Genomic DNA, 57,271 nt, shown 5'->3' with positions numbered 1-57,271 from the left:
TGATCCGGTGCCGGGGTAGGTGTAGACGCCGTCGGCCAGCGCCTCCCGAAAGACGCGTTTGGCCACTTTTCGATCGGGATCGAACGGTCGTTTCGTCTTGCGATCCGCGACGAACTCGAGACCGAGCATAAGGCCGCAGCGCCGGAAATCGCCGACCATCGGATGATCTGCGAGTGGCGCAAGCGCCGCCTCGAGACGCCGCCCGTTCGCCCGCCCCGCTTCGAGCACGTCGTCCGTGTACTGTTCGAGGACGTACAACGCAGCAGCAGCGGAAATTGGGTGGCCGGAGTAAGTGTGACCGTGATCGAACGACCCGTCGGCCGCGGCGTCGAAGACGGATGCGACGTGCTCCCGGACGACCGACGCGCTGATTGCTGCGGTTCCGGCGGAGAGTCCCTTCCCGACGACGAGGATGTCCGGCACGACGTCGTAATGCTCGCAGGCGAACATCGGACCGGTCCTGCCGAAGCCGGTCATGACTTCGTCGGCGACGAAGAGGACGTCGTACTCGTCGCAGATACGCCGAACCTCCTCATAGTACGTGGGATGGGGTCGGGCGGCTGGAATGCTGGCACCCGAAACCGGTTCGGCGATAAACGCAGAGACGTGCTCTTCGCCCTCCTGAACGATCGTTCGTTCCAGTTCCCGCGCAGCGGCCCGCGCCTGTTCCTCGGGCGTTCCCTCGTACTCCCAGCGATAGGGGTAGGCTGGCGTGATCTTCGGCCAGTCCTGCAGCAGCGGCCGGTAGGGCGTCCGTCGAGTCGTGTTCCCGCCAGCGGAGAGCGCGCCGAGCGTGGCGCCGTGGTAGGATTGCCACCTGGAGATAACGACGTGTTTGTCCGGATTCCCCGTGTTCCGGTGGTATTCCCGGGCGAGTTTGATCGCGGATTCGACGGCCTCGCTCCCCGATCCGGTGAAGAAGGCTGCCGACAGATCGCCGGGAGTTCGGTCCACGAGTTGGTCGGCAAGTCGCTCGGTCGTCTCGTGACTGAAGTACGACATCGAGACGTAGTCGACGGACTCAGCCTGTTCGGCGAGCACGTCGGGCAGCCCCTCAATGTTGTGACCGAGGTTGGCCACTGCGGCCCCTGCAGCGGCGTCGATTATCCGGTCGCCGGACTCGGTCGTGAGGTACTCGTCTTCGGCGTCGACGATTCGCGGGTGATCGGGATCGATTCCACCGCCCCATTTGTAGAACATACTGTCGGTGTTCGTCATACAAACCACCACGAATCGAGTAGTGTTGAATATTTGGGTGTCAGAGGCCGCGAGTCGAAATTCGAAGTCGCAGTCGTGGCGAAAACGGCGTTTCGTACCGTGCTGAAAAACGAAGACGCATAGTACGTCGAAAAACTAAATCGCGTCGGACCCGAGCCGTTTCTCAGATGAACTTGAACGGATCGGAGACCTCGCCTTCGGTCTCGATCCAGACGCTTTTCGTCTGGAGGTATTCCTCGATCCCTTCGACCCCCTTCTCGCGGCCGATTCCGCTCTTCTTGTAGCCGCCTGATGGCGTCGTGAACGAGGATTTTCGGTAGGTGTTGACCCAGACGACGCCCGCCTTGATTGCCTCGGTCATGCGCATGGCCCGCCTGAGATCGTTCGTCCAGACGCCCGCAGCCAGTCCATACTCAGAGTCGTTGGCCATCTCGACGAGTTCGCTTTCGTCTTCAAACGGAATGACCGAGAGAACCGGTCCGAATACCTCCTCTTGGGCGATCCGCATATCGTTGGAAACGTCGGTCAGGACCGTCGGCGGATAGAAGAGGCCGCCAGGGAGGTCGTCTCGTGGCTCGCCGCCGGTGACAACGGTAGCCCCCTCCTCGCGGGCGATGTTGACGTACTGATCGATCTTTTCGAACTGGTCCTCGAAGGCGATCGGGCCCATCTCAATATCTGGATCGATCGGATCGCCGAGTTCGATCGCCTCGGCACGCTCAACGAGCGCGTCGACGAACTCATCGTGTATGGGCTCGTGGAGGAACAGCCGGGAACCGGCGATACAGCTCTGTCCCGCGGCCGCGAAGATCCCCTTCACTGCGCCGGTTACGGCCTCGTCGAAATCGGCGTCCTCAAACACGATGTTCGGACTCTTGCCGCCGAGTTCGAGCGTCACGGGGACGATCCGCTCGCCGCCCGTTTGTGCGACTTTCGATCCGGTCTCCAGGCCACCGGTGAACGAAATTTTGTCGACGTCGGCGTGGTTAGTCAGGGCTGCTCCGGGCTCCCCGAAGCCGGTGACGACGTTGAGTGCGCCGTCGGGCAGGCCTGCCTCACTGGCGAGTTCGACGAGTCGGATCGTCGACACCGGCGACACCTCCGAGGGCTTGAGCACGACCGTGTTCCCCGCCGCGATTGCGGGCGCGATCTTGTAGAGGGCGAGTGTGAGCGGCGAATTCCAGGGCGTGATCGCACCGACCACGCCATACGGTTCTCGCCTGGTGAACGTGAACATCCGTTGCTGCTCGATCGGGATGGTCTTTCCGTGTACCTTGTCTGCCAGCCCAGCGAAGTAGCGAAACCAGTCCGGAAGCCCCTCCGCCTGCCCTTGCATCTCGCGGAGCAGTTTCCCGTTTCCGTGGGTATCGAGCGTCGCCAGTTCCTCGCTATGTTCCTCGATTGTATCGGCGAAATCGTGGAGTAACTTGCCACGATCGGTAGCCGACAGTGACTGCCACTCGTCGCTCTCGAAACATCGACGCGCGGCGGCAACCGCTCGATCGATGTCCTCGGCCGTCCCGTTGGGGACAGTCGCCCACACTTCTCGCGTATACGGGTACTCGATCTCGAATCGTTCGCCGGACGACGACGTGACGGACTCACCGTCGATGACCATGTCGTACGCAGCCGGCTCGCCGGAAGTTAGCTCCGTCATGTGTGTTAGCGTTTGGCGAATGCTACAATAACTCTTGCGTCTCGGCGAGTGACCGTGTCTGATCGTCAATCGTCCTCGGATCGAACCACGTGAGCGTTCCGGAGCGGTAGTGGCTCAGCGTAAAAACCACAATCGATTTGGCGCGATATGTTCATGGTTCCCACGTATGCCTTCGAACTACGCGTTCCTCAATCCATCGGAAGTCGACCCGACCCCCTCGGCAGTGTCCGGAACGCCCCAAATTGACGTCGCGGGCGAACTCGGCTGTGAGAAAATGCGGCCGCGATTGTGGTACGTCGGACCTGGCGACGAGATGAGCCATCACCGCCAGACCGAGCAAGAGGAGGTCTACTTCGTCGTTCAAGGTCCGGGTCGGATCTCGATCGACGGCACTGATCGCGACGTTCCCGAGGGGACGCTATTACGGATCCCGCCAGAGACGCCGCGCCAGATATTCAACGACACGGCGGACGAGCACGTCTGGTACGTCGTCGGCGCGCCGGCCGTCGAAGACGACGGTCGACCCCCGTACGACGAATGAGGCCGCGAGTGGGAGGTATAACGATCAAAATACCGATATTTAGGGATCCAGGCGGTCCCATTAGTGATCGTGTGTTATAAATCCACGAACGTGTTCTGTGACCAAATACCATACTTTTTTGTTAAGGAGATACGTACGATTGTCTGGAATGCCATCACATAGCAGTAATTGGCGGAGGCGCCAGTTCCTGAAAACGACCTCCGTAGGTATCGGTGCTGGGACACTCGCAGGGTGCCTTGGTGGAGACGACGACGAAGGAGTCGGCGACCAGGTCACGATCGGCGCAGTCGCGCCACTCGACGACCCAATCGGACAGAACATCGAGACAGCAGCCGAGATCGCAGCTGAGGAGCTCAACGAAAACGGTGGAATCGCCGGTGCTGATGTCGAAATCGACATCAGAAACAGCAATTACGAAGTACAGGGGACGCGGTCCCGGTATCAGGAATTGATCCAGGAAGCCGGGGCAGCTATGACAATGGGCCCGTACGTGAGCGAGAATCAGCTCGCCATCATGGACAATATCGCTGACAGCCAAACGATCCATATGGGAGTCGCGTCGGGTACGCCCGGGACGACGGAGCTTCTCGCGGACGACTACGAACGGTACAAGTACTACTTCCGCGTCGGACCGCTGAACGGCTACTTCCGCGGTGAAGAACTACTCAAATTTGCCGAAAACCACATTAGCGACCTTGGCTGGGAGCGAATCGCCATCCTGGTCGAAGACTACGAGTGGACAACGCCAATCTCCGAGGTGATCGACGGGCAGATCGGCGAGGTAACCGACGCAGAGGTCGTCATGAACACACGGTTCTCGGGTGACACCGAGGACTTCTCGCCGCTGTTTGACGAGGCCGAGAGCGCGGACGCAGACGGCATCCTGACGGCGATCGCCCACATCGGAACGGACATGATCGTTCAGTGGTACGATCAAGAGCGGCCGATGGGGTTGGCCGGTACGACCGTACCGGCCGAGGATCCGAACTACTGGGACGACCTTGACGGGTCATGTGCGTTCGTCGCCGGGAGCCTCTTTGGCGGAGTCCAGGGCGCATACCTCACCGAACGCGGCGAAGAGTTCGCCCAGACGTTCGCAGAAGCCGACGGCCCCGGCGTCTCGCCGATGTACCCCGCTTTCCACACGTACGACGCGATGTACATATTCGCCGAAGCGGTCGAAGAGGCCGACGACTCGCTCGACCCTGAGGATCTGATCCCGGTCCTCGAGGAAACATCACACGACGGCTCGGCGGGAACCATCGAGTTCTACGGCCAGGATCACGAGTTTCCGCACGACGTCAAACATGGCGACGACCTCCTGCGCGAAATGCAGTACCAGTGGCAGCCCGATGGCGATGGCGGAGAGCAGGTCGGTATCGCGCCGGAAGAAATTGCGACCGGTGAGTATCAGCAGCCGGACTGGATTTGAACGAATAGGCCCACACGATTCAAGCCGTTCAAGTCGTCGGCGACCGGTCCAATCACCATCAGCGATTTTTCACGCTGCGTCGGTGCCGCTGTAGCTATTGGCTTCTGCCGCAATTGATCGTCGCCGAGCGTTCCCGTCGATCGAGCGCTACAGCTCGACACGCGTGAGTAGACAGCGTCGAATAGTCCGCTACGGACAAGAAATCGGAACGTCGAGGTTCGCCACTCGACGCCGACATTGTCTACGGAGGGCTGTTACTCGACGACGATATCGACCACGAGGGGGCCGTCCTCCGTCACGATGATCGGATTGAACTCAAGTTCCGTGACGTCGTGTTCCGTATACACCCGAGAGACGTTCGATATGACGCGGGCGAGCGCCTCTTTGTCTCCCGCGGGGTACGATCGGTAGCCCTCCAAGAGCCGTCCGGCGGCGGTCTCTTCGATCATCTCCATCGCCATCGACTCAGTGACGGGCAGCGCCCGGTAGGCGAAGTCGTCGAAGAGTTCGACGAAGACGCCACCGGGTCCGAACAGCATGATCGGCCCGAAGTCCGGGTCGTCCGTGAGGCCGATCAGAAACTCAGAACCAGTGACCATTTTCTGGACGAGCACCGATGAGTTTCCGTCAATCGCCGCCAGTTCGTCGAAGGCGTGACGGACAGCGTCCGGAGAATCGAGATCGGGTTTGACGCCTCCGACGTCTGATTTGTGCGCGGTCTGGAGAGGATTGAGTTTGCAGACGACCGGATAACCGATCTCGTCAGCCGCGTCAACGGCCGCCGCCGCGTTGTCGACGATCCGAGTCGGGGCGAACGGAATATCGTATTCGGTGAGTCGTGAGACGGTTTCCTCCCAGCCCTCATCCAATCCCGGCGCCGCCGCGGGTCGCGGCGACGGGAGCGACGGAAGGTCCGCCGCGAGGTACTCCCCGCGCGTCGCAAGATTGTCTAGCGTCTCGACAGCGCGGACAGGATCCCGGAACAGCAGGATGCCTGCGTCTTCAAGGTACGACTGCGTTTCGGCACTCGGCTCGCTTCCGGTGAAGACCATGGCGATCGTCGCGTCCGTATCCCAAGCGACCGCGGCTAGTTGCTCCTCGATTGCCTCGGCCACGGAACCTCCGGTGTTGCCGAACTGGACAATGAGTCCGGATACGTCGTCCTCTAGGACGGCCTGGATACAGCCGACGAAGACGTCGGGATCCCGCAGCGCTGAGGCGGTCAGATCGATCGGATTCGTCTCAGATCCGTACGGCGGGATCTCCTCGGCGATCCGATCACGGGTAGATTCGGAAAGGGAGGCGAGTGGGAGGTCCGATCGTTCACAGGCGTCGGCGATCACCACGGCTGCCCCACCAGAGATGCTGACGACGCCGATCCCGTCTTCCCGGGTTGGATATGCGCTCGACGAAACCCGGGTTGAGGCCTCGACCACGTCGACCAGTTCGTCGACGCTGAAAACGCGGGTGATGCCCGCCTGCTCGAAGACGGCATCATAGATCTCGTCGTCCGTTGCGATGCTTCCAGTATGAGACGCGGCCGCCTCCTCACCTGTGGGTGACGCGCCCGCCCGGATCGCAATGATATCGGTGTCTGTCTCGGCAGCGCGTCGACCGAGTTCGAGCAGTCTCCGTCCCTGTTGGAGTCCTTCGACGTACGTGACGATCGTCTTCGTGTCGGGATCCTCAACGAAGTACTCGAGGAAGTCGATCGCCGTCAGGTCGAGCTCGTTTCCGGTGGAGATCCACTTGCTCGTCCCGATCCCCAGATTCTGCGAGAGCTGGAAGATTGCGCCGCCAAACGCGCCGCTTTGGGTGACGAAGCCGACCGGTCCAGGTTCCAAATCGTCACGTTTCAGGATCGACGAGAACGAGAGCGGTACCGTGTCGCTCAGATTCACGAATCCCTCGGAGTTCGGCCCGACGAGCCTGACACCCGCTTCACGAGCCGCCGTTTCGAGCTCCGCCTCCAGTGATTCACCCTCTGCGCCCGTCTCGGAGAAACCTGACGCGATTACGACCGCATAGGGAATCCCTCGTTCGCCACACTCCCGGATCACCGACGGGGTGAACTTCGCCGGCAACAGCACCATCGCTAGGTCAACGGCCGCCGGGAGATCTGAGACGCTGTCATAGCAGGGTTGGCCGTCGATCTCGTCCGTGTTTGGATTGACGAGATATACGCCTCCGGGGTAGCCGTACTCGTCTAGAAACCGGTACGGTCGCCCGGAGAGTTTGTCCGGATCGGAGGAGGCGCCGACGAGAGCGATCGACTCTGGCGCGAACAATCGGTTGAGCGGGGCATCGGCCGCCTGTTCGAGTGACTCAGTCGAATCCATATTTCTTAAGCTGTGACGCGATCGTATTCTGCTGTACTTCGACCGTTCCACCGGCGATCCTCCAACCGCGGACGAGGCGGTAGAGATATTCGAGCGGTGACTCCTTCATGTAGCCACTCGCCCCATGAATCTGGAGTGATTCGTCGACGGCCATCTGACCGGCCTCGTTGGCTTTGACTTTGGCGATCGAGGTCTCCATTCGCGTCGGTTGCGCCTTGCTCGCGGCCCGGTAGATGAGGAGACGAGCGGCGTCGAGTTCTATAGCCATCCGTGCCAGCTTCCACTCAATCCCCTGGAACTCGGCAATCGGCTGGCCGAACTGGACGCGCTCTTTCCCGTGATCGAGCGCCTTATCGAGCGCATTGAGGCCGCACGCTACGCACATCATCGAGTTGTGACAGCGCTCAACGTTGAACTCCTGGAGTAGTTCCTTGAACGCCTCGGTGCCGTGAGCGAGGACGTGCTCTTTGGGGACGCGACAATCGTCGAGGAACAGATCAGTCTGGATGTGACCGGCCATGTTCTCGTAGCCGTCGCCGACGGTCATGCCCGGTGCGTCGGCGTCAACCATCACGGCGCCAATGTTGTCGTCCTCGAAGCGAGCGTAGACGAGAAATCCGTCGGCGATCAATCCCTTGGTGATCCACGCCTTGCGACCGTTCAACACGACCTCACCGTTCTCGCGGCGCGCGGTCGTGGACATGTTCGAGGCGTCAGTTCCGGCCTCTGGTTCCGAGATCGCGACAGAGAGCACCGCATCACCGTCACAGACACGTTCCAAGTATCGCTCCTTGAGGTAGTCGTTGCCTAGTTCGGCGATAACCCGCGGCGGTCCCATCGAGGAGCGCGAGAGCACGTGTGCCGTGTCGGGGCAGACGCGCCCGACTGCCTCCTGAGCCAGCACGACTTCTAGGGGAGAAAATCCGCCACCACCGTACTCTTCGGGAAGTGCGATCCCGAGCAGTCCGTTTTCAGCCAGCGTTTCCACGTTCGATTCGGGGAACTCGTCGTTCCAGGTGAAGGCGTCGTCAGCGAACTCTCGTTCGGCGATTTCCGACGCCGTTTTCCGAATCATCTGCTGTGTCTCGTCGAATTCGAAGTCCATAGTTCGAGTCTATTGTGTGAGTTAGTCTGATATGCACGGCCCGCCCTGCGAACGAACCGTGCATCTACCAGCATCTACTCGCCGATGCATGCTAACCATTTCGTTATAAGCGACTACATTGACTTATAGTTTCTTTCTATCGTCGGTCGAGCGTCGGAATCCATCCGGTAGCGTCTGGCGATGGAACCAGGTGCACAGCGAGATGAGCCGAACTATTATATCAGGCATGATCCTATTCCGATCCATGGACGCGTGGTTCGATACGACGATATACCTCGGTCTCGCCGCGATAGCCGACAAACGCGGAGACCGACCCGCCTTGATCGCCGGCGACGACGAGATCACGTACGACGACCTATGCGGGGAAGCCCGACGATTGGCCGCCGGGCTGTCCGAACTCGGGGTTTCAACCGGTGACACAATCGGTCTCTGGCTCTCGAACCGCCGCGAGTGGATCGCGACGCAGCTCGCCGCCTCGTGCCTCGGGGTTAGCGTCGTCGCCGTCAACACTCGGTATCGCGCCCACGAGCTCGAGTATATGCTTCGTGATGCGAACTGCGCGGCGCTCGTGACCGAGTCGACCTTCCTGGACATCGATTTCCTCGAGATACTGTCGTCGGTCGTTCCGTCGGTAGGCGAGGTCGATCCCGAATCGTTCGATCCGGACTCGTTCCCCGCGCTCGAACACGTGATCACCGTCGACGAGGGGGACGGGCACCCAGCGACACGCGAATACGCGGACGTCCTGGACGGGGGAATCGATCGCGACGCGATCGAACCCGAGACCGATCCCATGGCCGTCGCAAGCATCTTTTACACGAGCGGTACGACGAGCGATCCGAAGGGATGTCAGCAGACGAACCGATCGCTGATTGCTCACTCCCACGCCGTTGGGGAACATCTCGGTCTGACCGGCGACGACGTCAGTATCGGCGCGCTCCCCTTCTGTGGCGTCCTCGGCTACAACGCGCTGTTTAGCGCACTAACCAGCGGGACGCCGGTCGTCCTGCAGAGTCACTTCGATCCGGCTGAGACGATCAGGCTGATTGACGCCCACGACGTGACCTTTCTGAACGCGATCGGCGCGATGTACTCCCGGATGATCGACGATGACGGGTTCGACTCGGACGCGATGTCGTCGCTCCGTCGGGCCGTGGTCACGTTCATGAACGGGTTCGACGCGACGGAATTCGATCGAATTGAGGACGCGATCGGCGCGCCCCTCGTCCAGCCGTACGGTCTTTCCGAGGCGAACAGCCAGGTGTTCGTGGGCGATCCGACCGACCCGCGTGAACAGCGCAAGCAGGTCGGGGGGCCGCTCGTCGATCCGGGGCGACAGGACGCGCGCATCGTCGACCCCTCGACGGGTTCCGAACTGCCGGCGGGCGAGCGAGGAGAATTACAGCTGAACGGGTACAATGTGATGACCGGCTATCTGAACAAACCGGATCAGACCCAAGCGGCGTTCACGGAGGACGGCTGGCTCCGGACCGGAGATCTCTGTCACCGCGACGAACAGGGATACTTCTACTACCACTCGCGAATGGACGATACGATCCGCGTGCGGGGATTCCTGGTCTCGCCGGCCGAAATCGAAAGCGCCATCCAAGATCACGACGCCGTCGTTGAGGCGCAAGTCGTCGGCGCCGACCACCCCCACCACGGACAGGTACCGGTCGCGTTCGTCGTGTCGAGGACGGAGGATTTCGACGTAAGCGATCTAGAAACGTACCTTGTCGATCGAATCGCAGACTACAAGCGTCCCGCTGCAATCGAGTTCGTTGACGAGTTCCCGCGGACCGAGAGTCCACACGGCGAGAAGGTGCAGAAAGGAAAGTTACGCGAACGGGCGGGATCGGTACTCGGCAGCTGAGAAGCCCGGGAACGAATTACCGTTGTCCCACTCGCCGTTCGGGTGGTGCGTCGAACTACGTCGATATGGTGCCTCTGATTCGATGGGTGACGCCGAGGGAACGACTCTCTTGCTTATAGTTCTTCGTGGAGGTACGGGAGCACGTCCTCGCCGAAGGCCCGGAGTTGCTCGTTCGCTTCTTCGGCGGTGATGCCGGGCACTTCGAACGAAATGTCGATGCTGTAATCTTCGAATCCGAGATCCTCCTTCGTCCGGGAGATCTGATCGATCAGTTCTTCCGAATCGCCGACGAGGACGATGTCCCGCTCAATGAACGTCTCGATGTCGAGGGGAACGTCGGCCGGATCCTCCCCGGGTTTGGCGACCGCCTTGGCGAAGCCGAACGGTCCGAAGAAGTCCCAGCGCTGCTCGACGCCGTCCTTCCAACGCTCGAAGACGTCCGCATCGGAGGCCCCAGTGTTGAAGACGAACCGGCGAAGGGAGAGACCCCGCTTTCGCTCCTCGTCCCAGCCGTAGCGGAAGGGTTCGCCGTCGTACTCGGGTCGGTGATCGGGCCATCCCGCTTCTTCCGACGCCTCGTAGTAGACGTCGGCAATTCGCTCAAGAATCTCGGTCGTCCCGGTCGTCAGATAGCCGTTGATCGCGTTCCGCGCGGCGAACTTGGTTGATCGGGGAGAGGTGACGGGTTCCCAGACCTGTGGATGGGGCTGCTGTTGCGGCTGTGGGAAGACTGGAAGCTTCTTGAGCGTCGAACCACCCTTCAGTACCGGATTGTCGCCCGGATCCGGATCGGCGTCTTCGTCCCAATCTATGAGATCCTCGACTTGGTACTCGGTCACGTCGTCGTTCAGGTAGCCGTAGTCCTGTTCGTGATGCCAGCGCGTGTACGACGGTGGAACGGTGTGAAACTCGCCTTCGTAAGAGAGGACGTCCTCCGTCCAGGCCTTCTTCAGCAATTCGAACTTTTCTTCGAAGCTCCGGCGATTTCGTTCTTCGTCCTGTATCGTTCCACTCCAGTATTGGCCGAGCGTCTCGTTTTCACGGGGCTGGTAGCCGCGACCCACGCCAATTTCTGCCCGCCCATCGCTGATAATGTCGAGCATCGCGGTCTGTTCGGCCAGACGGACCGGGTCGTGCCACGAGAGAATGTTCGCCACCTGGCAGAGAGTAATCTGCTCGGTCCGGGAAGCTACGGCTGTCTGGGCCAGGATCGGGCTCGGGCTGTGTTCGGAGCCGGTGAGTTCGAAGTGGTGCTCAGTGAACACCGCGCGATCAAACCCGTACTCGTCCGCGAGTACGGCGTGTTCAATCTGGTCTCTCGTCACCTGTTTCAGGTCTTCGTGCATTTCTCGAACCGAACCATCGGCAATTATTGATCCGTTCTCGGCGCGCTTGAGCGGGATATTCGTTCCCCCATTGTGGAATACACCAACGTCTGTCATGGTACTGTGTGTGGATGGCACAGAGACAATATTAAACCTTTCCTCTGAGCGGCGTCAGGGCAGCGGTTTCGCAGGCACCGGAACGGCAACCTTTGGTGACCACCCGTGGGGAAGCACTACGACGGAAACGTAATCGTGTGACCGTGATCGTCTAGCGTTCGCCCCTCCCGAATTTTATATTTCCTCCATTTCGACTACGCCGATCAGTCCGTCGAATTCATCCCCTGGAAGGTCAAGATGGCGGTTCGGTTGAGGCTACGGAACTTCGAATCAACGTGCTGTTCTACGGCTCAATAGGCGCATTCATCTGTGGTGAATATTTTAAGTTATTACGGGTGTTGAATCCCGTCTCCCAGTCGTTCGCTGTAGCGTTGTGGGTTATCATGATATCCCACTATCGTTTACATCATTACATATGTAATTGTCCGGTGCGAGAGATTTACCTCCGTGCAATTAGAATATAGTATTTCTACCAATTACAAACATAATTTTGTAATGAAGAACTTCGGTGCTCGTTCTTACCTATAACGTAATACTCAGTAATGCTCATAAATCCGTGAGGCGGCCAATAGCGTCGATATGAGCAAGAGGATGTACTACGGTCATCAGTCCGAGAGGCTGGTATCTCGGTCGTCGATTCGATTCTGATGGATGCAGGTGCGATGGGGCGACGCAGGCCCGGTGTCAACGCGAACCGATGAGCGGACGACAATGGGGTCAGGAGTACATAATGTTCAGTTCCAGTTCGTTGGACGTCGCCAGGAGCATATTCGGCAGTTCTTCTTCGTACCAGTCGCCTTTCATCCGATGGACAGGACCGGAGACGCTGAACGCGCCGACCACGCGATCGTCCGGTCCGAGTACGGGTGCACCGATGGCGTTGACGCCTTTAATGTGTTCCTCCCGATTGAACGCGTAGCCACGCTCGCGGATCTCCGCTAGTTCGTCGAACAGGGCATCGGGATCGGTGATCGTGTGCTCGGTTTCCTGCTCCAGGCCACATTCGTCAATTATCTCTTCAACCCGCTGTTCGGGAATGAATGCCAGAATGGACTTCCCGGCCGCGGCGACGTGGAGATTGACCCGTTTACCGACGCTCGAGTACGCTTTCACGGCTTTCTCCCCTGTACTCGTGTACAGGTAAACGCCCCGGCCGTGCTCCTCTACGACGAAGTGGGCTCGCCCGCCGGTTTCTTCGGCGAGTTGCTTCACCTTAGGCTTGGCGTGGATGTACGACTCAGAGTTGTTGCGGACGTACTCGCCCAGGGTCAGGAACCGGAGACCGAGGTAGTAGATGTCTCCCCGCTTAACGACGAATTCGTTCTGTTCGAGCGTCGCGAGATGGCCGTGAACCGTGCTGGGCGCCATATCAAGCTCCGAAGCCAGCTGCGTCACGCGAGCACCGTCCAATGCCTTGAGTGCGTTGATGATTCGCAGGGACGTTTCGGTCGTTTGCAGCCCGCCTTTGGGTTCAGTTGCCATGGTCAATGTTTACACGAGACCCCTTATAAAATTCACTATGGCGGAATCTCTATTCGGCACGCGACATCAATACATTGTTCCAGCCGAATTTTCGGCCTAGCGGTTGAACGGTGGTTTCGTCGGGCTGTTACTCCGCATCTTGTCATCATTTAGCGTGGGCCATCGTGGCGTGTTATCACGTGTTTAGCGAAACATTTGCCGTGTCAACGCCGGACCGGTATAACATTCGCCAGCATCGAAAGAGCGAGTTTCGGCTGCGGCGATTGGATCGGGCGCTCTCCTATGATGAGATTTGCGGTATGACCTCGCTTCCCACTGTCTCGACCGCAGACGCGAGGACGTCGTAGGAGAGGCCCGGGTGGTCCATCCGTAGGATAATGTGATCTTCGGCACCTAACAGGTCGTCAAACTCGAGGAGCTGGCGCACAAGCTCGTCGGGAGAACCATAGAGGGCCTCCTCGCGCCACTTGGCTTCGGGATCGTCTGCGCGCGAGAACTCGTCGGAAGATTCGGCGAACCACTTCGCGTAGACGCCCTTAGTGTGAGCCAGCCCGTCAACCATCTTCTCCCAGGCGTCCTCGGCGGAGTCGCCCACGAATGCGTCCCGGAGGAGGTAGGTCGGGAACGACTCGTCAGCCTCATCCGCGATCCAGCCGAACTGCCGTTCGACGACGTCCTTGCTGTCGCCCCCAGCGATGTAGCCGTCGGCGATCCGGGCTGCGCGTCGTACGCCTGGTTCAGCATACGAACCGATGAGGATTGGGAGATCGGTTCCCTGTACCGGCGTCGGCGTAACGATCGCGTCCTCGTATTCGAAGATGTTGCCGTCGTAGGAGAACGGTTTGCCGGTCCAGGCGTGATTGCAGACGCGAACGCAGTCGACTAGACGGGCAACACGCTCCTCCTTCGGCACGCTGAAGGTCTCGAATTCAGGGTCTCGGTATCCAATCCCCAAACCGAGTTGGAAGCGGCCGCCAGAGAGCAGGTCAACGACGGCAGCGTCCTCGGCGAGCCTGATCGGATCGTAGAACGGTGCCAGTGCGAGCGACGTCCCGATCGTTATCGTGTTCGTTGCCTCGGCGAGCGCCCCGCACATCGGAAACACCGACGGAAGGTACTCGTCGTCGGTGCCGTGATGCTCGGATACCCACGCCGAGTGGAATCCCTCGCGTTCGGCGAGTCGAACGAGGTCCACCGTCTGTCGATAGCGCTGGCGCGTCGATCGCGCATCTTCTTGCGGTCGCTGCGTCGTGAACAGGCCAATTCCTACGCGCATACGACTATCGTTCGCATGGGAGAGTAAAAGGTTTGTTCCGCGAGCGGTCGAACCGTCATCGCCGTCGAGGCACCGGTCGGCAGGAGCACACCGCCTCCGTCGACAGATACAATCTGAAGGCGATTCGCAGGTCCAGCCACGATCGATCGGCAAGCGCAATTAGGGGTCGGACCGCGGTCGAGATCAGGGTTCGTACTCGGCTGGACCGAACTCCGGATCGCGATCCTCTAGGAACGCGGCCGCGGCTTCTTGCGTGTTCGGTACCTGCCGGAGTTCGGCGATGTGATCACGCTCGAGCCGGTACTCCTCGATCGGTTCCGCTGGCTGGCACTCCCGGACGACCGCTCGCGCCGCATTGACGGCGTCGGGACTCTTCGACGCAATATTGGTAGCCAGATTGACGGCACGCTCGCGCGGATCTTCGACGAGTTCCGAGACCATCCCCAGATCGTACGCCCGGTCGGCCGGGAGGGGGTTGCCGGTGTAGAGCATGTGCCTCGCGACGCCGTCGGGGAGGAGTCGCCGCAGCGGGCCGTAGCCACCGACGATTCCGACGGTGATCTCCGGGATCGCGAACGACGCGCCCGCCGAGGCGACACGGAGGTCGCACAGCGACGCGATGATGGCCGCGGCGCCGACGGCTGGTCCGTCGACGCCGACCACGATCGGTAGAGGGTGGTCGTAGACCGTTTCGAGCAAATTCATGTAGACCTCGTCGCGGTACGAGGCGGCGTCGGGATCGTACTCGCGAAACTCCGTGACGTCGTGGCCTGCAGAGAAGGTCCGGTCGCCCCCAGTGGTCAGCGCGATAACGCGCTCGTCCTCCCGCGGGAGCGAGTCGAGCAGGTCGGTCAGCGCTTCGAGATCCTGGTACCTGAGCGCGTTGACCGGCGGTCGATCGATTGTGACGACGCCGACGGCGTCGTCGACTTCGTACGACAGGATTTCCTTGCTCATCGTTGATCGTCCTCCTGGAGTGGATGTATGCAGTCGTCCATACCGTTCCATTTCGGCACCGCCAGCATCAATCTAGTGGTCGAATCGCGATCGATCCGTACCTTCTTAGCTGAGTACTCCCAACGAGGGGTCGTCATGGAAGCCACGCCGGACGAACTGTCCACCTACCGAACGCTTTCGGGGGCCGTCGTTCCGCGGCCGATCGCCTGGACGTCGAGTCGCGACGCCGACGGACGAGACAACCTCGCGCCGTACAGTTTCTTCACCATCGCGTGCGTCGATCCACCGATTCTGGCCGTGTGTCCGATGAACTTCGAACCCGACCTGAAGGATACGCCCGCGAACGCGATCGAGACCGGTGAGTTCGCGATCAACGTGGTCACCGCGCCACACGCGAAGGTGATGAATGAATCTAGCGAGGCGATCTCGTCTGGGGAGAACGAGTTCGATCACGTCGGCGTCGAAGCGGCGGAGTGTACGGTCGTCGACGCGCCGCGTGTCGCGGACGCGCCGGTGACGTTCGAGTGTCGGCTGTACGACGCCGTCGAGTTACCGACGTCGATCCTGCTCCTCGGCGAGGTCGTCAACGTCCACCTCGACGAGTCCGTGCTGGTCGACGGAAAACTTGACGTCGAGAAGATCGACGCGATCGGTCGTCTCGCGGGCGGCTACTACGCGTACACGAGGGATCGCTTCCACATGGAGCGACCGGGGTGACTCGCCCAAACCACGTTTAGTCGGAGAGCCGGTTCTTCCGATAGTAGTCGGCACACCAGTCCGAACAGACCTCGCTTCCCTCGACGGACTGAGTCTCGTCTGGATCATCGAGGAGGAGTTTGCCGCAGTTCTCGCACTTGCGGTTGACGCGACCGAGGAACGGTTCGATCCAGGTCACGCACTCTCACCCCCGTTGCGGCCCGATCGATCGGGATCGCCGTCCGTCGATCCCTCGTCGTCGGTTCCGCCGTCCGAGACGACCCGTTCGCCGTGTTCGACGTCGACGCCGTAGACTTGCTGTGCGCGTTCCGGGGAGACGTAGCCGCGTTCGACGTCGCGGAGCACCGCGTCGATGTCCCTGTCGGTCGGGTCGCCGTATCCGCCACCGCCCGCGGTGCGGATCGAAACGACGTCGCCCTCGGAAAGCGCCACGTTCGAGAACTTCGACGGGGAGACGGCGTCCTCGCGCTCGTCGACAGGAGCGGCGTCGTCGTCCTCGCTGCGCTGCAGGAGGATCTCGTTGGGTGCCGCTGAATCGCCGCCGTGGACGCCCCACGGCGGACGGGTCACGCGGTCGGCGAGCGCGTTGACCGACATCTCGCCCTCGGCGAGTTCCATCTCCCAGACCACGCCGAGACCGCCGCGGTACTCGCCGGGCCCTTCCGAATCTTCGCGCAGGCCGTACCGCCGCATCAGGAACGGGTACTTCCGTTCCAGGATCTCGATCGGCTGGTTTTTCGTATTCGATATTTGCGATTTTGCGGCGCTGATACCGTCGTGGGTCGATCGACCACCCCAGCCACCCTCAATGAACATATAGAAGGCAAAGTTGCCGTGCGTCTCGGTTGATCCGCCGCCGGTGAAGTTGAGACTGGTTCCGATGTTCGCGCCGGTGACTCGTTCGGGCAGCGCGTCAGCGAACGCACGGATGATCGCGTCGATGACGCGCTTTGACGTCTCCGTGTTACCGCCGAACGTGGCCGCTGGGTGATTCGCGTTCAGCACCGTCCCCGGCGGAACGAGGATGTGGACGGGACGGAAACAGCCCTCGTTGAACGTGATGTTCGGGTCGGTGAGATGGTAGAGTGCGATGTAGACGCCCCCAGCGGTCACCGTCCACGGACAGTTGATCGGCCCGTCCGTCTGTTCGTCCGTCCCCTCGAAGTCGAAGATGATCTCGGAGCCGTCGACGGTGACTTCGACCTCGATCCGGACAGAGTTGTCCGTGATCCCGTCGTCGTCCATGTAGTCGACGCCGCGGTAGGTGCCATCCGGGATCTCCTCGATCTCGCTGCGCATCAATCGTTCAGAGTGGTCCCGGAGAGCGGCGCAGGCGTCCTCGAACGTCTCCCTGTCGTACCGATCGATCAGTTCGTAGATGCGCCGCTCGCCGGTCAGGTTCGAAGCGATCTGGGCGCGCATGTCGCCATGAGTCGACTTCGGGATTCTGACGTTCGAAAGCATGAACTTCCAGAGGTCGCGACGCTCCTCGCCGCCTTCCCAGATCTTCACCGGTGGGACGCGGATTCCTTCCTGATAGGCATCCGTCGCGTCGCCGGCGAATCCGCCCGCACTCATCCCGCCGAGGTCGATTTGGTGGGCCCGGTTGGCCGTGAACGCGATCAGATCCTCCGTCTCGCGATCGAAGACGGGCCTGATGACCGTGTGGTCCGCGATGTGGGTTCCCCCGCGGAACGGATCGTTGTGCATCAGCATGTCGCCGGGTTCTAGGTTCTCCCGACCGATCTCCTCGACTGCCCACTCGACGGAGTACTGCATCGATGCGATGTGGATCGGCACATAGTCGGCCTGACCGACGATGTTGGCGTCGGCGTCGAAGACGCCCGTCGAGAAGTCTTTCGCGATGAGGATCGACGAATAGGCTGTCCGCATCATCGTCACCCCCATCTCGTTGGCCGTCGATCGTAGGTAGTTCCCGACGACCTCCTGGGTCACCGGATCCACGTCGTATTTGTCACTCATTTCGATCCCTCCTCAATGACGACGTTCCCGATTCTGTCGACGTGTGCCTGCTGTCCGGGCGGCACGACAGTTGTCCCCTGGGGTTCTTCGATCACGAACGGTCCCGCGAGTTCGTGACCCGATTCGAGTCCCGTTCGTTCGTAGACTTGCGTCTCGTACTCGCCGTCGTCGAAGACGATCGGCCGCACCTCCGCGAGTGCGTCGTCGAGCGAACCGGGATCGGTTTCGTCGGTGCTCTCGACGGATAACGCGTCCGGGACGGGCCGGAAGCCGACGATGTCGACAAGCACGTTGACGATTTCGACCGGATCACTCTCGCTGCTATGACCGTACAGTTGCTCGTGGCGGTCGTGGAACCGAGTTTCCGCACGATTGAGGACGTCGCGATCGATCGGCGGTTCCGTTTCGAGGGGAACCGTAACCTCGTAGGCCTGTTCCCGGTAGCGCAGGTCGACCGAGAGTCGTGCGGCCACCTCCGTGACGTATTCGTTCTGGTCGTCGATGACCGCAATTCCGTCTGTGATCATCTCCTCGAAGACGGCGTCCAGTTCCGATAACGTCTCGCCGCGTACCTCGTCGAGCGGGTGGAGGAACGACTGGAGCTGGTCGTACTTGAAGTCCGTCGTCACCATCCCTGCGGCTGAGAGCACGCCCGCGTTGGGCGGCACGATGGTCCGGGGGATGTTTGCAACGCCCATCACGCCCGGGGCGTGCATCGGTCCCGCGCCGCCGAACGCGACGAGCGCGAACTCCCGGGGATCGTACCCTCGTTCGACCGTTACCGTCCGGATTGCCTGTGTGAGCGTGTTCATCCCGATCTCGAGGATGCCGAGCGCGGTCTCGCGGACGCCCATATCCAGTTCCCCACCCAAATCGGCGATTGCCTCGCGTGCTGCCTCGACGTCGAGGTTCATCTCGCCGCCGATGAACTTGTCCGGGTTGAGTCGACCGAGGACGAGGTTCGCATCTGTGATCGTCGGTTCGGTGCCCCCTTGGCCGTAACAGACCGGCCCCGGGTCCGCCCCGGCCGATCGCGGGCCGACCTTGAGGAGGCCGCCGTCGTCGATCCACGCGATCGATCCGCCGCCAGCGCCGACGGCTTCGATGTCGATCTGCGGGAACTGGACGGGGATGCCCCACTCAATCTCCCCTTCCGTCGAGGTGATGGGCTCGCCGTCGACGATCAGCGAGACGTCACAGGAGGTCCCGCCCATATCCATCGTGATGAGGTTCGGTGAGTCGGCGCTGCCGTAGTGGTTCGCCCCAGATACGCCGCCCGCTGGACCCGAAAAGAGCGTCTTGGCGGGGACGCGAGAGACGTCTTCGACCGGGAGTAATCCCCCGTTCGATTGCATGATGTTGATCGGGACGTCGATACCCAGGTTCTCGAGGTCCCGCTCCAGTCGCTCGACGTACCGGCCGGTCTTCGGTTTGACGTACGCGTTAGCGATCACCGTGCTCGCGCGCTCGTATTCCTTGGCCTGCGGGAACACGTTGTGGGAGGTGCTGACGGCCGCTTCGGGGTGGTGCTCGTCGATCAGTTCGGCGAGTCGTCGCTCGTGGGACGGATCGAGGAACGAGTACAGCATCGAAACGGCGTACGAGACGTCCTCGTCCAGCGCTGCGTAGGAACGGATAACGTCGACGGCTACCTCCTCATCCAGCGGTTCGTGCTCGGTGCCGTTAGCACGAATTCGACCGGGAATCCCGTGACGGTCCTGCCGGGGAACCAGTGGCTCCGGCTTCGTCCACTGTCGATCGTACTGATTCTCCCTGTCGGTGCGCATGATCTCGGGGATGTCCTCGAACCCGTCGTTCGTGAGAAACGCGATTCGCGTCCCCGGATTTCGTTCGATCGCGATATTCGTCGCGACGGTCGTTCCGTGGTCGAAAGCGTCGATAGCGCCGGGATTGACGGACGAACTGATGAGCGCGTCGATCGCCCCTTCCGACGGATCGTTCGGCGTCGACGGAACCTTGAGAGTCTCCACCTTTCCGTCGTTCGCGACGACGAGATCGGTGAAGGTGCCACCGATATCTATGCCTACACGTGCCATGCAATGCGCTTTGTTCCCCTCTGGCATGAATATGCTGGGTTCGGTGGAGCTAACGGACGTCGGTTCAGTCGGCTAACGATTTGGTAAACGAACTTTGTCTTTTTGGTGACGACGTTCGTCGGAGGTAGTTGGATAGCAATCAGGCGTCAAATCGATTTCGTATCAGTCTCGTGAATGCTCTCTCAATGGTGAACCATGTGTGTCGCTTGGTGTTGGCGGACCGCCGGAATCGAACGATTCTGCGGTCCGTACCAAGGATAGTACACTACTCCGCTAACAACTCGTAGTCCAAGGGCTCGAGAATCGGCTTCCCGTCATCAACTACTACCGTTAGGGCCCGTATCCGGTATGAGCGTGACGAACTCGTCCGATCGATAGAAATTTACGGTCGGCCCCGTATTCAAAACCTATACGGGACTGAAATTATGGCCGAAGAAACGTACGACATTGTGATCGTTGGGTGCGGAATGGCAGGTCTCGCCGCCGGATTGAGAGCGACGGAACTTGGCGAATCGGTGTGTATCCTGGAGAAGTCGCCGAAGAAACATCGCGGCGGCCACACGCGGTTCACCGAGTCGTTTCGGATTCCAACGGCAGACATCGACCTCGATGCCGAGTTCAACGTCGAGGACTACACGTCGGCGGACTTCTATTCGGACATCATGAATGTGACGCACTACCGGGCCGACAGCGACCTGGCCAAGCGCGTTGCAAACGACGCCGCCGAGACGTTTGAGTGGCTAACCAACCTCGGAATCGAGTGGGAATATCGGGCGCCTCACCCAGGATACACCGCGGGCCGAGTGTGGCTCCACGGCGAGGACTTCATCGACGAACTCGTCGAGATACTCGAGGAGCGAGACGCGACCTTCTACTACGAGACGACGGCTCAGGGAATCGTCCGGAACGACGACGGCGACGTGGTCGGCGTCGATGCCCGTGTCGAGGGCGTAAAGACGACGTTCACGGGCGACGCAGTCATCCTCGCGGCCGGCGACTACGGATCAAGCAAGGAGAAACGCACGCGCTACTACGGTCGCGGATACGGGAACATGAAGGTCCGCGGGAGCAGGTACAACACGGGTGAGGCCGTCGAGGCGACGATCGACATCGGCGCCAAGACCGAAGGTGAGTGGGGCGACGCCCACATGGCCCTTATCGATGCGCAGTCGCCTGACTTCGAGGGAGGAATTACCCGAATCGACGGCTACCAGTACGGGCTGATCGTCAACCACGACGGCGAACGATTCGTCGACGAGGGCGAGGATGCACGGGCCCACACGTACGCCAAATTCGGCCAGCGGATCTTCGAACAGCCCTACCACGAGGCGTTCATCCTCGTCGACTCGAAAGTCGTCGACGACGTCGCGCACATGGGTCCGTCGAACCCGATCACCGCTGACAGCATCGAATCCCTCGCGAACCGACTCGGCATCGAAAACGTCGACCAGACGGCTGAAACGGTCGAGGCGTACAACGCAGCGAGCGATCCGGGCGATTACAAACCGAACGAACTGGACGGCAATGAGGCGACCAGCATTGAACCGCCGAAGTCGAACTGGGCACTTCCGCTCGACGAACCGCCGTACACCGGCTATGCGGTCACCGGTGGCATGACATTCGGCTTCGGCGGAGTTGCGATCACCCCGGACGCGAAGGTGCTCGATACGTGTGATCGACCGATCCCGAACCTTTACGCGGCGGGTAACAGTACCGGCGGACTCTTTTACCACAACTATCCCGGTGGGACCGGCCTGACGAACGCGGCGGTCTACGGGAAGATTGCGGCTGAAACGGCCGTCGAGGAGCTGGACTAGCGGTTCGCTCTCTGCTCAGACTGCCAAGCGGTTTCGTTCGCGATTGCCGCCGGGTGGCGGCCGACAGCCGAAACCGGCCCGTTCGATGTCCCGGTATCCCCGCATTCGGAGGCGCAGTAGAGTCAGTAACTAAAATAGGATCGACGAAACGGGAACCGTCAGCGTCGAAACGTAACTACTAGCGGAAGTAGCGCTTTCAGTGGCGACTACCGACCAGTAGCGCATCCTGCGTGCGGTCGGTTCTCGCACAGGCAAAAGCGCATTACTACCGATATCGATCCATCGTATTCGAACGGTGGTGCTCATTCTGACCGGAAGAATAAATAGGAGATCAAACGAACCTCTACAGTGTCAATGAAGTCGCAGAAATTTCGCCAGCTACTCGGCACCTTCGCCACGGGGTGTACCGTCGTCACGATGGAATCGGAGACGCCGCACGGACTCACGGCGAACGCGTTTTCGAGCGTCTCGGTTGATCCGCCACTGATCCTGATCTGTGTCGATCACGGCACGAACAGCTATGAACTCCTCTCTAGCGGGGACGTTGATGGTTTCTGCGTCAACATCCTCTCCCGGTCCCAACAGGATCTCGGCGAGTACTTTGCTAACATGACCGACCTGGAGGAAGACCCATTCGAGACACGAACCGTCGACGAGTACGACACCCATGCGCCGGTGTTCGAGGGAGACCTCGCCTTCCTTGACTGTGATCTCTACGAGAGTCAGCGCGCCGGCGACCACACAATCTACCTCGGCGAAGTACAACAGGGAGAGATCCTCAACCCTGAGGCTGCACCACTGGCGTTCTACGGCGGCGAGTGGGGTTCAATCGTTCTCGACAAATGATGGGTCGCGATCGACGAGCGCAGCGCCGACTGTAACGCAATTTCCTGCTTCTGGCCCGAATCGATCGAATTTCCCCTGGCGAAAAATATAATTGATCGAAATCGCCCTTCTCAGTCGCCCGTGTAGATACCGTCGGGATCAAGCTGCTCGCGGAGCAGTCGGAGTTCGTCGGTCGTCGGTACGGGCGTCTCGGTGAGATCGTCCGAGACGGTGATCTTCCACCCGGTCGACGACTGGACGTCGTCGACGCTGACGCCGGGATGGAGGCTCTCGACGAGCATTTCGCCCGACTCGTCGAAGCCCAAGATCGCCTTGTCCGTGATGACCGTATCCGGTCCACCGCGAAGTCCGAGTTCCTCACGGTCCGTGTCGGGGTCGAGGTAACCCGGGCTCGTGACGAAGTCGACCCGTTCGGGGAAACGTCGGCGACGGTGCGGCGAGATGATGATGGTCCGGTGGGCATTGCTGGCGATTTCGCAGGCGCCGCCACTGCCGGGAAGCCTGACATCGGGATCATCGTACTCACCGATCACAGTGGTGTTGATGTTCCCGTACCGATCGACCTGCGCGCCGCTAAGGAATCCGACGTCAATACGGCCGCCCTGCAGGTAGTAGGAGAATCCGTTCATCATCGACTCCACGTTGAGCGCTCCCGAGGCAAGCACCGGATCGCCGATCGAAAGTGGCAGCGAGCTCGGATCCGAGCCGATCGTCCCGGACTCGTAAATCAGTTCGAGTTCGGGTGCGTGGCTCCGTTTGGCGAGGTTGCACGCGAGGTTTGGAACCCCGATCCCGACCAGAGCCGACTCGTCGTTTTCGAGTTCGTTCGCCGCCGCCGTCACCATCAGTTCCGTATCGGTATACTCCATCAGTACTCACCCATGTCGATCGGGGTCGCGTACTTCGAGTCAACCTGCAACTCGAGCAATCTATTCGCCCCGAGTTTTTCGAGGTACTCTCGTCGATCGGCCACCCCATACACCCACTCGTCGAGCCACTCGCGGAGCCTGTCGTTCGAAGCAGACACCTCGTTCCACTCAAGGTAGGCCTCGTTGTCGCGATCGTAGTAACCTTGTGCGTACGACGGGTGGCAACCGTAGGGGACGCGGACGACGTGATCGACGGCGTCGCCCGTCAGGAGAGTTCTGTTCGGATCACTGCGGATGATCTCGGTCGAACACAACTCCTCAACGCAGAGGACGACCGTGTCGGCGGCCAGCGCTGCCTCCTTTTGTTCCCCGCTGATGCCCCAGAGGTGGGCGTTGCCGTCCTCGTCTGCCCGCTGTGCACAGACGATGGCGGCGTCCGGATTGAGCGGCGGGACGACGCAAACCTCGCCGTCGCCATAGGGATTCGAAACCGTTCGGATCGCGTCATTGTGGTCGGCGAGATCCGACCCAACGAACGTTCGAACGGGCATGAACGGCAGCGCGCTCGCTCCCGCGTGGAGCCGCGCGGTCAGCCCGTAATGTGTGTACTCCTCGATGTCGAGTTCGACGGGGACCCCATCTTCGACGGCACGCCTAAACGCTCGCAGACTTCCGACGCCAGGATTTCCGGCCCATGAGAACGTCACCTTCGACGCACACTCCGCAGCAATCAGTTGATCGTACACCAGGTCGGGCGTCAACCGTATGAGTTCGAGATTGCTGTACCCCTGTCTGATTATCTCGTGGCCGGCCGCGAAGGGAATCAGGTGGGTGAAGCCTGCGAGATAGAGGCTGTCACCATCGTTGATGGCCTTCCGTACGGCGGCCTGCATCGGTTTCACTTTGCTCATCGGACTCGTATAGTGCTACCACAGGAAAGCACTCATATAAATCCACCTCCGAATAATCGAGTGAGAGATCGGTTCGCGGTGGCGTATCGGACTCTGATCGTACGGTCAACCTGACGATTGGCCGGATTACGGGCGCTCAGTCGAGCCCAAAGTAGTCGACGATCAATCGCCCCTCTATATAGGGAACCTCGTGTTCGTCGGCGTACGCCCGGGCGTTGATTGGCGCAAGCGCATTACCGGTCTCGTCGTCGAGCATCTCACAGACGACGACCGCAGGAGAGAGGGATGCGGCCCGTGCGAGGGACAGTCCGAGTTCGGTATGCCCTTTACGCTGGGCTAACAGGCCAGGCGCTCCTCGCAGGAGGTGTACGTGGCCGGGAACGCGAAACTCGGCCGCGAAGTCGGTCGCCGTCGGTGTCGCGGCCAAATCCCCGATCGCACGAATTGTCGTCGATCGATCGTCGTCGGTGATCCCAGTATAGGTGTCGCGGTGGTTGACGGTGAGCGAGAATGACGACCGCTCGCCGTATCCGAGTTCCTCGTTCGAGACGGCGGGGTGGTCGATTTCGTCGGCAAGGAAGGGAAGGTCGAACGCGTCGGCGATCTCGTGGCCGAGCGCGACGCAGATCAACCCGCCGGCATCGTTCCGGAGACGCGTAACTGCATTCGGTACCACTGACGCCGCGTGGTAGATCAGGTCAACTTCTCCCTCGCGGTCGGCCGCATCGTGTACCAGTACGGGCTCTCCGCCGCGGAGGGAGTTAATCGCCTGGTCGATCGCCCCGCCAGGGGCCCATCGACTCGAAATATCAGTTCCCTTTGACATGGATGGTGAGGGAATCGCCATCGTCCACCTCGAGATCGTCGCGGAGTTTCACCGGAGCGATCACCTCAAGCTGGTTGTCGTCGTGGTGCGTCCGTTTCGGAACGATAGCGTGTGCGTTTTCGTACGTTGCTCCGCCGGCAGTTTCGATCGCCACCGGATGGCACGCTGCCGGCCCATACGTCCGTTCCTCATCCTCCCAGCCATCGATCTGAACCGGATCGAGCGAGGAGAGAATGCTCCGTCGCCGTTGACTCTCCTGTGTCAGGTCGACGTTCAGCGTGCCGGGAAACGGTTCATACCCGAGCCGGTTTCGGAATTGTCGAGCGTATCCCGGTAGCGAGATGTAGTGTTTCCCTTCGTTCATCCCGCTCGTGGCGGTGCCCACCAGCGTGACGGGTGATTCGTCGAAAATCTGTTGATACTCCTCGTACTCGGTCTGGAGGACCCGACCACCGCGTTCGGTGATCGCGACCCACTGGCCGTCGCTCGTCGTCTCCCGTTCCACGAAACCTTCCTCTTCGAGGCGCTGCAATCGGCGAGAGGCAGTCTGACTGGACGCGTCGAGGTCCTTAGCAAGTCCAGAACACGAGACTTTGATCTCACCACGGAGCGCACCATCGAGGGCGAGTAATTTGAGGACAGTGAACTCTCCCGGCCCCATGTCAGTGAGTGTCATTACCACAGAATAGCTTCTCTCTGTCTCTACTAAAGTGTACCGGAGAGGCTGTTACGCCACTGGTTCGATCCATCCTCGAACTGCTCTACGGATCAACTCCGCGATTGTATCGATCGTCGGTTTTTGCCAGCGGTTGCCTGCAGCTCTCGGTAACATCAACTCTGCCGAGACGATGGATGATACGCTAGTCGCAGCCGGACGTTCCAGAATCGGTTACTGCAGATACCAGAGTGTGAGTCAGTAACAATGTATTTGTATACCCTTCGGTTATTGTCCCCCATGGACAGGGTTTTTGCCCCGTGGCGGATGGACTGGATTACCAGAGACGACGAGGACTTCGACGGCTGCGTGTTCTGCAATCTCCCCGATCAAGACGCTGACAGAGAGAACCGAATCGTCGCTCGCTCCAGCGATGCTTACGCTGTCCTCAACAAATCGCCGTACACGCCGGGACATCTGCTCGTCCTCCCGTTTTCCCACACCGGTGAGATAGAAAATATCAAACTAGACGATTTTTTCGATGTTTTCAAACTGGTACAGCTCTCGGTTCGGGCCGTCAAAACCGCCCTCGCACCCGATGGGTTCAATATCGGCATGAACATCGGTGAAGCCGGTGGCGCGTCAATCACCGATCACGTTCACGTCCACGTCGTCCCGCGGTGGAACGGCGACACGACATTCATGCCCACAACGGCGAATTCGAAAGTAGTTGCGGAGGCCCTTGACGAAACGTACTCTCGCCTGCGCGAGGCGTTCACCGAATTAAATTGCGGCACGGAGACAGACCCTGATTCAGCGATTCTAGTTTCGTAGGTTGCCGCCCGAACCGATCACTCACGATATCAGCGTGGGACTACTCGAACGAGGTTCCGTCCTGTTGAGATACATCAATTGTGTTCGGCGTGCGTCTGCTGCATGTTCGGCAACCGTCTCCAGGATATTCGGCGTTGTACTGACAAACTGAACGTCAACGGCGGTGCTATCGCGCTCGGGCACCCGCTGGGCTGTTCCGGCGCCCAAATTACGACGACCTCGCTCCACGAACTCGCCCGTCGCGACGGCCACTACGGCCTCGCGACGATGTGCGTCGGGTTCGGCCAGGGCGTCGCCGTCGTCTTCGAGCGGGAGTGAGCCGGCTCGAGCGTGCTATTTTGTCGAGACGAAAATCCAGTTCGCGCGATCAGGACTCGAGCAGCTGCATCTTGAAACCGTACCGGGTCACGCCCTCCTGGGTGTAGATTCGCCGGATCGTCGCGTCGACGCTGTCGCCGACCGACACGGACGCCGTGTCGGGCGTCAGCACCTGCGTGGGGGTCGAGACGGGCTCGTCGTCGGGTTCGGGGCCGTCGAGTGCCACGACGGCGCTGACGAACGCCCCTTCGCGGGCCTGCTGCTCGACGAACTCCGGTGGGGCGCCGCCCTGGCCGATCACGGTCGCCGCTTCGACAGTTCCCGTCCCGGGGAGGGCGACGTCGTCGTACTCGTCGAGCGTTCCGCACTCCCGACATGCACCGGCGGGCGGGAACGCGAGTCGCCCGCACTCTCGGCACCGGCCCGCGACGAGGCGGTGGCGCTGGGCCATCGTCCGTTTCCAGCTGGGGACGCTGACGTAGGCGCCGCCGCCGTCGGGTTCGCCCGGCGTCACGTCGCCGCGAATGCGGAGGTACTCGCCGTAGGAGAGCGTTCGGTCGCCCTCGAGGGCGGTTTCGACGGGGACGCTTTGGCTTGAACTCGAGTCGTCGCCCGCGTCGCTCTCGCCCACCTCGAGGCGCATCGTAATCGCGCCGCCGCCCGACCCGTACGCGACCAGGCCGAGCGAGCGGTGGCCAGCCTCGAGCGCCTTCGCGAGCCCGAGGAGGGTGCTCGCGGCGCCCGTGTCCCCGAGGTCGTGGACGGTCGTCCCCGCCTGGATCTGCTCGGTGTCGACGCCCAGCGCGCTCGCGGCGCGATAGGGCAGTTTGCCGTTCGGCGACTGGAGGCAGGCGGCGTCGACGTCCTCGAGGGAGGACTCGAGCCTGTCCGCAGCCGATGCGACGGCGTCGGTGTAGGCGTCCCGGTCGTACTGCGTGATACCGAGGCCATTCGTCTCCCTCGATCCCGCCTCTCGATACCTAATTCCGGGAACGGCGTCGACGTACTCTCCGGCATCCGTTACCCGCCCGGGACCGTCGGGCGTCAAGACGAGCGCGGCGGCGCCCGCTCCACCCGCGTGCTCGTGTTCGTCCGAGTGGGCGCCACGTGGGGTGTCGCTGGCGACGACCAGGACGGCGCCGTCGGTCGCGGTTTCGAGGCCCGTCCGGAGTGCGTCGGCGCCGACGCGGGTGCTCCCGGTGAACTGGCGGCTCTCGATCGACGACTCGAGTCCGAGGAAGCTGGCCAGGCGCGGCCCCAGGGCCTCCTCCTCGTAGGGCGGTGTAGTCGTTCCGAGAAAGAGGTGCGTGACGGTCTCGAGGTCGGTTCCCGCCGCCTCGAGGGCCCGCGTGGCGGCCTCGTAGGCCATCGTCAGTCCGTCCTCGTCCCCCGCCGGGACAGCCGTCTCCGAGATGCCGGCGGCGTGGAACTGGCCCCAGGCCTCGGTGACGGCCTCCGCGGTGAGTCGGTAGTCGGGGGCGTAGGCGCCGACCCCGGCAATGCCGAGGCGGTTCGTTTCTTCGCCCGCCTCGGCCGTCTCGTCGTCTGCTCGAGAGACGGTCATCGCGCCACCTCCTGCTCGAATATATGGACCACCGTCGCGCCGCCGCTCCCGCCTACGTTGTGGGTGAGGCCGTAACGCGGGTCCTCGAGTTGGCGGTCACCCGCGTTCACGGTCAGCTGGTCGAAGACCTCGACGACCTGGCCCGTGCCGGTCGCACCGATGGGGTGGCCCTTCGACTTGAGGCCGCCGGAGGTGTTCACGGGGAGGTCGCCGTCCGGGTCGGTGACGCCCTCGCGGAGGAGTCGCGGCGCCTCCCCGGGTTCGCAGAAGCCCAGGTCCTCGTAGGCGATGAGTTCCGCGATGGCGAAGCAGTCGTGGACCTCGGCGAAGTCGAGGTCGTCGGGGCCGATTCCCGCGCGCTCGTAGGCTCGTCTGCCGGCTTCCTGGGAGGCCGAGATGCTCGTGTAGCTGTCGCGTTCCGCGAGGCCGACCCGCTCGCTGGCCGCACCGACGCCCGCGACGCGAACGCGCTCGTCGGTGTACTCGGCCACGACGTCCTCGCTGGCGAGGAGGACCGCGGCGGCGCCGTCGGAGGTCGGACAGCAGTGGTAGAGATTGAGGGGGTCGGCGACCGCCGGCGCCGCGACGACGTCCTCGAGCGAGCACTCGAAGTCGAGGTGGGCCTTCGGATTCTTCGCGCCGTTGGCGTGGTTCTTGACGGCGACTCGCGAGAGGTCCTCGGGGGTCGCGTCGTAGGCGTCCAGGTAGGCGCTGGCCATCTGGGCGTACACACCGGAGAAAGTGGTGCCGGTGAGGCGTTCCCACTCGGTCTCTCCGGAGACGCCGAGCCAGTACTTCGTGGTGTCGCCGGACATGTCGGTCATGACCTCGAAGCCGCCCGCGAGGACGACGTCGGCCATGCCGCTCCTGATCGCCTGGACGCCCTGGCGGACGGCGAAGCCGCCGGCGCCGCAGGCGTTCTCGATCCGCGAGCAGGGCACGTTGTGGAGGCCGACGTGTTCCGTGACGGCCGGCCCCGAGAGGCCGATCTGGCGGCCGCCGACGCCGAGGGTGGCGACGACCGCCTCGTCGACGTCGTCCGTGTCCAGGCCGTGGTCGACCCGATCTCTGGCGGCCGCGTACGCCTCCGCGAACAGGTCCCGGTAGCCTCGCTCCGGGAACGAACCGAAGGCGGTCTGTCCAGCACCGATGACGTAGACATTTCTCATGATCGTCGATTTATCACAGGAGACTATATAGATATACCATATCATTATTTCTTGTAGTTGACGAAGGTTCCGTCAAGTGTTCATCGTCTATCCCCACACAACTGGGTATTCGCTTCGAGAGATACAGGTAATTCTTCACGTGCTCAGTGTTAAACGGTCGCAACAAGCCAACTAGCAAAGAGGGTGGCAATATTGATGGAATTTTTATAATATAGCCAGGCGTTGGTATTGGGAATATATTGCAATTAATCCCGATCCGAGATTGATCCTTAATGTGCAGTTTTCAGACGACGCGGCACCAGTCCTGCCATTGCATTTCTCCAGGTGTTATTGAAAACCACGAGCTCTCCTGGAAAGTACTTTCCTCCAACGGTAAGGCTATCTGGCTACCCTCTCTCGGATCGAATGGAACAGTCAGATCAACTATATCGAACGAAAACTCAACGAAAATGGTTTCACACTCAAAATTTGGATTGGCATCTTCCATAACTCGAGGACGGGCAGACAGGTGAGTATTGGGAATAGTCTTGAATTATTATCACATTACTATAACACTCAACAACCTCATTAGTTACTAAATTGATGGTTGATAGCAGAGGCAAACTAGACGGTATCCGCTTCAACATTGTGTTTGCCTTTCGGATCATCGCCGAGATCAAAGTGGAGCATCCCTGGGCATATTCGTGAGTGAATATGTATATAATTTCTGAGATTGAGTGGAAAAGCAATGCATACTACATAGATCCTAAGTTCAACCTACTCAGCGTCTTTACGGCGATTAGAGTTCTCCTCACTTCAGAAAGCGTGGAGTGCTCGGTTGGATACTGAACTCTACGGCCAGCGGAGTCAGAGCGAGACGGTGAACTCTCAACTCAAGCGGAAGTACGGTGCGTTCGTCCGTTCACGACGCTGGTGAAAGCAGTTTCATGAACTCACTCTTGCGTGTCTTGTCCACAATCTTGACCGAACCCTCTAACAATCAATACAGGAGATGGACTCAGCAATCTCCTTTTAAGTGCTTGATCGTACTTTAACTCTACGTCGCACGTACACGGCTGGCGGATACGGTTTGAATAAGTGGGCCAAATTGGCGTCATTAATCATCCAGAGGTATTTAACGCAGTCCAACATGACGTCAAACCTCTTAATCAATACCAGCAACCCATACCACCGACTTATCCCTGACGACAGAATCGCGTTACCGATCATTCACGCGAAAGCCGACTGTACCAAAGAAATCGAACACAGCGATCTCGTAGAGATCCTGGTATCGGAGGATCATCCATTACATTCGAGGACGCTGGCTATGTCGATGAAACCCCCGTATTCACCGCCGCCCAGAAACAGTCAACGATTGATTTCGTAAACGGTACGTCGATCGACATCCCCAATGATCTTCGGAAAGCGCTGGAACCGTACGCTGACAAGTGACACCGCCCCATTCAGGAGCGGCTCCTCAGTCACCCTCAGTCCCAGCCGCGACCGTCCAGATCCCTCCCACGGTCGTGAGGAATGTGATGGCAATGACTGCGAGGAACGACCCAGTGTGGGCGAGAATTCCGATAACCAGCGGCGGACTGATGAGCGCGACGATCCCAATGGCGACGTTGGCGAGCCCGATGATGATCGTGTCGCTCTCGTGCTCGTAGGTCTGCGTGAGCAGCGGAACGTACAGCGTCGCGGTCCCGCCGAGTCCGATCCCGATCAGAAATATCGCCACCACGAGCACCGTGAACTGTGGCGCCACAAGCAAGCTGACCCCGGCAGCACAACACCCAAGGGAGACCAGGAACCCCCGCCTGGATCCGGCCACGTCGGCGATGTAGCCGCCACCGAGTCGCGAGACGATACTCACGCCACCGATAGCGCCGAACGCCGTCGCCGCCGCTGCTTCGGTCATGCCGCGGTGGGTAAACAGCTCGATCGCGTATGCTGTAACCATGTGGAACCACGCGAACGTAAGGGCGACGCCGGTAAACGTTAGCTTGAACGTTCTGGTGCGGACGAGCCGCCCGAACCATTCGATGACCTCCCTGGCGGTCATGGTGGTCGGCTTGACCCACCGTGGGCGTCGACAGGCGACGCCCGTAAGTGCGAACCCGACCGCGGTCGCCGCCATGATGAGCAAGAACCCATCACGGACACCGACTCGTTCGAATGCGAGCTGCCAGGCCGGCGGAAGCAGGAATAGGCCAAGTCCGTTGCCGGCGAAGATGAGTCCCGTCGCAGCGCCGCGGCGCTCCTCGAACCACTGTGGGACGACCGCCGCCATCAGGATGAACGCTGTTCCGAGCGTGAGTCCGAGGATCACGAAGACGACGAACAGCCCGAGGTACCCCTCAACGACGTACAGCGCGGGGGCGATCAGGGCAGCCGCTACCGCACATGCGAGTAGCACCGCGCGTGCGGACACGCGGGCGGCGAAGATGGTCACGACTCCGGCGCCGATAAAGAACATAAACAGCATCGCGGAGAAGACTGTCGAGAGGGCGACCGGCCGGATGCCGAACGTCTCGGTAAACGGGTTCAGAAAGACCCCGTAGGAGAACGCTGTCCCGAACGTGAACACCATGCCAATCGCTCCGGCTGCCGCGACCACCCAACTCCGGCGCCCGTCGGGTTCCTCTCCGGTGGATCCCACAGACGACGTGGTACAACGAGCGTAGAAAACGTTTGGGAACCGGAACGGAACGCTCGGAAGCCGAACGATCGTAGTGACCGACGTCAGCATTCAGTTCAGGGTGCGAACAAGTGGCGCTGACCGACAAGGCCGACGGGTGGAGAGTTGAACGATTTCCCAGCGACGGGCGATGGATCAAATAACGCGGGACAGGGCGTTTTCGAATGGAAATCACTGCTCTTTGCTCTGGCGATGCCAGGATCGAGCAGAGGTCTCGACAGACCAGATCAGTCGGTTCTCATAGAACAGGATTCTGGATGGTATCAGATTCGACAGGTTGATCGATAAGCAGGTGTAGTGTACAATAGCTTCACGAAAATAAATATCCAAAGAAGAGGATTTCGACAGAGCCGTTCGAGTCGCCCTTGTTCGACATTCCATTTTGGGTCACCCGAGACTTCGAGCCTAAGGCGTTCCCTGTATCCAAATCCGTATCCGTCTTTGAGTTCGGGACCATCGGAACTTCGAGCCGGGAACGTTCCTCGAAATTGATGGTGTACTGGTCGTTACGTACGTAGGTGCGAAGCACTCGCCGTCTTCCTCGTTGCCCCAGTACCCCGACGGCGACGGTTTCTCATTGAGGTTTTCGGCGTAATACTTCTCGTTGAGTTTGAAAAACGACCGTCATGCCTCCGAGTTCTTCCGAATGATTTGCTGGGTAACCGAACTGCTGAGAATGCCTTTGTATTTACCTTTGAGTTTGTAAACCAGGAACAGAAGCGCTTAAAGCCGCTATCAAAACTACGCTATGAGATCAACAAAGTGCTACACAAGAGCGTTGAGAATAAATGCGCGAGTACACGGATCTGAGCCCAATCAGCCTACATCTAACGACTCGACTCCTCACAGGCTGCGATAATCACATCAGGATCGTCGACGAGACGATTTTCCATGTAATTCCCCTTTCCTTTCCCAGCCCACTTGCGCTCTTGCTCGATAATAGAGAGGAACTCGAGTTCTGAGAGGATATCGCGAACACGCCGGAGTTTCAAATGCGAAGAGTCATCACGTTCACACAGGCGTTTGTAGAGATCGTAGACTTCCGTCGTCTGCACCGCGTCGTCGGTTCGATCGGGTTGTTTGACGAGCAAAGCCATCGCCTCGAGGACGAGCTTCGCGTGGCTGGGCGACTTCGAGATTAGCTCTGCTAGCCGACTCGTCTCCTCACGCTCGTGTGCGAGGTTGACACAGGTTTCAGAGACGATCTCGAGGTCCTGTTCCTCGGCTATTTCGCCGGCAAATCGGAGGATGTCGATCGCTTTGCGTGCGTCACCGTGTTCTCGTGCAGCTAGTGCAGCAACTCGAGGAACGACACCGTCTTCCAGGACGCCGTCGTGAAACGCGTCCGATCTCGAATGGAGGATCTCCTGAATCTGGGTCGCATCGTACGGAGGGAAGACGTACTCGCGTTCACAGAGACTCGATTTGATGCGTTCGTCGAGCGATTCCTTGTATCGGATCTTGTTCGAGATACCGATCGTCCCGATGGTACTGGAGGAGAGCTTTCCGGATTCAACCGCTCGGGAGAGCTGCATGAGAATGTCGTCCGATTCCATTTTGTCGACTTCGTCGAGGATGACGAGTGCGGCATCGAACTGTAGGTCGATTATCTGCCACAGACGTCGGTAGTATTCCGACGTGCTCAAGCCAGAGTGGGGGATCGACATACCAGTTGTATCTTTATCGTTGAGTTGATGACCGAGTGACTGGACAGCCTGTGTCTCAGTCGACTCCTGCAGACAGTCGACGTAAGCTACACCGATCGTAACACCATTGTCCGAGGCTCGGGAGATTGCCTGGTTCGTGATGAACTTCGAACAGAGAGACTTTCCAGTACCGGTTTTTCCGTACACGAGCACGTTGTTCGGCGTATTTCCGGTAAGCGCGGGCTGAATTGCGCCGGCGAGATTCGTGAGTTCTTGTTCGCGACCGATGATTCGATCACCATCGGGAAGGTGGGAGACCTGTAAGAGATCTTTGTTCCGGAAGATCTCGTTTTCTCGAGTGAAGTAGTCGCGGGAATCGGGCATTCTCTTAGAGATGTATTCTCAGAGAGAGGCTTAACTCTTTCCACCAGGTTGCCGCTGTATGGGAAGAATATTGGTCACACAACGGCTCAGGAAGCTCATACCCACACCAGAATGCCGCTGTAATCAACGATACTCACCCCTCATTTCCGCTGTATAGTCCAGTAAATTGAATCAGAATGTCAAGGATGGTAGAATGAAATTCGCAAGCACATTGGAGACCCCACCCCTCATTGCCGCTGTATGCCGAATGTCAGACGCCCCTCTGTATGCGGTTATCGGAACCACATTGCTGCTGTATAGTGGAGAAAATATCGAGAGAAAGAGAGAGAAGTAAGATGAAGACCCCGGAGTGCCGCTGTAACAGAACACACACACCCCACGTTGCCGCTGTATAGATACCGAAAGAGACTCCAAGAGAAACGAGGCGAAGAGGATGTTCACACGAGACGATTCTTAGGTATCAGCGTCGAAACTCCATAGGACTGGCAGAACGAGATCAAGAGCTGGCTCGATGGCGATTTCTCCTGGAGAGAAAAACTGTTCGATACCAATCGAATCTCCTGTTCGATGTACTTAATGAACTGTTCGCACTCATAGTACTTATAGTTAGCTAACTCTGTGTTTGTGATATCAGTTTGAATTAGCAACATCATCGCGTCTCTGATCTGGAACTTACCCACTCCTCTATCCTCACCCATCATCTGGATCTATACAGCGGCAATGAGGGGTGTGTCTCTTAGCACCTCTCTTCGAAACGGTTCCGTTCACCTCAACTGGTCCACGACACCGTCCTAATCAGGGGATCTCTAAAGTGGTGAACCAACACTCCATCCTCTGGCGTCTCTGTTTGTTAAATATTTGCATGGAGAGGACTCGAATGTGAGAAAGCATCTGTACGGCTAGCGCTCTATCGCAGCATATTCTTCGCCGGAATCGGGAAGAATTCGGTGATACTCCGGTAGACGCCGCATTCATACGAGATAATTGAGCGGCGTTGACGCAACACAAAGCGTCTCGTTTGCGCATGAGGGCATCTCTCTTGTGACCACTCTCCCTGCTCGAGTCTTTAGTGTTCGCTGAGAAGGGTATTAGTGCCTATTATCGGTAATCTCGGTAGCTCCGGCCTGGTGGTCGTGAAAGTGAAGAACCATAGGATTCCAGTACTCCTTCTGAAACACCGGCTCCTTGTTCTACTGACTCAAACAGAACTAGTTCCCCGAATCGACTGGACCTTTGTACTTGGAACGCACCTTTTCTCCATCTCGCCACTGCCAGTAGTAGTAGCGGTTGTCGTTGATCTCCTTGATCGTGATAGTCGCCTTCGAGGGGACGTCGTCCGGAAGGTTCTCTGGCCGCTCCTCAACCTGGTTGTTCTCTTCGCTTTCCGATAGTCGTGTCTCTCGCTCACGGTATTCGGCGAGTTCCTCGGCATAGCGGGCAACGTGCCGGAGCAGCTCGGGCGAGTAGTCGCCGAGTGTGTCGACGACGTCGGTGGGGAGGTCCGCTGGGGGCGTCGGTGGCTCGTAGGACATGGGCCAATCTCTGTTAACCAACACAGACGCGAGGACCATAGTTTTGTTGGTTAAATCCAGTGTCGCGTTCCGTCAGCCTCCTACAGCCTGTAACACCACTCAAAACCTCTTCATATATAATTTACACAACCTCTTGGATCGTAGATTCATCCAAACAGGTCGGTCTATTCTCTCAACTTCCACCCCATCTCTGAAGCTGACACGTCGTGTTCTCGGAGAAATCGCTTTTTCCGATCGAGTGGCCACGAGTCACCATACCGTTTTGCGTACTTCATTCGTTTACTCTCCTTTGGCGTCTCTTGGTTTGAACTGGGCTCCTTGCGCTTCCTTTTCCTCTCCTCGGCTTTTTCGCCTTTATTGCTCTTTTCCCGGTGTGAGTTTCTAGAGCCACTAATCCCGAGATATTGGTTGGCTTCAGCTTCTGACATGGTCTCTTTAGCGTCAGGATCAAACGTTGGCCCGCCACCCATGCGATCGTGGTGAGTCCCTTGGCTATCTCCTACTGTTCCTGGTGAAGAGTCACCAATATCGTGGGCTTTGTCTTTTCGACGACGATTATATCTCGACACGAGTGGAATGTACACACAACTCACAGATAACGATTTCCCAAAGAAAGTACATGAGTTGGATCTCGATTTCGGCTGAGCATATGCTCCGTCTCTAGTGAACTACCCCCCCTATCACTCACGGCTTGCGCCGTTCGCTCCTCGAGGGTGGGGCTTCCTGTTTCCACGACGCGCTTTGCAGATACGGGTGTATCCGTAGGGAGCGCAGTCTCCACAGGCGTTAATTCGGAGTGAACTACTCCTACATCTGCCAGTCCGCGAGAGCGGATATTCCACGCCGCGTTCGCGTCTCTATCCGCCTCGAAACCGCAAGCAGGACACGAATGTTCACGAACCCACAGCGGCTTGTCCGTCTTGACACTGCAGGACGCGCATTCTTTCGTCGTAGTTGCGATTTCATGGGTCTGTGGGTCGAGCGTCGAACGTGTCCGAGAACTGTGCGGCGCTGTATCCCCTCCCTACTGCGCTACTCGGTCGCTCTGCTCCCTGCGTTGCTCCTTGAGGAAGGAGACTTAGCGCCTAATTCTGGTTAAAAGGCAATGTTCGAATTAGCTGACATCGGTAGTGTGCGAAGCTCTGTACCCCTCTTTCAGCAAATAAGCAAGAAGAGCCAGTATGGAACGTAGCAGATGTCGAAATCGCTACGAGATACTCGGAGCGACCCTTGCTCGAGTACACCCTTCGGGAGGCTATCGGTGATGATGAATCGACAGGGGGCTTTGTAGTCGTACTCTCGCAACTCTTCACTATCTGGTTTCGTGTGTTGACCGGCACTAGGATCGAATTCGGTCACAACTTGCTCAGCAGCGTTCGTGTAAGGGTGGTACGAAAGCAAGAACGGGAGAACGCGTCCCGCACGGTGCAGGACGTAATCAACCAGTCCAGAGTCTGTCTCGCAGTATTCGACGTCGTCACCTCCCACAGTAAATGCGAGACGCTTTGCGTGGTCGAACGCGACTGTTCTTGCTAATTTGTACTCGAACTCGTGATTGAGCGTGTTTCGTTGGCTGTAGTCTTCGAATCCGTAGTGTTCCTGACGCTGTGAGAGCAGTACAGCGTGCCGTGGATTGCGAAGATACAGGCGAGTTCGTCGATACCGACGAAGCGAATAGTCGTGAGACTCGGATACTGCAATCCCATCGTTCAGCACTTCGAGATATCGATCGACCGTTCGTCGATCGACACCGATCCGGTCGCTGATGTCTGTGTACCGTAACTCTTCGCCAGCCTGGCTCGCCGCAATCGAACTGAGTTTGTGCAGGTTCTCGGGCTTTTGGATGGATTCGTGGTTCGCTAACTCCTTGTATAGATACAACAGGAAGTGTGATTTCGTGAGTTCATTTCGGACCGACGCATCGCTAGTGCGGTGAACTATCCCACCAACTCGTAAGTACTCCCGTGACGCGTCGTGGAGATCATCGCGCTCGCTCGGTGAGAATCGTTCGAAGTAGAGTTCGTCGAGAGCCGAAATCGCTTCGTCAATGCTCCCTCTCTCGTCTCTCAGATCGAGTGATTCTCGAACGCGTTTGATCGGTGCTGGTCCAGCTAGGCTTTCCGACTGGTATGCTTCGAGTTGCTCACGAAAATCTGCATCGAAGTTCGCCTGAAGCCCTCCCTCCGCAACACGATGCTGAACTGAATCGACGAACTTCATCGGCAACATAGGGTTGGGGCCTTCGAACGAGTCTATTTCAGTAGCACTCGATGACGTCTGCAGGTCGACTTGCGAGGCAACGATCCCTGTGAGAAAGAGATAGGTTCGCTGGTCGACGAGCTCTAAGAACTTGCTCCGTACGTCTTCCTCGAGGTTGAGAGCCCCGACATCGTCCAGCAGTATGTACTTTCGACCTTGACGGGGAGCAACGTGTGAGTAAAAGTAATCGACGACCTGTTGTAATCGAGTAACAGCATCTTCCGGCCGTTCTAAGTGATAGAGAGACGATTCCAGCGGTAGGTACAGAACCTGCCGTGACGAAACCGACCCAGATATCTCGTAGTTCCGGCCATCTTCTGGAAAGGCAGTCGAGTCGAGCAGTGCTGCAATGAGTTGCTGAAAGAGTGTCGTCTTTCCGATTCCAGTCTGACCATATATCTGATAGACCAGGTTGTCCGTCCCCTTCTGTCGAGCGTTGTCGACCTTTTTGAGAAGTTGGTAGAAATCAGAACGCGGTGTGAGTGAGGTAGCTTCCGTGATTGTGGCCGGTTGCTCCTCGCTCCACCACTCGTTGTGACGCTCGGCGTCGGCGATGAACTCCTCTTCACTGCCTGCGTCGGTCATTGTCGCTCGTTTTTCGATGTCGTCATAGATATTCGTACATCCCGATGTCGTTATCCCGTTTTCCCCTGTCGACTGTACTAGTCTCCATTACAAGACACGCCACTCGAGGGCTGCTTGGACGACGTCGTCCGTTGTTTCGTGGGGGCAGTCCTCGTTCTCGGTCGTTGCGATGATGAGCTCGTCTAATCCGTGCAGGGTACCAGCTGGAAGATCACGATCGTCCGTGTCGAGCCCGATGGCATCACAGAGCGTTTGAAGAACGAAATCGTCCACGTCGGCTGCCTTCCCGTTTGTAACAGCTGCCTCGATGAGTTGCTCGAGTGCTGGATCGGTGTCGATTGTGAGTTCTCGTTCGGTGACCCCTGCCGTCTCGGACCACGGCTCGTGACCACTCAGTATCTCCGCGAGATACGTTCTGACTACTGACTCGACGAACGCTTCGGTCGATGACCCCTCCTCCTTGGCTCGATGTACGGCGAGCGTTCGAATCGCAGGATCGATCTGAACGGTTTCTGTCTCTGGTTCGTCGGCTACCGTTGCTGCCGTCTCTTCGGTCGTGTTTTCACTCGTAGCCATCTCTGATTGTGCTGTGGTGTCCTCGTCTACCTCGCTCTCAGGTCGATCTGAAGACGCTAGCTCGTCTGTCTCGGCGGTAATCTCTGCCGGAGTGGTGGATTCGTCCTCCTCTTTGCCGTCGCTGTTGTCACTGACTTTCGTCTTACCACTGCTCGATGACTGCTCGGTGGATGCTGCGCCCGATGCAGTGTCGATCTCTGATGGGACTCCATCGACTAACACGTCGACAACAGTCGGCGTAGCGAGTTCGTCGGTTCCATCTGCCGTAGTCGGAATACTGCCTTCGGGGTCGGTCGACGACTGACCGACGGTTCGATACAGCCCTCCGTCGGTCGCGTACGTTGCACTGCTGCCTGTGTTTTGTGGGCTAGCGATTCGATCCGATTTGGAGCCTCCAGCAGTAGTGGCCACTGTCGGCTCGTCGGCCCGAGATCCAAGATGGAGTTTCGCGCGGAGCCGACCGACGTCTATCCCTTCTCGTTCGAGAACAGCCCGTTCTTGACGTTCGAGTTCTGGTACACTCACAGCCGCTTGCAATACCCCGTCTCCGATGTCGATCGTACTCCGTTGTTCGTTACGGTTGCGGACGCGTTGCTTCGCAGCGGTGCCGATCCAGCTCGGGGGGCAGATGCTCCCATTTTGGTACAGTCGTTCCGAACCAGAGCTTCCAGTTGCCCACGTGTATGCATCCCACTTGTCCTTGTAAGGTTCCAGAGATCGGCCCCGTTGGTGGGTGACGATTACGTGCGTCGGAGAGATCGTCTCGACGACCTCGTCGAGAACTGCTTCCGACGGATGATTCGAGAACGGGAACGAGAACACGGTCCCAGCGAAATCGCCGGCGTCTTTCGCAGTCGTGGAACCTCCCTGTACCTGTACTAGGGTTGCGTTTCCATCGTCACTGATTGCGTCGAACAGTCGTTCACTACTACCTTCGGTTGGAACTTCTGGCCCAGCGATAGTGACGGTCCCAGCTGCGAGACAATCACGAGTAACTGCAAACTCCGGGATTGTCTCGACGTTGGGATAGTCGTATTCCAGCGCCTCGTAGAGCTTTGCGACGTGCCCCACGAGAGTCACCGGAATCGAATACTCGAGTTCGTCTTCGATTGCCCCGAGAAGCGTCGCCAGGTGAACGCCCGTCAATCCGCTTGCCGTACAGAGCGTTTTCGAACCGGCGTTTGCACGAGAGGCGAGTGTTTCGACGATGTCGGTGGTTGACTCACTAATACCGTCGTTCGTCGATGCCGTGAGAAACAGCGCGTCGACCTCGAGGAAGTCCTCCGGATCGAAACCAACGTATCCACCGGCGTCGCGTTGCGTGAAGTCGCCAGTAGCCAGCGCGTGAAACCGTTCTGTCCCGTCACGAGCACGGATCGCAAACCCACACGCGCCTGGTGTGTGTCCTGCTGGAACAGGTGCTACGCTGATCTCATCACCAACGATATCGACCCAGTCGTCGATCGCTTCGACACGTTCGAGTATCGACTCCGGATCTGACATCGAGTGGTGGCGAACACCTTCTGCTAAGACGTCCTCGAGGATTGCCGCTGTCCCAGGAGCCGTGAGGATTGGTGCACCATCACGATGGGCTTCATCCAGCGATTGATAGTGATCCAGGTGCGCGTGTGTGAGAAGAATTGCTGCTAGGTAGTCATCGTCGTTGAGTAGTGCTGATATGTCAACACCATCCCCAGCATCGATAAGAATGCAGGGAGTCTGTCGACTAGACTCTTGCCGAATCCGAAGAAGAATCGATTCGTTGCCCGCCTTCGGATTCGCATGTTCGTAAGAAATCTCCATAGTAGTGGTTATAGCCCCTACACATATAGTCGTTCTGATTAGGAACAATGAAAACACGCTAAGTACTGATTAGGAGGTAAACGTGCCCAACCTCTTTGACATCCTCCTACGCCTGAAGACTCGGCTAGGCGTCAAACTGTACATGCTGGTCCGCTGGAGAGATGATATCCGAAACAGTTACTAATCAAACGTGAGAGTTCGAAATGATAACTACCGGGGGATTTACAACGATCTCGATGACCTCAAATGGCGGTACCGGAACCTGCGAGTACGTGGCGTATAGGGACCGACCAGAGACGTGGCATGGGGAGAACCCGGAAGATTGGTATCCGGGACACTATGCCGACAACTACTGGATCAAGGGGGATTCGTGGTCGTGCCCGCACGACGCGTACGAGGGGAATGACGAGAATTATTGTGTATTTCACACAGAACCCGAAGACGTGCCCGAGGACATCAACGAAGGTAAGCTGTTGATATCGGTCATCGAGGAGGCGATCGAGGCCGAGGAAGGAAACGAGGCTCGACGAAAGGCGGAGTTCGTGGGTGCGACGTTCGGAGAGTTGATGTTCAACGAATTGCCATCGAGCGAAGAGAAACGGTGGCTCCGGTTCGATCATGCCATATTTCGAGGGGCAGTGACGAGCAGTACCACTGTTCACCAACCGGTAAGTTTCTTTGACACCGAGTTTGAATTTGGTGCAGTATTCGAAAATGTACTCTTCGAACAGGAGGCGTGGCTTGTAGGAGCGACGTTCGAAGGGTATGCAGGGTTCAAGCAGGTGACGTTCGAGGAGTATACGTGGTTCGGGGAGACGACGTTCAAGGGAAAGGCTTGGTTCTCGGAGGCGACGTTCAAGAGGAGCGCGCGATTCGGAGAAGCAGCGTTCAAGGGGCAGGCTGGGTTCTCCGAGGCGATGTTCAAGGGGAAGGCGTGGTTCACGGGAGTGACGTTTGAGGAGTACGCGTGGTTCGAGAGGGCGACGTTCAATGGGCAGGCAGAGTTCAATAAGGCGGCGTTCAAGGAGCCCCCGAGGTTCGCTGATTCCGACTTTGTTGGTGGAGGACTGTCAGGACAACCAGAATGGCCTTCGACTACCTCGTTCGAAAAGGCCAATTTCACAGACGCAGACCTCACGAACGCGTCGCTTGCCGGTACCGACCTCACGGGGGCGCAGTTCTCTCGGGCGACCCTCTACGGAACGAGTTTTAACGACGCGAAACTCGACGGAACGATCTTCGGAGAGGCACAAATCAACGAGCGGACAAACTTTGGTCAGTTTGCTCCCAGCACTGATGGACCGACCGAAGACCGAGCATCAGATGCAACGGACGGGAACGACGATAGTGCGAGGACCCGAGGCGACGAAGATGCACGAGAGGGAGACGAGGACTTGATAGCCGATCAAACTGATGACCAAGCGGCCGAGCGTTCACTCCGGGTCGTCTACGATCCCTTCGGGGGGCCGAAATATACCGCCAGCGAAATGGAAGACGGCCTCGTCCACCGCTTCAAACGATTGATGAACCGGTACCATTACTGGCACATGACGAAGTGGTTGAACGAGGTCGACGGCAACTCGAGCGAGGAGGAACGAGTCGAGTCGGATTCCGAACGTGCCACGACGTGGGCGGCCCCCCACGCCGACACCCATCTCCGAAAGGCTGCTACTACCTACCACCTCATCGAGAACCTGGCACGGCACAACTCGCTGCCGCACCTCCAGTCGCAGGCGTTTGTCCGTCGCCAAGAGATGCACCGCCTGCAGTACGCGAAGAAACGACAGTTCAGCAAGTGGCTCCGCGCGTCTGCCGCGCGAGCGACCCTCCTTTATGGGGAGAGTCCGTGGCGAGTGATCGGTGCCTCGCTGTTGGTCATATTCCTCTGTGGAATGCTCTACCCGCTCGGCGGATTCAGGGAACCCGGCTCGGGCGAAGTCGTGCAGGTCAGCTCCGTTGGCGAGTGGGTTGCGACGCTACCCGACGGCATCTACTTCAGCACGCTCACGTTCACGACGCTCGGGTTCGGCGATTTCCAGCCTGTCGCGTGGGGGAAGTGGCTCGCCACAATGGAGACGGCGCTCGGAGCGACCCTGATCGCTTTGCTCGTGTTCGTCCTCGGGCGGCGGGCAGCGCGTTGAAGGATCGTTCCGTAAGTACTGCGGCCTCGTCGCTTCTCGATTTCTAACTCCTACCGTTGCTGAGGTGTTCGTAACTCCTCGGCCACATCACTATTTGACTCCATCAATCACTCGTAGCAATACCATGCTCGCCACATTCGTTAGAAGCTTCGTCCAAAACACCCTACATCTATAGAGAATTGAGGAGAATACTGTTGGCTTTAGTCTTCAGGATTGTGAGAACGTTTCAGGACGCTATTGGTGTCTATCGCTGACTGCTTTCGAAACGGACCATGCAAACTCCAGATAGTCGTCTTTGAGTGTGAACGAAGTTGCTGTCTGGCCTTCTCGAGTCTGAAGTGATACTGTGACAGTTCCGTCCTCAGTTTTGTAAGCGTCAAGGAGCATGAGAACGCCAACTACAGCTGCGGCCAGTCCAGCTATTACGAGAATCGCCTCGCTGGATCCGTCAGCAACGCCCAATGCCCCGAACGAAATCATTCCGAGGATCACTAAGAGAATCCCGACCACGATTGCTTGCTGATCTGGTCCCTTCGATGGTTTATGATCGATAGTGAGTCCTCCGAGAGAGTCAAAAAAGGTCGAGTCGACAGTTCCAGATTTACCACGAGAGTCTAACGTCACCAACCGGCCATCTGTCACTAAGTACGTCTCCATGCTGACCTGGTTCGGACCTACCGTTCTCGTATGAACATCGATCGCGGTTTCTCCTTTCGAAATATGTTTCTCGAGAATATCCTTCTCTTCCTGTGATGCCATTTATTAATCTTGATATCTAACCAATGGGTTGTTACTGTTTCTAAAGAGAACAGCGAGAGTTCCACGGGTTACCTGACCTGTGGGTGAATCGCGTTCACTTCCTCCATAAGCCATAGTTTCAAGTCATTATGGAACCATATTTACGGTACGGAAATCACGTTATCTGCCTTGCAAAATCCACGCACTGAAACAGGATAAGACGTGGTACTCCTTCGGCGTGAGTGAGGCCTCGTGAAGATACTCGTCCGCATTCTCGGCAAGTTCGTTGACAGTAACCGGTTCCTCACTCATCTAGCCGAGATTCTCCGGTACCTTGCTTTGATGTGGCGACCGCATCAGCAACTGTATCGTCTCAGACCGATTCGCATTTAAGCGAACCGCTTTTGCACGCACCACTCGAACGACGGGGTAATGGGTACGTCCGATCACCCGCCAAGCGACCTAGAGTCCGTACGGGAGCGGCTCAACGTCGTCACCCAGGAGACCCGGTTCGCGCTCCTCCAGGACATCCTCGGGCATCCGTCGGAACTGCCGACGCTGAAGGAACTCGACTTCGTCAACCCGAGCAAGAGCCAGACGACGATTCATCAGCACCTCCAGCAGCTCGTCGACGCTGGCATCGTCGAGGAAGTGCTCCTGCCCGGAGACCGTCGGCAGAACGACCTACCGTACAAGTTCTACGGGATCAGTGAGAGCGGCCGGCAGTTCCTCGAGGAGTACAAGCTCCTCCGAGCGCAGGAGACACTCCGAGAGATTCACGATCGAGTGGAGAAGACCGACGCCATCAGATGATACGAGACCGCTCCGCGACCCGAACGCTAACAGCGTCTGTCTTTCACTTCGCAGACGGGGTGCCCTCCGAACAACTGGGCATCCGACTGAGGGGTTAGTTTGGCTACTCGTCTGGATCCACTGGAGATTTGTACTTTGACTTGATGCGATCTCCATCCCGCCACTGTCAGTAATAGTAGCGGTTGTCGTCGATCTCCTCGATCGTGAGTGTCGCTTTCGAGGGGACGTCATCGGGAAGATCGTCGGGCCGCTCGTTGAGCTCGTCTTCCTCGTCCACTGCGGCAAGGCGGGCCTCGCGCTCACGATACTCGGCGTACTGAGCGACGTACTGGAGCAGCTCGGGCGAGTAGTCGTCGAGTGTGTCGACGACGTCGGTTGGGAGGTCCGTCGGGGGCGTCGGTGGCTCGTAGGACGTGGACCGATTTGTGTTAACCAACACAGACGCGAGGAGCATAGTTTTGTTGGTTAACTGACGGAGACGGTGTCTTCAGCCTTCGGCGACCGTCTCGATAATCTCCTGGGCGGTCGAACTGATCCGCCCGAGTCGGTCCTGAATCACCTCAGGGTCATCGCCGTGCCACGCAGCGAGGTAGAACGCCGATCCGCTCGTATCCAACCCAAAATACCGACCGACGATGTACGCGACGGCCTCCGCTTCGACCTCGCGTTTCGACCGTTCGTCCTCGTCGTCGACGTCGAAATGGAGCAGCGCGTGAGCGAACTCGTGAATCAGCGTGACTGCGAGGTCGGCCTGGTTCGGACGGGCTTTCGCCTCCACGATCGGCGTGAAATCGTGGATATCCCGCTGTTTACAGACGCCTTTCGCGTCGCCGTGCGCCCACTCGTCAGCATCGACGATACGAACCGTCACGCCGAGTTCATCCGCAGCCTCTGTGAGTGCGAGCACCAGGTCCTCGGCGTCGCCCGTCGCCTCCGTTTCTAGCTCGGGAAGCGGTTCTCCTTCGGTCTGCGAGAGATCGAAGACAGCGGCCGGTTTGAATCCCACGAGCCCTTTCGACCACTCCTCGGGTGGCCTCTCCTCGTAATCACAGCTGATTTTCTCGTGGTAGCTGGGCGAGTTCTCGCAGTCCGGGCACTGCTTCGTGATGATCGGTGCCCAGATCCAGATCGCCTGTTCGCCTTCCTGCACGTGCCGGTCGAACTCGTTCCGCCAGGTGTTGAAGCCGGCGACCTTCGTCGCATCGGGACACTGGAGTTTGACGAGCAGCGTGTTGCGATGGGAGTAGTCGTGGAACCGACTCTGGACGTCGAGCCACTCCTGGAACTCATCACTGGCCTGTGCCGCATCGACGTCGTCAACGAGTTCGTCGATCCATGCTTCGATCGTACTGTGCATCTCGTCCTTTCGCGTGTCGGACTCCTCGAAGGAGACCGACGAGTTACTGGTCGTAGCCATAATTCTCGAGAATTCGCATTACTGCGATCGCTCCAATTCAGCCTGCGCCGCACCCTTCCGGGGCGTACAAAAACAACTCGTAGCGGCGGCTACTGGGGGAGCAGCTTTCTCATCAGCGAGGCCGACTGTGACGAGGTACTCGAGGAACACGTCGAACTGGTCGAAGTCACTGGGCGTGTCGGTCGCGAGGTGGCGTACCCACTCGATGGCCCACCGGAACGCGGGGTCGGTTCTGCCCTTTCCGTGGATGTACCACCAGCGGGCTGCCTTCAGGACGACGAGCGGATTCGTCGGTGGCTGCTCACTCGCAAGCTCCCGGGTGAGCGATGTGATCTCCTCGGGCACTTCGGCGGGATCTACCTCTCCTGATTGAGTGTTCGTTACGTCGACTGGAATAGCATCGATCGAGACGTTGGTCGAACTGTGTTGCTTACTCACGGAAAACCACCGTCTTGGAGGGTTCTCTGGATCGAGCCCTCGCCCTCTCTGTGGGGCGTGAAAAACGGTCTACTGTGTTACACTGGCGGACAAGAGGATCCTCTGTCAGTCGATCACACCCTCATGAATGGAAAGCTGGGCTAGAGACACGATCTCTAACCCTTCACCAGTAATAGCGAAATTGGTAAGTCATTAAATCGATGAAATACATGTTAGATGACCGCCTCGAAGGCTACTCTGTGGGCTACCTGGGTTGAAGAAACCCTTCTCGAAGATATCCACGCACCGGATCAGCCAGATCCAGTACCGTTCTTGACCACGGACGATGAGGGCCTCACTACTACAGACGCGCTTGACCGCTATCGGTACGGCAAGAACGACGGCGAATACCTGTATCTCATCTACGTAGCCGACGAGCCAATCAACACCGCCTCAGATATCACTCCTGTGTACGTCGGTGAATCCCGGAATATCGGGTCTCGGATCTTTTCGACAGTACCAGTGACGGCGGCGTCTCGGAGCTGCACCGCGGTCTGCTTCGTCGGGCGGCTCTGGGTGATAAACTGGACTATCTCGTCGCTTTCGTCGACGTACCAGTCGTAGACGTCGTCCACCTCGGTGACGACTTCGTCGAGGCGGTTGACCAGCGGGGTGCAGATGGTGGACATGGGATATCGTGGGTAAGTGGTGAGTCTGGATTCCGGGTTGGCGTCGCCAAGGCGACCCACGCTTCGATAGTACGAGTTGGATGATGGACACCCCAGTCGGCACTATGTCCGTGATGCAACGGGCGTTTTCGAGTGCTATCAGGCGCTGAAAGTGCGATTGAGAGGAACAGAAGCCTGGAAACAGTACACTCGGTGAGCCGTGGTGGCGACGACGCAAACAGTCGGGGCCGTAAGATTAGTAAGATACCATCTCTTTCACTCTCTCGACTTGAATAGTCAATCAAACGGACACACCGGATCTAATCCATCGTCTTCGAATCGTGTGTTCCACGATTGCTAGAAAATAGCGGAGAACTCAATCCAACCCATGAAAAATTTCGTCGAAATTCACATTGTGCCTGTCTGGAACGAATATGAAGCCGTTCTCGACCCCATCGAACACCACCAGCCTGACATCGTCTACCTCCTGGAGGACGAAAACACCGACCACCCTGCCTACCAGGACGATCTCCGACGGGGGATCACGGAGACGGGCGCGACGCTCAACACGGTCTCCGTTGACCTCTTCGACATGTTCGCCGTAATGGGGTCGGTGACTACACTTGCAGACCGCCACTCGGGACAAGTCGTTCGTGTAAATGTCACGAGCGGGACCAAGCACGCCGCCATCGGCGCCACCATGGCGTGCATGGATGCGGAAACCGTTGCGCAACCGTATTCCATCAAACCCGAAACTCCCGCCGTTACCGAGACACGACCTGTCTCGGAACCCCTGACCGAAGCAACCGAACTGGAGATCTATCCCATTGATTCACCGACTCGTGACCAACTCGCCGCACTTGCGGTCATCGATGCGTGCAACACGGACACGCGGCGTACCAAATTCCGCAATATAATTGACGAGGGTGTCCGTCTCGACTTCGACTGTTTCCGTGACAGCACCGAGGGTAAAGCCCGCTACGGAAAACTCCGTCAGTACATCATCGAACCACTGCAAGAGAAGGGTTACATCGATGTTGATGCAGCCTCGAGCAAGTCAAAATACGTGACCGTTGAGGAGTCGGGTCGACAGACGCTCCGAGCGTTCCGTCACCGCATCGAAGACATCATCGACACGTTGGAGAGTAGCAGCAACCCGAACGTCCAATTCGAGTTGGACGATCCTACGGAATCAGTAAAACGATGGGAGGAATCATCGGTTAAACCCTGAACCATGGAGAGACGTCGTGGACTGCACGTGGAGTTCACGTGTACGATTCCGGAGAGTTTGGGTCTGGAGGTACCAAGCGGCGGTGGCTCAACTCCGGGAAGCCACTCGTTGATGGCGACGAGTTCGTGACCATCGAGGCGGGCGACGTCCTCTGGGTAGCTGCGACCCCGGCCACTCGTGTCCATCTGGTCGGATTGGTCGTTTCGAGGCGGTTCGTTCCGGAGTGGCTGATCTGTACTCATCATTGATCTCGAGGCACGCTGGTTCGCACCCCCCCCCCTCAGAAGCGAACAAACGAGTTCCCGACGGGTGATCGATAGGGAGAGCGAGGGCTGACCGGGATGGAAGTCACTCATTCGAGAGCGATCTTCGAATCGGTTAGTTGCCTGCGTAGGCGGTTCTACTCACCCAAGGAAGTATTCGCGAGCGACTCGAAAGACACAGGTACGAAGACGGGACGGAATCGACGTTGGATAAGGGTAAACGACTCACCATTATCCTAATTACTATAACTTTCTACTCATATCTTCATCCGATGGTATACATAAAGGACGTGTTACAAGAGATGGACGATTATGCATTTGAACATTTCGTTGCTGACCTCTGGACCCGCATGGGGTATGAGACAAGCGTAACTTCTGCAAGTCAAGACGCAGGTGTGGATGTCCTCGCTAAGGACCCCGCTTCCGGAGGAATTCTTGTTATACAGGCAAAACGATATTCTCAGTCTACCACAGTTGGGGGGCCTGATATCCAACAGTACTCTGCTCTCCAGTATCAAGTTCCAAATGCATTCGGAGTTGCTGTGGTAACGACTTCGAGATTCACTCAGCCAGCAGTCGACCGTTCACGTCAATTAAATGTCCAGTTGATCGATGGCGACACTTTGGTTCAGCTTGTTTCCGAGTACAACGCCAAAGATCTAGTTGAACACTACATAGGGGTTAATGCTGCAGACCTCAAGACATGGTCATACGCCGAAATACTGGCTACTTTGATTAAAATTTACAAGCGGATCAAGAGGTTGTGAATTATTGTGGGAGTTTTGATTTGGCAATTAGGCTCAGCCCGAAACGCAGGTCGTACTCGAGGAAACCAGCGGTGAGACAGAACCTGCGAACTCCTCGGAAGACGTGGGCCTAACCCTCAGTGAGGGAAGTCCACGACTTCAGTCGTGGGAGTAGTCACCCTCCGGCGTTAATGGGCGATTCCACTCTCGAGAACGGCAACGATATCGGACAGATCGAAGAGGTGGAGGTCGTCACGTTCGTCTGCAGCTTCCTCGACGGAGCGTTTGAACCCAGAGCGACTGAACAAGGCGAATTCGTACGTCGGTTCACCACCACCGGTGGGCGTCCAGTCGATATGGGGGACGTCGTCTTCGAGATCCGAGAGCACGTCATAGCCGAGGGGGGTGTTGGTGAATTTCGCTTCGCCAGCGATCAGCGTCGACTCGTCGGTTGGTGCGACGACATCTACCTCCCGGCCCTTGTACCACCACTGGCTCGGCACCTGTGTGAGCTGGTAGTCTGCATAGAGCGCCGGTACCGCCTGGTGACAGAGCGATTTGAACGTTTCGCTGACGAAGTCGGGCAATTCCGGTTCGATGAGATCCGCGTAGGCGTTCTCGCCGTAGAGTTCGTACTGCCCCCCGCGGCCGTAGAGATACCGGAAGTAAAACCGGAATACGGGATCTCGAATCAGGTACCGTGTCCGCTTGCTGCGCGCCGGATCGGCGAGTGCCGGATGGTGTTTCTCGATGATCTGGAGCGTTTCCAGCCGGTCGAAGTAGTACGACGTGTTGGTGCTCTCGATGCCGGCTCCCTGGGCGATCTCGTTCCGACTGCGGTTCCCGCTGGCCATCGACTCGAGAATCGAAAAGTACGTGTTCACCTCGTTGAGTTCCATCTGGAGGACGGTTTCGGGCTCGTCGTGGAGTGGGCCATCCGGATCGCACAGCAGCCGCGTGATGTTCTCTCCGAGGCTCTGTGATGGATCGAGAGGGCTGAGATATCGGGGTGTGCCACCGAAGACGCCATAGACGAACACCCGTTCTTCGGGATCGTACGTCGGCACGAACTCTTGGATGGAGCGAAACGGCAGCTGGGTGAGTTCGACGCGGCCATTCGGCGTCTGGGACACCCGGCCGTAGAGTGGCGCACCGCCATCTAGGACGTGGGTATGAATCATGCCGATTGCAGAGCCTGTGAGTACGAGCGTTGCCTGACTCTCCTCGATAGCTGTATCCCACAGGTGTTGAATGACCGACGGAAGTCCCTCGTTCGATTCGATGAGGTACGGAAATTCGTCGATGACGATGATGGCGTCTCTGTCGGTGAGGTACGTTAAGAGCGGTTCCCACTCCTCTTTGACGGCCGTGATGTCTGGATAAGTCGTCGCTGCGGCCTCGACGAATCGCCTGAGCTGTGTCGTCGCTGTTCCTTGGACTGCCTGATAGTACACGGTATCGTCGCGGTCGGCAATCGATTGGCGGACGAGTTCGCTCTTGCCGATCTGGCGGCGCCCATAGATAATTGCGAGCTCTGCAGCGTCACTCTCATAGAGGGTCTGCAACCGCTCGAGTTCTTCGATACGATCGACGAACTGGTCCATACCTCCATTCGTTGTGGGAGATACATATGTGCCCCGAAGTTAGGAACAAGACTATAATAGTCTGAACTATAATACCCTGGTCCCTAACACGGTAGATCAATCATTCGATCTTTCATCCGCTTATGTGTTTGAGTAAGCCGTACTCGTGGCGAAAACTGGAGTTGGATTGGGGTCTCTGTCAACAAAAAGCAACCCTGCGCCACGCAAGGCTTGCTCTCCCGCGAGGGAGGAGGGGCGATGGCACGCCCCGTGCGGTGCAAGCGGATACCCAAGTACATCACACGCCTCTTCCGAGGCCCGACGCATACGCGCACAAACCAGAGTACCACCATCACGGTGGGAATATCGCTTCCGGGGACTCAGGAACGACCTGCTGTCCTATGGAAGGAATCCCACGACTTCAGTCGTGGGTGGATGTCAATTCCTGTGCGGTTCGATTTCAGTGACGGCTACTATAGATAGTGTCGAAGTTTTAGTTGCTCTCACTCGATCCTAACAACCGGCTCTTCCTCAACTTCCATAGTAATCGTGTGCCCTGCGTATGGAAATTCTACTCGACCAACCCGGGTAGTCCCACCAAGGGTTGTAGAAAAGATCGACTCCAGTGCGTCAGGTTCGACGGCGTCATAGAGTGGAGGAAGCTCTAGTGGGTCCGTGTCCTCGAGGGCTGCTACTTCGTCTACGATCTGTTCGTGTATCTCATTGTTCCCGTCCGCAAGAGACTGAGCCATTGACACTGTCTGACACACCGTCGCGGTAATACTTTTCGATACTATTGTTACCAGCAGTCATTGGTCTTGGAGTGAATCCACTTTGAGTGGTGTTGGCGCGTGATCTGTCGAAAGTAATCCGCTAACTCGATTTGTTTCAGTTGTAGTTCTTTCCCGTTGTGGATGATTATCTAATTATCAGCTTCAGAGAGGGTCAATTATGAACGGTCATCGATTAACATCGTAAAAATATTGAAGAGGTTGCGGTTGGTATAGAATAGCATGACACCACACATCAGGCTCAAGCCAGTTGACGATGTTCCCACCGACTCCTGCGTTTGTCACTATGACGAGTTAGGCGAAGGTGCAAAGGAGGAGTTTCCAACTCTTACAGAATCGACTGGTGTTTCTGTCGATCGTTCAGTCGCAGATGGACTCCAGGGATGTGACCTCGTGAAATACACAACCTACTACGAGGTCTCCGTCAGCTAATCAACGTACTGTGATTCCCACTCTCGTCGCTCCTCAATTGCTCGCTCCCCGGATTCCGTGATCGTGTAGTAATTCGTCCTTCGGTCTAGCTGCCCCTTTTCGACTAACTCCTTGTTGACTATCGTATCGAGGTTGGGATACAGCCGTCCATGGTTGATGTCGATGCTGTAGTACTGCTCCACCTCTTCTTTGACATCCTGTCCAGACGGTTGATCGGCACCGGCAATGACGTATAGGAGGTCTCGTTGGAACCCTGTGAGGTCGTCCATCTCGAGAGACAGTCCAACACGTGATATGTTTGTTATACCCGTCGTATGTGCTGTTAGGAAAACTAATCGCCTTTCTCAGTAAGTGTTTGGTGGGCTTAACCGTACATCACACTTCCAGCACTTCATTACGTATTCATCGACTGCGGTACCACAATGTGGGCATTTGATTCCGAAACTCATCTCTGAGGGAATTTAGCTCTGGTTCCATCATTGGTTAATCGGTAAGCTCGTCTCTGCGCTACTCGGGAGCGGGCCCGTAGCGAGCTGTTCCACACACCTGGCACTCCCAAATCGGTTACCCCGTCCACGCCTCATCAGGGATCGATTCGTGGGTCTTGAACCGATGGTCAGTTGCTCTCCCACAGCTCTATCAGTCGAGGTACGCCGTCGTTGGTACCGACGGACGTTGGCTATCCGACTCACCCCCGTCAACTGTCTCGGTAATACGGTGACTACGTGGTTGCGAGTCGCCGCTCAACACTCAAAACTGGGAGACAAATGTTCTCGCAGAATCAGTCCACGTCGCGTTGTTCGATCGGTTACTCCGCGTCCTCCCCGTCCTCGTTATCTCCGCTTATCGGTCCTCGAGTGAATTTCTTATCGTCCTTGTCGCGGTATCGCTCAGATTCCCGGTTGTACTCTTCGTTTGTGATTTTCCGAAGGAGTTTGTCCGCTCCCTTTTTCACCTTGTTTGAAGTCTTCTCCGGCATACCCTCTACATGAGGTTCCACATACATATATTTTCCTTACTTATTAGTAAGATAATCAATCTTCGCGTTACAAGTGACGGCGCGTATCCTCGCGCTAAAGCGGGAGGTTTGCGCCTGTTCGTTCCATAAATCGATCCGGAACCATCGACTCCATTTGTAACGTTTTCCGCGACATTCTTCAAATCACAACCGTAAGCCAAGCCAACACCTTTTTCCATCGGTTACGCTTCGGACGTGTATGACGTGTCATTCCCTCGGACCTCGACGAGTAGCGTTATTGGAGGCGTGGGCCGATCATGTCCAGAGCGCAAATTCCGGACCGGGATTCGATCTCACCGACGAGAACCGGACACGACGTACCCAAGAGCGCGTCGAATCCTTCCTGAACGATCCGACCGAGGACCGATTTCGCGAACTCTGGTCGTACGAGACGCTCGCCGACGCTGTCGTGGGCGGTCCCGATCTCGTACTGAACCAATGTGACGATGTCGAACGCATCGCGGAAACGATCGAGGAGATCCGAGCTGCGACAGGCTACGATCCGGCTTGGGAGTCCACTTTCCCTATCGACACCGCAGTTTGGGAGCTGTACGGCCGCTTGCACCCCGAAATGGCGCCCATTCTGTACAGCGAGTGTACTCGCGGTCTGAAGGACCTGGGATTCTCGAGCCCGAGCTCGTACGCAGAAGGCGGAGATACCTGGCGAGAATTCGAACGCACGTACGACGAGTACGTCGGCCACGCCACACTGGGAACCGACCACGAGGTACCCCGCAACCACGAGATGAGCGAATTCTTGGGGTTCGTCGCGACGCAGGACGACGAGGTGATCGAAGAGACGCTCCTCAACGACGAGTATCGACCGATCCGAGGCTGGTGGGACGCGTGGCCCGTCGAATCCGGCATCTCACTCTCGGGGTACGAGTCCCACGTCGAGGACTACGCCGAGGCGAAGGAGAAAGACGGCCTCGAGCGGGGCGGACCGGATGACTTGTGGAACAAAGGTCACGTCGAGGTGTGGAAGGACGAGTACCGAGAGCACGTCGAGACGGTTGTCAAGCCGAAATACGAACTAACCGCGATCGAGCCCGATGAGATCGAGCCGTTACTAGACGACCTGACGGAGTCGATGTCGGCGTCGAGTCCCGTTCCAGCCTACATGCTCGGCGGGCGCCAAGGTGGCATCCTCTGGAGTGGGTTCAAGGATCGATCGCTCGAAGATCCCGAGGAGGCCGCTGCAGTGCTGTCGTACCTGTTCGACGACGGGGACCACGTCAGCCTGCGACTGGACCGGTTCGCCACCTTCTATGGCCATCTGGACGACGGCGGCGGCCAGCTACTGAGCCTCGCGACGATCCTGCTCACCTTCGTCTACCCGCGCGAGTACGTCCTTTACCGGTGGAGGTTGATGTCCACGTTCTTCGGCGACTTCGCGGACTACAAGGTACAAACTAAGTTCAACACCACTCAGTACTGGAAGCTCAACGTCGCGTGTAAGCGCCAGCTCCTCGCCGAGCTGGATCACCACCTCGACGACGCCACTATGCTCGATGTCCACACAGTTATGTACGTGTACCACAGGAAGTACGCTGATGATTAGATGTGGAATCTTGTCAGTTGAGCACTGCCGACGAGTAGAGCGATATCAACCGTTCAATCCACGTGATCCGAAATGAGACCCCACACTCAGTACAGACTGAACATTTCGAGTTAGACCCTTCAGAGGGCCAGTTCAGCGAGTACGTCCTGATGCGACCGGATGGTCGGAGTGGTGACGTTCGCGGCCTCCGCGACCTCCGTCTGCGTCAACCACCGGCCTTCGTCGCGCCCGGCGTTGTAGAGACAGGCCGCTGCAAATCCTGATGGCCGGACGCCCGTTGTGACACTTGTTGATTCAGTTTCTTGGGCCAACCGTCAAGCTCGCTGCCGAATCGAGTCAGAGACGTCGAGTTCCCAAGTAAGTCGGGGAACGAATTCACTCGGACGAACGGGCTGGGCCGGGAGTCCGAGTTCTCTGTTTAGCGTCTTGTAGGCACTCTTGACTCTCGAATGTTCGACTCGTGCCGCATCGGCGATGTCCTCGGGCGTTCGTGAGAGACCGTTACAGCGGCAGGCTCCGTAGACGCTCGCTGCCGCCATCGCCTCGATCGATCGGCCTCGAAGCAGGTCTTCGTTCTGTACACTCCGGAACAGCTGACACGCCTGGTCGCGAACCGACTCTACAAACTCGAGAACGCTCGCGATTCTTCGGACCTCGCCCAGGCTCTGTGCGAGATTTCGCTTGGCTTGCGACTGGAACAGCCCACGAGACTGCTCACGGCGCATTCGGGCTAGCCGCTGGTGGTTTTGCCCAGAGAGCTCGTTCCCGTTCGCATCGGTCCTCCGACCGATCTCCGTCGACAACCCTCGGTCGTGACGTGCCGCAGTCAGTGGAGCCCCGTCCGCTTTCGCTGGTCCTGATCGTGAGGTCTCCATTCCGGACCGTGATCGATCCGATGTTCGTCGATAACGAGCCCACAGACCTCACAGATAGTTTCACGCTGTTCGTTCTCACCTGGCCCTTACACTCGGGACACGGTGTGTTGTCGTTCGATACGTCTTCGTCGAAGTCAGTGTCGTAGATGTGTCTCGTCGCCATCGGTAGTTTGCAAGATGCCTCGGTTTGCACCCTGCACCCCTCACAGGGGGAATAAACACCCGCAGACTGGCTGGTGTGGATCGATCGATGCGTTGAATCTTCGACGACACCTACACCGCACTCCTCAAATGCGATTCGGGAATTCAATCCCGAGCAGTTAACGTCGATATAGGGAATTCTGAGCTTTCAGCAGGTCGGAATTAGTGTTGAGAATTTTGTGGAAATGACTAAAGGACTGTAGTTTGATTCAGTCGTATAATGCAGCATAGTTTCAATCCGGATCCGGTGAAGTGCCGAGACTTGTTCGATGGGGAGGACGATCTTTATCAGATTCCTCGGTACCAGCGGCCGTATAGCTGGGAGAGATCGCATATTGAGCAGTTGGTCGATGACCTCTACGAATCGTGGAATGAGGACCGTGACAGCCCCTATTATCTCGGCTCTGTCATCTTGGTGAAGGAGGATAGTGATTCACGTTATGATATACTGGATGGACAGCAGAGGATGACCTCTCTCATAATTCTCTATGCGATTTTCAACGACCATTTCTACGACCACTTGAGCGATAGGAACAAGAGACGGGTCAGGGGAAGAGTCCACGAACAGGCGTTGGAGAAACCGCGGTTGAGAACCAGTAAGCAAACTGATCTCGAACAGTCAGTACTCAAATCGATTGACTTGGATGAGAAAAACAGGTACACCGAGGCTGCCGAAACCCTCATAGATTGTCTGGATGACAAAATTGGAGACAGACACGAAAATCTCGACGACTTCTTCGAGTTCATCGATCAGAATATCGAACTGATTAGAATCATCAGCGATGATCTCGCACATGCTGTCAGGCTTTTCCAGACCATCAATACTCGTGGGAAGGATTTGACGGTCTCTGATCTCACCAAGAGCTATCTGCTTAGCAATCTGGAGGATGACGAAGACAAGGACGATGTAATCGATGTCTGGAAGGAAATCACTACGAAGGTCGATGATGACTATGATACCTTGGACAGCATCCTTGGGATGTATCGGCTGTATCTCCAGCAGTCTAAGGCACAGGAAACGAG

The 57,271-nt window shown here is 58.1% G+C and carries 45 protein-coding genes and 6 pseudogenes (2 of these 51 cut by a window edge); 16 read left to right on the top strand and 35 right to left on the bottom strand.

Features of this window, described 5'->3' with window-relative positions:
• Together ACFQS4_RS01945 and ACFQS4_RS01940 are read right to left on the bottom strand one after the other, a co-directional pair.
• A protein-coding gene (locus tag ACFQS4_RS01945; protein WP_497903254.1) for an aminotransferase family protein crosses the window boundary here: on the bottom strand, positions 1–1,218 show its 5' portion. Its footprint begins 126 nt before the window's first position; only the first 1,218 of its 1,344 coding nucleotides appear in the window; it begins with the start codon at positions 1,216–1,218; its stop codon lies beyond the left edge, outside the window.
• 163 nt (positions 1,219–1,381) lie between these two features.
• Positions 1,382–2,875: an aldehyde dehydrogenase gene (locus ACFQS4_RS01940; protein WP_497903253.1), complete on the bottom strand. Its 1,494-nt coding sequence runs from the start codon at positions 2,873–2,875 to the stop codon at positions 1,382–1,384.
• A gap of 166 nt (positions 2,876–3,041) precedes the next feature.
• On the opposite strand from ACFQS4_RS01940, the gene ACFQS4_RS01935 reads away from it, so the two are divergent.
• On the top strand, positions 3,042–3,416 hold the full coding sequence (locus ACFQS4_RS01935) for a cupin domain-containing protein (RefSeq protein WP_497903252.1): 375 nt from the start codon (positions 3,042–3,044) through the stop codon (positions 3,414–3,416).
• Positions 3,417–3,564: 148 nt separating this feature from the next.
• Positions 3,565–4,848: an ABC transporter substrate-binding protein gene (locus tag ACFQS4_RS01930; protein ID WP_497903251.1), complete on the top strand. Its 1,284-nt coding sequence runs from the start codon at positions 3,565–3,567 to the stop codon at positions 4,846–4,848.
• Between the two features lie 254 nt (positions 4,849–5,102).
• On the opposite strand, the gene ACFQS4_RS01925 is transcribed toward ACFQS4_RS01930, so the two are convergent.
• Together ACFQS4_RS01925 and ACFQS4_RS01920 are read right to left on the bottom strand one after the other, a co-directional pair.
• Positions 5,103–7,187, bottom strand: coding sequence for an acetate--CoA ligase family protein (locus ACFQS4_RS01925; RefSeq protein WP_497903250.1), 2,085 nt, complete (start codon positions 7,185–7,187; stop codon positions 5,103–5,105).
• Positions 7,174–8,292: an acyl-CoA dehydrogenase family protein gene (locus tag ACFQS4_RS01920; protein WP_497903249.1), complete on the bottom strand. Its 1,119-nt coding sequence runs from the start codon at positions 8,290–8,292 to the stop codon at positions 7,174–7,176. The genes ACFQS4_RS01925 and ACFQS4_RS01920 overlap by 14 nt, the downstream gene beginning before the upstream one ends.
• A gap of 244 nt (positions 8,293–8,536) precedes the next feature.
• On the opposite strand from ACFQS4_RS01920, the gene ACFQS4_RS01915 reads away from it, so the two are divergent.
• Positions 8,537–10,165, top strand: a complete 1,629-nt coding sequence (locus ACFQS4_RS01915; RefSeq protein WP_497903248.1) for a class I adenylate-forming enzyme family protein — start codon at positions 8,537–8,539, stop codon at positions 10,163–10,165.
• 113 nt (positions 10,166–10,278) lie between these two features.
• Here ACFQS4_RS01915 and ACFQS4_RS01910 read toward each other — a convergent pair whose 3' ends face one another.
• The 4 genes from ACFQS4_RS01910 to ACFQS4_RS01895 form a co-directional block, all read right to left on the bottom strand.
• On the bottom strand, positions 10,279–11,607 hold the full coding sequence (locus tag ACFQS4_RS01910) for an LLM class flavin-dependent oxidoreductase (protein WP_497903247.1): 1,329 nt from the start codon (positions 11,605–11,607) through the stop codon (positions 10,279–10,281).
• Between the two features lie 717 nt (positions 11,608–12,324).
• The gene (locus ACFQS4_RS01905) at positions 12,325–13,089 is read right to left on the bottom strand and encodes an IclR family transcriptional regulator (RefSeq protein WP_497903246.1); all 765 of its coding nucleotides are present in this window, start codon (positions 13,087–13,089) and stop codon (positions 12,325–12,327) included.
• Positions 13,090–13,369: 280 nt separating this feature from the next.
• Positions 13,370–14,365, bottom strand: coding sequence for an LLM class flavin-dependent oxidoreductase (locus ACFQS4_RS01900; RefSeq protein ID WP_497903245.1), 996 nt, complete (start codon positions 14,363–14,365; stop codon positions 13,370–13,372).
• A gap of 183 nt (positions 14,366–14,548) precedes the next feature.
• Positions 14,549–15,322: an enoyl-CoA hydratase/isomerase family protein gene (locus ACFQS4_RS01895; protein ID WP_497903244.1), complete on the bottom strand. Its 774-nt coding sequence runs from the start codon at positions 15,320–15,322 to the stop codon at positions 14,549–14,551.
• A gap of 135 nt (positions 15,323–15,457) precedes the next feature.
• Between ACFQS4_RS01895 and ACFQS4_RS01890 the strand changes: the two genes are divergently transcribed.
• The gene (locus ACFQS4_RS01890) at positions 15,458–16,039 is read left to right on the top strand and encodes a flavin reductase family protein (RefSeq protein WP_497903243.1); all 582 of its coding nucleotides are present in this window, start codon (positions 15,458–15,460) and stop codon (positions 16,037–16,039) included.
• A 16-nt stretch (positions 16,040–16,055) separates the two neighbouring features.
• On the opposite strand, the gene ACFQS4_RS01885 is transcribed toward ACFQS4_RS01890, so the two are convergent.
• The 3 genes from ACFQS4_RS01885 to ACFQS4_RS01875 are packed head-to-tail and all read right to left on the bottom strand — an operon-like array spanning position 16,056 to position 20,079.
• Positions 16,056–16,217 (bottom strand): hypothetical protein, encoded by a 162-nt coding sequence (locus ACFQS4_RS01885; RefSeq protein ID WP_497903242.1) that lies wholly within the window; start codon positions 16,215–16,217, stop codon positions 16,056–16,058.
• Positions 16,214–18,022, bottom strand: coding sequence for a hydantoinase B/oxoprolinase family protein (locus tag ACFQS4_RS01880; protein ID WP_497903241.1), 1,809 nt, complete (start codon positions 18,020–18,022; stop codon positions 16,214–16,216). The genes ACFQS4_RS01885 and ACFQS4_RS01880 overlap by 4 nt, the downstream gene beginning before the upstream one ends.
• Positions 18,019–20,079, bottom strand: a complete 2,061-nt coding sequence (locus ACFQS4_RS01875; RefSeq protein WP_497903240.1) for a hydantoinase/oxoprolinase family protein — start codon at positions 20,077–20,079, stop codon at positions 18,019–18,021. Before ACFQS4_RS01875 ends, ACFQS4_RS01880 begins: the two co-directional genes overlap by 4 nt.
• A 425-nt stretch (positions 20,080–20,504) precedes the next feature.
• Here ACFQS4_RS01875 and tcuA point away from each other — a divergent pair, with 425 nt between their 5' ends.
• Both tcuA and ACFQS4_RS01865 read left to right on the top strand, forming a co-directional pair.
• On the top strand, positions 20,505–21,896 hold the full coding sequence (gene tcuA / locus ACFQS4_RS01870; RefSeq protein WP_500191962.1) for an FAD-dependent tricarballylate dehydrogenase TcuA: 1,392 nt from the start codon (positions 20,505–20,507) through the stop codon (positions 21,894–21,896).
• 354 nt (positions 21,897–22,250) lie between these two features.
• The gene (locus ACFQS4_RS01865; RefSeq protein WP_497903238.1) at positions 22,251–22,742 is read left to right on the top strand and encodes a flavin reductase family protein; all 492 of its coding nucleotides are present in this window, start codon (positions 22,251–22,253) and stop codon (positions 22,740–22,742) included.
• A 110-nt stretch (positions 22,743–22,852) separates the two neighbouring features.
• Here ACFQS4_RS01865 and ACFQS4_RS01860 read toward each other — a convergent pair whose 3' ends face one another.
• The 4 genes from ACFQS4_RS01860 to ACFQS4_RS01845 form a co-directional block, all read right to left on the bottom strand.
• Positions 22,853–23,611 carry a CoA-transferase subunit beta gene (locus tag ACFQS4_RS01860; RefSeq protein ID WP_497903237.1) on the bottom strand — a complete coding sequence of 253 codons (759 nt, stop codon included), beginning with the start codon at positions 23,609–23,611 and terminating at the stop codon, positions 22,853–22,855.
• Positions 23,611–24,522 (bottom strand): CoA transferase subunit A, encoded by a 912-nt coding sequence (locus ACFQS4_RS01855; protein WP_497903236.1) that lies wholly within the window; start codon positions 24,520–24,522, stop codon positions 23,611–23,613. The genes ACFQS4_RS01860 and ACFQS4_RS01855 overlap by 1 nt, the downstream gene beginning before the upstream one ends.
• 136 nt (positions 24,523–24,658) lie before the next feature.
• The gene (gene ribB / locus ACFQS4_RS01850; protein ID WP_497903235.1) at positions 24,659–25,348 is read right to left on the bottom strand and encodes a 3,4-dihydroxy-2-butanone-4-phosphate synthase; all 690 of its coding nucleotides are present in this window, start codon (positions 25,346–25,348) and stop codon (positions 24,659–24,661) included.
• Positions 25,332–26,024 (bottom strand): DUF120 domain-containing protein, encoded by a 693-nt coding sequence (locus ACFQS4_RS01845; protein ID WP_497903234.1) that lies wholly within the window; start codon positions 26,022–26,024, stop codon positions 25,332–25,334. The genes ribB and ACFQS4_RS01845 overlap by 17 nt, the downstream gene beginning before the upstream one ends.
• A gap of 279 nt (positions 26,025–26,303) precedes the next feature.
• On the opposite strand from ACFQS4_RS01845, the gene ACFQS4_RS01840 reads away from it, so the two are divergent.
• On the top strand, positions 26,304–26,837 hold the full coding sequence (locus ACFQS4_RS01840; RefSeq protein ID WP_497903233.1) for an HIT family protein: 534 nt from the start codon (positions 26,304–26,306) through the stop codon (positions 26,835–26,837).
• Between the two features lie 78 nt (positions 26,838–26,915).
• Complete coding sequence (locus ACFQS4_RS01835; protein WP_500191957.1) at positions 26,916–27,155, top strand: hypothetical protein; 240 nt, start codon at positions 26,916–26,918, stop codon at positions 27,153–27,155.
• Positions 27,156–27,204: 49 nt separating this feature from the next.
• Here ACFQS4_RS01835 and ACFQS4_RS01830 read toward each other — a convergent pair whose 3' ends face one another.
• On the bottom strand, positions 27,205–28,719 hold the full coding sequence (locus ACFQS4_RS01830; protein ID WP_497903232.1) for a zinc ribbon domain-containing protein: 1,515 nt from the start codon (positions 28,717–28,719) through the stop codon (positions 27,205–27,207).
• Complete coding sequence (locus ACFQS4_RS01825) at positions 28,716–29,888, bottom strand: thiolase domain-containing protein (protein WP_497903231.1); 1,173 nt, start codon at positions 29,886–29,888, stop codon at positions 28,716–28,718. Before ACFQS4_RS01825 ends, ACFQS4_RS01830 begins: the two co-directional genes overlap by 4 nt.
• Before the next feature lie 781 nt (positions 29,889–30,669).
• On the opposite strand from ACFQS4_RS01825, the pseudogene ACFQS4_RS01820 reads away from it, so the two are divergent.
• Positions 30,670–30,804 (top strand): annotated as a pseudogene (locus ACFQS4_RS01820) (IS5/IS1182 family transposase); the annotation flags it as partial.
• 540 nt (positions 30,805–31,344) lie between these two features.
• Here ACFQS4_RS01820 and ACFQS4_RS01815 read toward each other — a convergent pair.
• From ACFQS4_RS01815 to ACFQS4_RS01780, 8 genes and pseudogenes are all read right to left on the bottom strand, one after another.
• Complete coding sequence (locus ACFQS4_RS01815; RefSeq protein WP_497903230.1) at positions 31,345–32,529, bottom strand: MFS transporter; 1,185 nt, start codon at positions 32,527–32,529, stop codon at positions 31,345–31,347.
• 392 nt (positions 32,530–32,921) lie between these two features.
• A pseudogene (locus tag ACFQS4_RS01810) lies at positions 32,922–33,264 on the bottom strand (IS200/IS605 family transposon protein TnpB); the annotation flags it as partial.
• Positions 33,265–33,395: 131 nt separating this feature from the next.
• On the bottom strand, positions 33,396–34,598 hold the full coding sequence (locus ACFQS4_RS01805) for a Cdc6/Cdc18 family protein (protein ID WP_497903229.1): 1,203 nt from the start codon (positions 34,596–34,598) through the stop codon (positions 33,396–33,398).
• Between the two features lie 1,208 nt (positions 34,599–35,806).
• Positions 35,807–36,130 (bottom strand): DUF6788 family protein, encoded by a 324-nt coding sequence (locus ACFQS4_RS01800; protein ID WP_497903228.1) that lies wholly within the window; start codon positions 36,128–36,130, stop codon positions 35,807–35,809.
• Positions 36,131–36,294: 164 nt separating this feature from the next.
• A complete protein-coding gene (locus tag ACFQS4_RS01795) occupies positions 36,295–36,714 on the bottom strand; it encodes a hypothetical protein (protein WP_500191952.1) in 420 nt (139 codons plus the stop codon).
• A gap of 95 nt (positions 36,715–36,809) precedes the next feature.
• Positions 36,810–37,082 (bottom strand): annotated as a pseudogene (locus ACFQS4_RS01790) (zinc ribbon domain-containing protein); the annotation flags it as partial.
• A 203-nt stretch (positions 37,083–37,285) separates the two neighbouring features.
• Complete coding sequence (locus ACFQS4_RS01785; protein WP_497903227.1) at positions 37,286–38,974, bottom strand: DUF8612 domain-containing protein; 1,689 nt, start codon at positions 38,972–38,974, stop codon at positions 37,286–37,288.
• A gap of 87 nt (positions 38,975–39,061) precedes the next feature.
• The gene (locus ACFQS4_RS01780) at positions 39,062–41,353 is read right to left on the bottom strand and encodes an MBL fold metallo-hydrolase (protein ID WP_497903226.1); all 2,292 of its coding nucleotides are present in this window, start codon (positions 41,351–41,353) and stop codon (positions 39,062–39,064) included.
• Between the two features lie 236 nt (positions 41,354–41,589).
• Here ACFQS4_RS01780 and ACFQS4_RS01775 point away from each other — a divergent pair, with 236 nt between their 5' ends.
• A complete protein-coding gene (locus ACFQS4_RS01775) occupies positions 41,590–43,494 on the top strand; it encodes a pentapeptide repeat-containing protein (RefSeq protein WP_500191948.1) in 1,905 nt (634 codons plus the stop codon).
• A gap of 234 nt (positions 43,495–43,728) precedes the next feature.
• Here ACFQS4_RS01775 and ACFQS4_RS01770 read toward each other — a convergent pair whose 3' ends face one another.
• Positions 43,729–44,253 carry a hypothetical protein gene (locus ACFQS4_RS01770; protein ID WP_497903224.1) on the bottom strand — a complete coding sequence of 175 codons (525 nt, stop codon included), beginning with the start codon at positions 44,251–44,253 and terminating at the stop codon, positions 43,729–43,731.
• Positions 44,254–44,664: 411 nt separating this feature from the next.
• Between ACFQS4_RS01770 and ACFQS4_RS01765 the strand changes: the two genes are divergently transcribed.
• Entirely contained in the window at positions 44,665–45,045 is a 381-nt protein-coding gene (locus ACFQS4_RS01765; RefSeq protein WP_497903223.1) for a helix-turn-helix domain-containing protein, read from the top strand.
• A gap of 103 nt (positions 45,046–45,148) precedes the next feature.
• Here the strand turns inward: ACFQS4_RS01765 and ACFQS4_RS01760 are convergent.
• The 4 genes and pseudogenes from ACFQS4_RS01760 to ACFQS4_RS01745 form a co-directional block, all read right to left on the bottom strand.
• A pseudogene (locus ACFQS4_RS01760) lies at positions 45,149–45,499 on the bottom strand (hypothetical protein).
• A 33-nt stretch (positions 45,500–45,532) separates the two neighbouring features.
• Entirely contained in the window at positions 45,533–46,462 is a 930-nt protein-coding gene (locus ACFQS4_RS01755; protein ID WP_497903222.1) for a M78 family metallopeptidase domain-containing protein, read from the bottom strand.
• A 105-nt stretch (positions 46,463–46,567) separates the two neighbouring features.
• A pseudogene (locus ACFQS4_RS01750) lies at positions 46,568–46,900 on the bottom strand (DUF8013 domain-containing protein); the annotation flags it as partial.
• 401 nt (positions 46,901–47,301) lie between these two features.
• Positions 47,302–47,628: a hypothetical protein gene (locus ACFQS4_RS01745; protein ID WP_500191942.1), complete on the bottom strand. Its 327-nt coding sequence runs from the start codon at positions 47,626–47,628 to the stop codon at positions 47,302–47,304.
• A gap of 307 nt (positions 47,629–47,935) precedes the next feature.
• On the opposite strand from ACFQS4_RS01745, the gene ACFQS4_RS01740 reads away from it, so the two are divergent.
• Entirely contained in the window at positions 47,936–48,778 is an 843-nt protein-coding gene (locus ACFQS4_RS01740) for an HFX_2341 family transcriptional regulator domain-containing protein (protein WP_497903220.1), read from the top strand.
• Positions 48,779–49,313: 535 nt separating this feature from the next.
• Positions 49,314–49,808, top strand: a complete 495-nt coding sequence (locus ACFQS4_RS01735) for a restriction endonuclease (RefSeq protein WP_497903219.1) — start codon at positions 49,314–49,316, stop codon at positions 49,806–49,808.
• Positions 49,809–49,975: 167 nt separating this feature from the next.
• Here ACFQS4_RS01735 and ACFQS4_RS01730 read toward each other — a convergent pair whose 3' ends face one another.
• Together ACFQS4_RS01730 and ACFQS4_RS01725 are read right to left on the bottom strand one after the other, a co-directional pair.
• A complete protein-coding gene (locus tag ACFQS4_RS01730) occupies positions 49,976–51,391 on the bottom strand; it encodes an ATP-binding protein (protein WP_497903218.1) in 1,416 nt (471 codons plus the stop codon).
• A 482-nt stretch (positions 51,392–51,873) separates the two neighbouring features.
• Positions 51,874–52,122 carry a HalOD1 output domain-containing protein gene (locus tag ACFQS4_RS01725; protein WP_497903217.1) on the bottom strand — a complete coding sequence of 83 codons (249 nt, stop codon included), beginning with the start codon at positions 52,120–52,122 and terminating at the stop codon, positions 51,874–51,876.
• A gap of 261 nt (positions 52,123–52,383) precedes the next feature.
• Here ACFQS4_RS01725 and ACFQS4_RS01720 point away from each other — a divergent pair, with 261 nt between their 5' ends.
• Entirely contained in the window at positions 52,384–52,593 is a 210-nt protein-coding gene (locus ACFQS4_RS01720) for a DUF7979 domain-containing protein (protein WP_497903216.1), read from the top strand.
• Here ACFQS4_RS01720 and ACFQS4_RS01715 read toward each other — a convergent pair.
• Complete coding sequence (locus ACFQS4_RS01715; protein ID WP_497903215.1) at positions 52,590–52,862, bottom strand: PadR family transcriptional regulator; 273 nt, start codon at positions 52,860–52,862, stop codon at positions 52,590–52,592. The genes ACFQS4_RS01720 and ACFQS4_RS01715 overlap by 4 nt on opposite strands.
• 539 nt (positions 52,863–53,401) lie before the next feature.
• Positions 53,402–53,572, bottom strand: a complete 171-nt coding sequence (locus tag ACFQS4_RS01710; protein WP_497903214.1) for a hypothetical protein — start codon at positions 53,570–53,572, stop codon at positions 53,402–53,404.
• 238 nt (positions 53,573–53,810) lie between these two features.
• Here ACFQS4_RS01710 and ACFQS4_RS01705 point away from each other — a divergent pair, with 238 nt between their 5' ends.
• Positions 53,811–55,172: a hypothetical protein gene (locus ACFQS4_RS01705; protein WP_497903213.1), complete on the top strand. Its 1,362-nt coding sequence runs from the start codon at positions 53,811–53,813 to the stop codon at positions 55,170–55,172.
• Positions 55,173–55,291: 119 nt separating this feature from the next.
• Here ACFQS4_RS01705 and ACFQS4_RS01700 read toward each other — a convergent pair.
• A pseudogene (locus tag ACFQS4_RS01700) lies at positions 55,292–56,210 on the bottom strand (transcription initiation factor IIB).
• 258 nt (positions 56,211–56,468) lie between these two features.
• On the opposite strand from ACFQS4_RS01700, the gene ACFQS4_RS01695 reads away from it, so the two are divergent.
• A protein-coding gene (locus ACFQS4_RS01695; RefSeq protein ID WP_497903212.1) for a DUF262 domain-containing protein crosses the window boundary here: on the top strand, positions 56,469–57,271 show its 5' end (the start). It continues 883 nt past the right edge of the window; 803 of the gene's 1,686 nt are visible here — the first part of the coding sequence; its start codon is at positions 56,469–56,471; its stop codon lies beyond the right edge, outside the window.

The sequence above is a fragment of the Saliphagus sp. GCM10025317 genome, assembly GCF_042663665.1.
Taxonomy (GTDB): domain Archaea; phylum Halobacteriota; class Halobacteria; order Halobacteriales; family Natrialbaceae; genus Natronosalvus.
Note: the sequence above shows the minus strand (reverse complement) of the source record. Positions and strands in the feature narration are given on the sequence as shown.

What these genes read in the sequence shown, in the direction of transcription:
- ACFQS4_RS01940 (WP_497903253.1), bottom strand. Translation starts at nt 2,875, where the DNA reads ATGACGGAGCTAACTTCCGGCGAGCCGGCTGCGTACGACATGGTCATC.
- ACFQS4_RS01935 (WP_497903252.1), top strand. Translation starts at nt 3,042, where the DNA reads ATGCCTTCGAACTACGCGTTCCTCAATCCATCGGAAGTCGACCCGACC.
- ACFQS4_RS01930 (WP_497903251.1), top strand. Translation starts at nt 3,565, where the DNA reads ATGCCATCACATAGCAGTAATTGGCGGAGGCGCCAGTTCCTGAAAACG.
- ACFQS4_RS01925 (WP_497903250.1), bottom strand. Translation starts at nt 7,187, where the DNA reads ATGGATTCGACTGAGTCACTCGAACAGGCGGCCGATGCCCCGCTCAAC.
- ACFQS4_RS01920 (WP_497903249.1), bottom strand. Translation starts at nt 8,292, where the DNA reads ATGGACTTCGAATTCGACGAGACACAGCAGATGATTCGGAAAACGGCG.
- ACFQS4_RS01915 (WP_497903248.1), top strand. Translation starts at nt 8,537, where the DNA reads ATGGACGCGTGGTTCGATACGACGATATACCTCGGTCTCGCCGCGATA.
- ACFQS4_RS01910 (WP_497903247.1), bottom strand. Translation starts at nt 11,607, where the DNA reads ATGACAGACGTTGGTGTATTCCACAATGGGGGAACGAATATCCCGCTC.
- ACFQS4_RS01905 (WP_497903246.1), bottom strand. Translation starts at nt 13,089, where the DNA reads ATGGCAACTGAACCCAAAGGCGGGCTGCAAACGACCGAAACGTCCCTG.
- ACFQS4_RS01900 (WP_497903245.1), bottom strand. Translation starts at nt 14,365, where the DNA reads ATGCGCGTAGGAATTGGCCTGTTCACGACGCAGCGACCGCAAGAAGAT.
- ACFQS4_RS01895 (WP_497903244.1), bottom strand. Translation starts at nt 15,322, where the DNA reads ATGAGCAAGGAAATCCTGTCGTACGAAGTCGACGACGCCGTCGGCGTC.
- ACFQS4_RS01890 (WP_497903243.1), top strand. Translation starts at nt 15,458, where the DNA reads ATGGAAGCCACGCCGGACGAACTGTCCACCTACCGAACGCTTTCGGGG.
- ACFQS4_RS01880 (WP_497903241.1), bottom strand. Translation starts at nt 18,022, where the DNA reads ATGAGTGACAAATACGACGTGGATCCGGTGACCCAGGAGGTCGTCGGG.
- ACFQS4_RS01875 (WP_497903240.1), bottom strand. Translation starts at nt 20,079, where the DNA reads ATGGCACGTGTAGGCATAGATATCGGTGGCACCTTCACCGATCTCGTC.
- tcuA (WP_500191962.1), top strand. Translation starts at nt 20,505, where the DNA reads ATGGCCGAAGAAACGTACGACATTGTGATCGTTGGGTGCGGAATGGCA.
- ACFQS4_RS01865 (WP_497903238.1), top strand. Translation starts at nt 22,251, where the DNA reads ATGAAGTCGCAGAAATTTCGCCAGCTACTCGGCACCTTCGCCACGGGG.
- ACFQS4_RS01860 (WP_497903237.1), bottom strand. Translation starts at nt 23,611, where the DNA reads ATGGAGTATACCGATACGGAACTGATGGTGACGGCGGCGGCGAACGAA.
- ACFQS4_RS01855 (WP_497903236.1), bottom strand. Translation starts at nt 24,522, where the DNA reads ATGAGCAAAGTGAAACCGATGCAGGCCGCCGTACGGAAGGCCATCAAC.
- ribB (WP_497903235.1), bottom strand. Translation starts at nt 25,348, where the DNA reads ATGTCAAAGGGAACTGATATTTCGAGTCGATGGGCCCCTGGCGGGGCG.
- ACFQS4_RS01845 (WP_497903234.1), bottom strand. Translation starts at nt 26,024, where the DNA reads ATGACACTCACTGACATGGGGCCGGGAGAGTTCACTGTCCTCAAATTA.
- ACFQS4_RS01840 (WP_497903233.1), top strand. Translation starts at nt 26,304, where the DNA reads ATGGACAGGGTTTTTGCCCCGTGGCGGATGGACTGGATTACCAGAGAC.
- ACFQS4_RS01830 (WP_497903232.1), bottom strand. Translation starts at nt 28,719, where the DNA reads ATGACCGTCTCTCGAGCAGACGACGAGACGGCCGAGGCGGGCGAAGAA.
- ACFQS4_RS01825 (WP_497903231.1), bottom strand. Translation starts at nt 29,888, where the DNA reads ATGAGAAATGTCTACGTCATCGGTGCTGGACAGACCGCCTTCGGTTCG.
- ACFQS4_RS01805 (WP_497903229.1), bottom strand. Translation starts at nt 34,598, where the DNA reads ATGCCCGATTCCCGCGACTACTTCACTCGAGAAAACGAGATCTTCCGG.
- ACFQS4_RS01800 (WP_497903228.1), bottom strand. Translation starts at nt 36,130, where the DNA reads ATGTCCTACGAGCCACCGACGCCCCCAGCGGACCTCCCCACCGACGTC.
- ACFQS4_RS01785 (WP_497903227.1), bottom strand. Translation starts at nt 38,974, where the DNA reads ATGACCGACGCAGGCAGTGAAGAGGAGTTCATCGCCGACGCCGAGCGT.
- ACFQS4_RS01780 (WP_497903226.1), bottom strand. Translation starts at nt 41,353, where the DNA reads ATGGAGATTTCTTACGAACATGCGAATCCGAAGGCGGGCAACGAATCG.
- ACFQS4_RS01775 (WP_500191948.1), top strand. Translation starts at nt 41,590, where the DNA reads ATGACCTCAAATGGCGGTACCGGAACCTGCGAGTACGTGGCGTATAGG.
- ACFQS4_RS01770 (WP_497903224.1), bottom strand. Translation starts at nt 44,253, where the DNA reads ATGGCATCACAGGAAGAGAAGGATATTCTCGAGAAACATATTTCGAAA.
- ACFQS4_RS01765 (WP_497903223.1), top strand. Translation starts at nt 44,665, where the DNA reads ATGGGTACGTCCGATCACCCGCCAAGCGACCTAGAGTCCGTACGGGAG.
- ACFQS4_RS01755 (WP_497903222.1), bottom strand. Translation starts at nt 46,462, where the DNA reads ATGGCTACGACCAGTAACTCGTCGGTCTCCTTCGAGGAGTCCGACACG.
- ACFQS4_RS01740 (WP_497903220.1), top strand. Translation starts at nt 47,936, where the DNA reads ATGAAAAATTTCGTCGAAATTCACATTGTGCCTGTCTGGAACGAATAT.
- ACFQS4_RS01735 (WP_497903219.1), top strand. Translation starts at nt 49,314, where the DNA reads ATGGTATACATAAAGGACGTGTTACAAGAGATGGACGATTATGCATTT.
- ACFQS4_RS01730 (WP_497903218.1), bottom strand. Translation starts at nt 51,391, where the DNA reads ATGGACCAGTTCGTCGATCGTATCGAAGAACTCGAGCGGTTGCAGACC.
- ACFQS4_RS01725 (WP_497903217.1), bottom strand. Translation starts at nt 52,122, where the DNA reads ATGGCTCAGTCTCTTGCGGACGGGAACAATGAGATACACGAACAGATC.
- ACFQS4_RS01720 (WP_497903216.1), top strand. Translation starts at nt 52,384, where the DNA reads ATGACACCACACATCAGGCTCAAGCCAGTTGACGATGTTCCCACCGAC.
- ACFQS4_RS01715 (WP_497903215.1), bottom strand. Translation starts at nt 52,862, where the DNA reads ATGGACGACCTCACAGGGTTCCAACGAGACCTCCTATACGTCATTGCC.
- ACFQS4_RS01710 (WP_497903214.1), bottom strand. Translation starts at nt 53,572, where the DNA reads ATGCCGGAGAAGACTTCAAACAAGGTGAAAAAGGGAGCGGACAAACTC.
- ACFQS4_RS01705 (WP_497903213.1), top strand. Translation starts at nt 53,811, where the DNA reads ATGACGTGTCATTCCCTCGGACCTCGACGAGTAGCGTTATTGGAGGCG.